The organism is Stutzerimonas stutzeri RCH2, assembly GCF_000327065.1.
GTDB classification, from domain to species: Bacteria; Pseudomonadota; Gammaproteobacteria; order Pseudomonadales; family Pseudomonadaceae; genus Stutzerimonas; species Stutzerimonas stutzeri_AE.
The window spans coordinates 736,399-793,870 of record NC_019936.1; the positions used below are offsets into that span (position 1 = coordinate 736,399).

Below are 57,472 nucleotides of genomic sequence, written 5' to 3' on the forward strand. Positions count from 1 at the left end.
CGCGAGGTGCACTTCCTGATTTCCAAGGCCGCGCAGCTGGTGATGGCCACCGAGACCGACGTGGTGCTGCCGGCCAAGCCACAGGCGATGCAGGCCTTCCTCTCCGAATACACCGGTGCCGCTGCCGGGCAGATCCGCGTGTTCGCCAAGGAGGACTGGATGGCGCCGCCGGCCTCCGGCTCCGGCGCCCCGACCGCCATGGTGGTGGTACCGTGCTCCACCGGCACGCTGTCGGCGATCGCCACCGGCGCCTGCAACAACCTGATCGAGCGTGCCGTCGACGTTGCCCTCAAGGAGCGCCGCCAGCTGATCCTGGTCCCGCGCGAGGCGCCGTATTCGAGCATCCATCTGGAAAACATGCTCAAGCTGTCCAACCTCGGCGTAACCATCCTGCCAGCCTCGCCAGGTTTCTATCATCAGCCGCAGACCATCGACGACCTGGTCGATTTCGTCGTCGCGCGCATCCTCAATCTGCTAAATATCCCGCAGGACATGCTGCCGCGCTGGGGTGAGCACCATATCGTCAGCGACGACTGAGATGATCGGCCGAGCGCTGCTCGTCCTGACAACGCTGAGCCTGCTCGGCGGCTGCGCCAGCGTCCGCACGCTGGATGCCGCCAAGCCCGGCGCACCGATCATCTATTCCGGCACGCGCCTGGACTGGTACAGCCTCAACGGCGGCTGTTGCCCGCTGGATCGGTTCGGTGCCATGCCGCCGAAATATGCCGCGCTGGACCTACCCGCCAGCGCCCTGCTGGATACGCTGTTGCTGCCCTTCGCCGTCGCGGCGGAACTGGGCGTCGGGCTTGGCGTTCGCGGTGGGCTTTAGTTGCGGTGAACTGATCTGAGTCCAGGCCTGCCGGCGGGGCAGCAGGCATAATCGAGGCGTCTGACAGCGCTGCGCGTGGTCGCGGCACAAGGAGAAGGGTGTGAAAGACCGGGCTCAGTTCCACATGAATTACTGGATGATCGCCATTCTGGTGTTCCTCGGCCTGCAGTATCTGCTGTCGATCCAGCAGGAAGTGGCGACCATCCCCTACAGCGAGTTCGAGCAGCACCTCAAGGAAGGCCGCGTCGAAGAGCTGGCGATCACCGAGCGGCGTATAGAAGGCCTGCTCAAGGAGCCGTTGGCCAGCGGTCAGCGGCGGTTCATCAGCAATCGCGTCGAGCCGCAGCTGGCCGAGCATCTGCAGCAGTATCCGGTGCGCTACACCGGCAAGGTGGAAAGCACGCTGGTGCGTGACCTGCTGTCGTGGATCGTGCCGGCCATGCTGTTCTTCGGCATCTGGCTGTTCCTGCTCAAGCGCATCGGCAGCGGTCTGGGTGGCGGCGGCATGATGCAGATCGGCAAGAGCAAGGCGCGGGTTTACGTCGAGACCGACATGAAGGTGTCCTTCGCCGACGTGGCCGGGGTCGACGAGGCCAAGGATGAGCTCAAGGAAATCATCGAATTCCTCCGCGACCCGCAGACTTACGGTCGCCTCGGCGGGCGCATGCCGAAAGGCGTGCTGCTGGTCGGCCCGCCTGGCACCGGCAAAACGCTGCTGGCACGGGCCGTGGCTGGTGAGGCGAAAGTGCCGTTCTTCTCCATTTCCGGCTCCGAGTTTGTCGAGATGTTCGTCGGCGTCGGTGCCGCGCGGGTGCGTGACCTGTTCGAACAGGCGCGGGCCCAGGCGCCGGCGATCATCTTCATCGACGAACTGGATGCCCTCGGCCGCGCCCGCGGTGCCGGGCCGTTGTCCGGTGGGCATGACGAGAAGGAGCAGACGCTCAACCAGCTGTTGGTGGAGATGGACGGTTTCGACACCTCCAGCGGTCTGGTTCTGCTGGCCGCCACCAATCGTCCGGAAATTCTCGACCCGGCCCTGCTGCGCGCCGGCCGTTTCGACCGTCAGGTGCTGGTCGATCGGCCGGACAAGGTCGGGCGGGTACAGATCCTCAATGTGCACCTGAAGAAATCCCGGCTGGGCACCGATGTCGATCCGCAGGCTATCGCCGCGCTGACGCCGGGCTTCACCGGTGCCGACCTCGCCAACCTGGTCAACGAGGCGACCCTGCTGGCGACCCGGCGCAATGCCGAGGCAGTGGCGATGGAGGACTTCACCGCGGCTATCGAGCGCATCATCGCCGGGCTGGAGAAGCGCAATCGCCTGCTCAACCCGCGCGAGCGGGAGATCGTCGCCTATCACGAAATGGGTCATGCCCTGGTAGCCATGGCGCTGCCTGGGGTAGACCCGGTGCACAAGGTGTCGATCATCCCGCGCGGCATGGGCGCGCTGGGCTACACCATCCAGCGGCCCATCGAGGACCGCTTCCTGATGACCCGCGACGAGCTGGAAAACAAGATGGCCGTGCTGCTCGGCGGGCGCGCGGCGGAGTGGTTGGTGTATACGCATCTGTCCACCGGCGCGGCGGATGATCTGGCCAAGGTCACCGACATCGCCCGCGCCATGGTCACCCGCTACGGCATGTCCAAGCGTCTCGGCCACCTGGCGCTGGAGCGTGAGCCGAACTCGTTCCTTGGCAACGAGGCGATGCTCGGCCTCAAGCCGCAACATGACTATGCCGAGAGCACCGCCACGGCCATCGACGAGGAAGTGCAAGAGCTGGTGCAGGCGGCATTCCAGCGCAGCCTTGAGCTACTCGAAGCTCGGCGGGAACTGCTTGAGCGCTGTGCGCGTCGCTTGCTGCAACAGGAGACGCTGGATGCCGAGCAGCTGCGTGAGCTCAGCGCAGCTCCAGCCAGCGTTCCGGCGCAGGCATCCCCTCAGGGCTGATGCGGCCTTAGGGCCGGTCAGTCAGTCGGGCTGGCGCTGGGCGTGCTGCTTCAGCGCCCACTCGACATGCTCGCGGACCAGTTCTGACGGATCGTCGCGGCGTGCTTCGAGCGCTTCCAGCACCGGAATGCTCGACGGCGCATTGCCCAGGCCGACCGCGAGATTGCGCAGCCAGCGCTGGTAGCCAGCGCGACGCAGCGGCGAGCCCTCGGTGCGGCTGAGAAACTCCTCTTCTGTCCAGCGGAACAGCGTTGCCAGCTCGGCGTTGTCCAGGCTGTGGCGTGGCTGAAAGTCACTCTGCTCGGTGGGGCGAGCGAAACGGTTCCACGGACAGACGATCTGGCAATCATCGCAGCCGAATACACGGTTGCCGATCTTGTCGCGCAGCTCGACCGGGATTGCGCCTTTCAGCTCGATGGTCAGGTAGGAAATGCAGCGTCGCGCATCCAGCAGCCGTTCACCGACGAAAGCGTCGGTGGGGCAGACGTCCAGGCAGGCGTGGCAGCTACCGCAGTGATCGCGGCTCGTCGGTTCGTCGACCGGCAGGGCGATGTCGACGAACAGCTCGCCAAGAAAGAACCAGCTGCCGGCCTTGCGATTGAGCAGCAGGGTGTTCTTGCCGATCCAGCCGAGCCCGGCCTGTTGTCCGGCGGCCTTCTCCAGCACCGGCGCGCTGTCGACGAAGGCGCGAAAGCCGAACGGGCCGACCACCTGCTGAATGCGCTCGGCGAGCTGCTGGATGCGTTTGCGGATCAGCTTGTGATAATCGCGGCCCAGCGCGTAGCGCGACACATAGGCCTTCTCCGGGCTTGCGAGCTGCTGAGTCATGCGCGTGTCGCCGGGCAGGTAGTCCATGCGCAGCGAGATCACCCTGAGGGTGCCCGGCACCAGTTCGTCCGGTCGTGAGCGCTTGCTGCCGTGGGCGGCCATGTAGTCCATCTCGCCCTGATAGCCGGCCGCCAGCCAGGCGTCGAGGTGCGCTTCGTGCTCGCCGAGGTCGACATCGGTGATGCCGACCTGCTGAAAGCCGAGCTCGCGGCCCCACTCCTTGATGGACTGGACGAGGGCGGCTGGATCGAGGGCTGGGTCGGACATCGGAGAGTAGGGCGGCTTGGCGGGCGGGTGCGTATAATTCTGCCAGACATTCCGCCGCGATGATCCCTGCTCCGATGACCGATTCCCTGCCCGTCGCTCTGTATACCGCCGCACAGGTGCGCGAACTCGATGCGCGCCTGATCGCTGCCGGCACGCCCGGTTTCGAATTGATGCAGCGTGCCGCCCATGCCGCCTGGCGTGCGCTGCGCCGGCGCTGGCCGGATGCCGGGGCGGTTACCGTACTGGCCGGGCGCGGCAATAATGCCGGCGATGGTTATCTGCTGGCGGCACTGGCGCAGCGCGCCGGTTGGCAAGTCCGCGTGCTGGCAGTGGGCGATCCGCAGGCGCTGCAGGGCGATGCCGCGCTGGCCCTGACCGAAGCGCAGGCTTGTGGGGTGGCGATCGAACCCTGGCATGCCGAGGTACCGCTGCAAGGCGTGCTGGTGGATGCGCTACTGGGCACCGGCCTTGCCGGCGAGGTGCGCGAGCCCTATGCCGCCGCGATCGAGGCGATCAATGTCAGCGAACTGCCGGTGCTGGCCATCGATCTGCCGTCCGGGCTCTGCGCTGACAGCGGGCGGGTACTGGGTCATGCGGTGCGCGCCGATCTCAGTGTCACCTTTATCGGCCTCAAGCTCGGCCTGTTCACTGCGGACGGCCCGGATCGCGTCGGCACCCTGGTGTTCGACGATCTGCAGGCCGATCCGGCGATCGTCGCGCAGGTGGCGAGCGAGGCGGTGCGCCTGGACCACGGTTCGCTGGCGCGGGTCGCGCCCCGTTCGGCAACTGCACACAAGGGCAGCTTCGGACAGGTGCTGGTGATTGGCGGCGATCTGGGGACTGGCGGCGCGGTACTGCTTAGCGCCGAGGCGGCGTTGCGCTGCGGTGCGGGCATGGTGACGCTGGCGACCCGTCCAGAGCACATCACCGCTTCGTTGGTGCGCTGCCCAGAAATCATGTGCAGTGGTGTCGAGTCGACCTATGGCCTGACGGCGCTGGCCGACCGCGCCGATGTGCTGGTGGTCGGCCCAGGCCTGGGTCAGGCGCCATGGGGACGCAGCCTGCTGTCGCTGACGGCGCAGCGTGATCTGCCGCAGGTGTGGGACGCCGATGCGCTGAACCTGCTGGCGAACGGCGCCGTCGAACTGCCAGCTGGCAGCTTGATCACGCCACATCCGGGTGAGGCTGCGCGGCTGCTGCAATGCTCGGTGGCCGAAGTGCAGGCTGATCGCCCGGCCGCGGTGCGCGCATTGGCCCAGCGTTATGCCTGCGTGGCGCTGCTCAAGGGCGCCGGTACGCTGATCGCCGCACCGGATGGCCGGCTCGCGCTGTGCGATCGCGGCCATCCATCCATGGCCAGCGCGGGCCTCGGTGATGTGCTGGCGGGCGTTCTCGGCGCTCTGCTTGCGCAAGGCCTGGCTCCATTCGACGCGGCTTGCCTGGGCGCCTGGCTGCATGCTGCCGCCGGCGAGCGTATCGGCCAGCAAGGCCGCGGGCTGGCCGCCAGCGATCTGATTCCCGTGATTCGTCAGTTGCTCGAGGAGCAGTCGCCATGCCTGAAGTGAATCTCTACGCCGCGGACGAGGCGGCGATGCTTGCGGTTGGTGCGCGCATCGCCAAGGCGACCGGTGGTCGTGGCGTCATCTATCTGCACGGTGACCTCGGCGCGGGCAAGACCACGCTGTCGCGCGGCCTGATTCGCGGCTTCGGCCATGAGGGCAAGGTCAAGAGCCCGACCTTTACCCTGGTCGAACCTTACGAGCTGGGCGATGTGCAGGTTTTCCACTTCGACCTGTATCGTCTGGTCGATCCCGAAGAGCTGGAGTTCCTCGGTATCCGCGACTACTTCGAAGGCAATGCGCTGTGCCTGATCGAGTGGCCGGAGCGCGGGGCCGGCATTTTGCCAAAGGCCGACATGGACATTACCATTGCACCGCATGAGGCCGGCCGTACGCTGCGCCTGTCGCCCCACACTGCGCGGGGCGAAGCCTGGTGTGTCGCCCTGACCGACGGAGAGCTATGAATAACATGGGTTTGGGTATGCGCATTCGCACCTTTATTGGCGGCCTGGCGCTGTTGCTGATGGCAACGGACCTGTTGGCGGCCAGCGATGTGCAGAGCGTGCGCTTGTGGCGCGCGCCGGACAACACCCGCCTGGTGTTCGATCTGTCCGGGCCGGTCGAGCACAAGATCTTCACGCTCACCGCGCCCGATCGGCTGGTCATCGACGTGACCGGCGCCACGCTCAAGGCCGAACTCGACAAGCTCGCGCTGCAGAACACGCCGGTTGCCTCCCTGCGCGCCGGCCAGCACGACGCCAACACCCTGCGCGTGGTGGTTGACCTGCACGCGCCGGTCTCGCCGAAGAGTTTCAGTTTGGCGCCCAATCAGCAGTACGGTCACCGACTGGTGGTCGATCTGTTCGACCAGGCCACGGCTGCCCGCGCCGCGACCCAGCCGCCGGTCACCGCTACGCCTGCCACGCCTGCCGCTCCCGTTTCGCCAACCCTGCCCGCGGTCAAGCTGCCGGCAACGGGCGGCAGCAAGCGCGACATCGTGATCGCTATCGACGCCGGCCACGGTGGTGAGGACCCGGGCGCCATCGGTCCCGGCAAGGTCTACGAAAAGCACGTGGTATTGCAGATTTCCAAGGAGTTGCAGCGCCAGATCAACGCCGACAAGGGCTTCCGTGCCGAGTTGGTGCGCACTGGCGACTACTTCATTCCTCTGCGCAAGCGTACCGAGATCGCCCGCAAGAAGGGCGCCGACCTGTTCGTCTCGATCCACGCCGATGCCGCGCCGCGCTCGGCGGCCTACGGTGCCTCGGTTTTCGCCCTGTCTGACCGCGGTGCTACCTCGGAAACTGCGCGCTGGCTGGCCGATAGCGAAAACCGCTCCGACCTGATTGGCGGTGCCGGCAACGTCAGCCTCGGCGACAAGGATCAGATGCTCGCCGGCGTGTTGCTGGACCTGTCGATGACCGCCTCGCTGTCTTCGAGCCTGAACGTTGGGCAGAAGGTCCTGAGCAACATGGGGCGGATCACGCCGCTGCACAAACGCCGTGTCGAGCAGGCCGGCTTCATGGTGCTGAAGTCGCCGGACATCCCGTCGATCTTGGTTGAAACCGGCTTTATCTCCAATCCTTCGGAAGCCAAGAAGCTACAGACGGCTAGCCACCAGCAATCGCTGGCACGCTCGATTCACAGCGGAGTGCGGCAGTTCTTTCACGAAAATCCGCCGCCGGGCACTTACGTAGCCTGGCTGCGTGACTCGGGCAAAATCGCCGCCGGCCCGCGCGAGCATATCGTGCGCTCGGGTGAAAGCCTGGCGCTGCTCGCTCAGCGTTATCAGGTCAGCCTGGCTGCGTTGCGCAGCGCCAACAGTCTGAGCAATGACGTGATCAAGGTCGGCCAGACGCTGAATATCCCCGCTACCACGCTGGCTTCCCAGCCATGACCGATACTCCGCGCATCCAGCTGCTCAGTCCGCGGCTGGCGAACCAGATTGCCGCTGGTGAGGTGGTCGAGCGCCCGGCATCGGTGATCAAGGAACTGCTGGAAAACAGCCTGGACTCCGGCGCCAGTCGCATCGAGGTGGACGTCGAACAGGGTGGCGTCAAGCTGTTGCGGGTAAGAGATGACGGTTGCGGTATTCCTCCGGATGACCTGCCGCTGGCCCTGGCGCGTCATGCCACCAGCAAGATTCGCGATCTTGAAGATCTCGAGCGGGTCATGAGCCTCGGCTTTCGTGGCGAGGCGCTGGCCTCCATCAGTTCCGTTTCGCGTCTGACCATGACCTCGCGCACCGCCGATGCGAGCGAAGCCTGGCAGGTGGAAACCGAAGGCCGCGAAATGGAAGCGCGGGTGCAGCCCGCAGCGCATCCGGTTGGCACTTCGGTAGAAGTACGCGACCTGTTCTTCAATACACCGGCGCGGCGCAAGTTTCTGCGCACAGAGAAAACCGAATTCGATCACTTGCAGGAAGTGATCAAGCGACTGGCGCTGGCGCGTTTCGATGTCGCTTTCCATCTGCGCCATAACGGCAAGGCGGTGCTGGCGCTGCATCAGGCGAGCGATGACGCGTCGCGTGCGCGGCGAGTTGCTGCCGTTTGCGGCTCGGCGTTCCTCGAGCAGGCGCTGCCCATCGAGATCGAGCGCAACGGCCTGCGGCTCTGGGGCTGGGTCGGGCTGCCGACCTTCTCGCGTAGCCAGGCCGATCTGCAGTACTTCTACGTCAACGGTCGCATGGTGCGCGACAAGCTGGTCGCCCATGCGGTGCGCCAGGCCTATCGCGACGTGCTGTTCAACGGCCGGCACCCGACCTTCGTGCTGTTCCTCGACGTCGATCCGGCGGTGGTGGATGTCAACGTGCATCCCACCAAACACGAGGTGCGTTTCCGCGACAGCCGCATGGTGCATGACTTTCTCTACGGCACGCTGCACCGCGCACTGGGTGACGTGCGGCCGGAAGATCAGCTCGCGGCTCCTGCCAGCGTCACGTCGATGACCCAGGTTTCCGGGCTTGCTGCCGGCGAGTTCGGTGGGCAGAACGAGATGAGTCTGGCCGCCAGCGTGCTCGAGCGGCCGCCAGGCGAGACACCTGCCTGGCGGGGCGCTGGCGCGGGCTATCAGGCGCCACGCCCGGCAGCGGCCGGCTACACCGCCGAGACCCAGGGCGCTTATCGCGAGTTGTTCACGCCGCTGCCCGAGAGCGGCCCTGCTGCATTGCCGGCAAGCCAGGATGACGTGCCGCCACTGGGTTATGCCCTGGCGCAACTCAAGGGGGTCTATATCCTCGCCGAGAATGCCCAGGGCATGGTGCTGGTGGATATGCACGCCGCCCACGAACGCATCACCTACGAGCGGCTGAAGACCGCCATGGCCAGCGAAGGACTGCGCGGTCAGCCGCTGCTGGTGCCTGAATCCATTGCCCTCAGCCAGCGCGAGGCCGATTGCGCGGAAGAGCACGGGCAGTGGTTCCAGATGCTCGGCTTCGAGCTGCAGCGTCTCGGCCCGGAAACCCTGGGGATCCGTCAGATTCCCTCGCTGCTCAAACAGGCCGAAGCCACCCAGCTGGTGCGTGATGTGCTTGCCGATCTGCTGGAGTACGGCACCAGTGACCGCATCCAGGCGCACCTCAACGAATTACTGGCAACCATGGCCTGCCATGGTGCAGTGCGGGCCAACCGCCGCCTCACGCTGCCGGAAATGAACGCCTTGCTGCGCGATATGGAGCACACCGAGCGCAGCGGGCAGTGCAATCACGGGCGGCCGACCTGGACACAGCTGGGCATGGACGAACTGGACAAACTGTTCCTGCGCGGTCGCTGAGCAACTGTCTCTGGCAGCGAGTCAGGCTTGCGGTCGAGTGCCTGCCACCTGAAACTATGCCGCCGTGCCCTTGAGCCTGCCGATGTCTTCCTTGCCACCCGCCATCTTTCTTATGGGTCCGACCGCTTCGGGCAAGACCGATCTGGCGCTGGAGCTGGCGCGCGTACTGCCCTGCGAGCTGATCAGCGTCGACTCGGCGCTGATCTATCGTGGCATGGATATCGGTACGGCTAAGCCCTCCGCCGAGGTCCTGGCAGAGTTCCCGCACCGCCTAGTGGATATCCTCGATCCGGCTGAGAGCTACTCGGCGGCCGAGTTCAGTGCCGATGCGCTGGCTGCCATGGCGGAAATCACTGCGCTGGGCCGCATTCCGCTGCTGGTTGGCGGCACCATGTTGTATTTCAAGGCATTGCAGGACGGTCTCGCCGATATGCCGGCGGCCGATCCCTTGGTCCGCGCCCAGCTGGAGGCGCTGGCCGCCTCCGAAGGATTGCTGGCACTGCACCGCGAGCTGGCGCAGGTCGATCCGGAGTCGGCTGCACGCATTCATCCCAACGATCCGCAGCGGTTGGTGCGAGCGCTGGAAGTCTATCTGGTCAGCGGGCTGACCATGAGTGAGCACCGTGCCCGACAAAGGTCGCAAAAAGCCGCCGCAGACGCGCCTGGCTCGGGAGTCTTGCCTTATACTGTCGCGCAACTGTGCATCGCCCCTGCACAACGCCATATCCTGCACGAGCGTATCGAGAGCCGTTTCCGGCACATGGTTGAACAGGGATTCGTCGAAGAGGTCGAAGCCCTGAGGCGCCGCGGTGATCTGCATCCCGGAATGCCGTCGATTCGCGCGGTCGGTTATCGTCAGGTCTGGGAATATCTGGACGGATCATCGACCCGAGAGGAAATGGTGGAGCGCGGCATCATCGCAACCCGGCAACTGGCCAAACGGCAGTTCACCTGGTTGCGCAGTTGGGGGGAGATACACTGGCTGGACAGTTTGTCCCGCGACAATCTGCCGCGCGCATTGAAATACCTGCAATCGCTCTCCATATTGAGCTGACACTGCGAATTGACCGTCTATTCTCAACACGTGGATCGTCGGTTGTACTTTTAGAACACTAATGAAAACAGATCCTCTAAGGAGTGCGGCACATGTCAAAAGGGCATTCGCTACAAGACCCTTACCTCAACACACTGCGTAAGGAACGCGTTCCGGTTTCCATCTATCTGGTAAACGGCATCAAGCTGCAGGGCCAGATCGAATCCTTCGACCAATTCGTCATTCTTCTGAAGAACACCGTCAGCCAGATGGTCTACAAGCACGCCATTTCCACCGTCGTTCCGGGTCGTCCAGTACGCCTGCCGACCGCTGGCGATGCCGAGCAATCCGAGTCGGGCAACGACTGAGGTAGGTTTCCTTGTTCTTCGAACGTCCCGGTGGTGGTGAGCGGGCTATCTTGGTGCACCTGGATGGCCAGGACCCCGCGGCACGCGAGGACCCACAGGAATTCCAGGAGCTGGCGCGTTCTGCTGGCGCCGAAACGGTCGGCTTCGTCAATGTCTCTCGGCATCAGCCGTCCGCCAAGTTTCTGATTGGCAGCGGCAAGGTCGAGGAGCTGCATGACCTCGTCAAGGATGGCGAGGTCGAGCTTGTGATCTTCAATCACACGCTCACGCCCAGTCAGGAGCGCAACCTCGAGCGCGCACTTGAATGCCGCGTGCTGGACCGTACCGGTCTAATTCTGGATATCTTCGCTCAGCGTGCCCGCACCCATGAGGGCAAGCTGCAGGTCGAGCTGGCTCAGCTCGAGCACATGAGTACGCGACTGGTGCGCGGCTGGACCCACCTCGAGCGCCAGAAGGGTGGTATCGGTCTGCGTGGTCCGGGCGAAACCCAGCTGGAAACCGACCGCCGGCTTTTGCGCGTGCGTATTCGTCAAATCAAGCAGCGTCTGGAAAAGGTCCGCGGGCAGCGCGAGCAGGCTCGGCGTGGTCGTCGTCGCGCCGATATTCCCTCGGTGTCGCTGGTCGGTTACACCAACGCCGGCAAGTCCACGTTGTTTAACGCACTCACCGAGTCCGACGTTTACGCGGCGAATCAGCTGTTCGCCACGCTCGACCCGACCCTGCGCCGACTGGAACTCGACGATGTCGGGCCAGTGGTGCTGGCCGATACCGTGGGGTTCATTCGTCATCTGCCACACAAGCTGGTGGAGTCCTTCCGGGCGACGCTCGAAGAATCCAGCAATGCCGATTTGCTCCTGCATGTCATCGATGCGCACGAGCCGGAGCGCGATCAGCAGATCGAGCAGGTGTTGGCTGTCCTTGGTGAGATTGGTGCCAACGAACTGCCGATGCTCGAGGTCTACAACAAGGTCGACCTGATGGAGGGTATCGAGCCGCAGATTCAGCGTGATGCCGATGGCAAGCCGCAGCGGGTCTGGGTGTCGGCGCGTGACGGTCTGGGTCTGGATCTTGTGCGTCAGGCGATCGCCGAGTTGCTGGGCAATGACCTGTTCGTCGGAACGCTGCGCTTGCCGCAGCGGCTCGGACGGCTGCGTGCGCAGTTCTTCGAGCTGAGCGCTGTGCAGCGCGAGACCCATGATGAAGAGGGCGGCAGCCTGCTGGAAGTTCGTTTGCCGAGAATCGAATTGAATCGCTTGATCAGTCGCGAAGGGTTGCGGGTGGACGAGTTCATCGAGCAACACACTTTGCAATAAAGCCTCCGCTGGCATTTTTGCCGGTGGTTCGGGGCTTTCTGTAGCATTGGCGGGCGTGCCGTGGGCGCGCCTTTAGCTTTATTTGAATGGAGAGCGCTATGGCTTGGAATGAGCCGGGTGGCAACTCGAACAACCAGGATCCCTGGGGCAGTGGTGGCGGTGGTCGTCGCGGTGGCGGCGGCGACCAGAAAGGCCCGCCGGACCTCGATGAGGCTTTCCGCAAGCTGCAGGACAGCCTGAATGGCATGTTCGGCGGCAAGAAGCGTGGTGGTGGCAGCAATTTCGGTGGCAGCGGCAAGCGCGGCGGCTTCGGCTTGGTGTGGGTTGCTCTGGTCGTTCTGCTGGCGGTATGGCTGTTCAATGCGATCTACATCGTCGACGAGCAGGAGCAGGCAGTCGTGCTGCGCTTCGGCAAGTACCACGAGACGGTAGGGCCGGGCCTGAACATCTACTTCCCGCCGATCGATCGCAAGTTCCAGGAGAACGTCACCCGCGAGCGCTCTTACAGCAAGCAGGGCCAGATGCTCACCGAGGATGAGAACATCATCGAGGTGCCGCTCACCGTTCAGTACAAGATCAGCAATCTGCAATCGTTCGTGCTCAGCGTTGATCAACCCGAAATCAGCCTGCAGCATGCTACCGACAGTGCCGTACGCCACGTGGTGGGTTCGACGGCAATGGACCAGGTGCTGACCGAGGGTCGTGAAGTCATGGCTGGCGAGGTCAAGGAGCGCCTGCAGCGGTTCCTCGACAACTATGGCACCGGCATCGTCGTCACCCAGGTCAACCTGCAAAGTGCGGCAGCGCCGCGTGAGGTGCAGGAGGCGTTCGATGACGTGATCCGCGCGCGCGAAGATGAGCAGCGCGAGAAGAACCAGGCCGAGTCCTACGCCAATGGCGTGATCCCCGAAGCCCGCGGTCAGGCCCAGCGCATGCTGGAAGAGGCAAGTGGTTATCGCGACGCGGTAATCTCGCGTGCCACGGGTGAGGCCGATCGCTTCAGCAAGCTGGTCGCCGAGTATCGCAAGGCGCCGGAGGTCACTCGTGAGCGTCTGTACCTGGAAACCATGCAGGAAGTCATGAGCAATACCAGCAAGGTCATGGTCAGCGGCGACGGTGGGCAGAACCTGCTTTATCTGCCGCTGGACAAGATGATCAACAGCCGCGGTGCAAGCACGCCAGCGCCTGCCGGCGTTGCTTCGGGTGCCGCAACTCAGGGCACTCGTCTGCCGCCGGAGCTGGATCCGCGTGAAGTTCGTACAAGGGAGAGTCGCTGATGAGCAATAAATCCCTTACGGCGCTGATCGTGGGTGTAGTCGCCGCAATCGTCCTGTGGAACAGCTTCTACATCGTCTCGCAGACCGAACGTGCAGTGTTGCTGCGCTTTGGCCGGATCGTCGAGCCTGACGTGAAGCCTGGTCTGCACATGAAGATTCCGTACGTGAACTCGGTGCGCAAGTTCGATGCGCGACTGCTGACGCTGGATACGACCACTTCGCGCTTCCTGACGCTGGAGAAGAAGGCGTTGATGGTCGACTCCTACGCCAAGTGGCGCGTGGATGATGCCGAGCGCTTCTATACCGCGACCTCCGGTGTCAAGCAGATCGCCGATGAGCGTCTGGCACGTCGCCTCGAGGCGGCGCTGCGTGACCAGTTCGGTAAGCGCACGCTGCACGAGTCTGTTTCCGGGCAGCGTGACGAGCTGATGGCTCAGGTCACCACCAGTCTCAATCGTGCGGCACAGCAGGAGTTGGGCATTGAGGTCGTCGACGTGCGGGTCAAGGGTATCGACCTGCCGCGCGAAGTGAACCGCAGCGTATTCGAGCGGATGAGCTCCGAGCGCGAGCGCGAGGCTCGTGAGCATCGCGCCAAGGGTAAGGAGCTTGCTGAAGGTATCCGTGCGGACGCCGATCGTCAGCGTCGGGTTCTGCTGGCTGAGGCGTTCCGCGAGGCTGAAGAGCTGCGCGGTGATGGCGATGCCAAGGCGGCTGCGATCTATGCTTCTGCCTACGGGCAGGATCAGGAGTTCTACGCTTTCCATCGTAGCCTGCAGGCCTACCGTGAGAGCTTCTCCAGTAAGGAAGATGTGCTGGTGCTCGATCCGAAGAGCGACTTCTTCCGCTATCTGGAAAGCAGCAAGTAGCGCTTCATGGCCACCTGAACGGTTTCCCCGGCGGCGCGCGAGTGCCGCCGGGTGACCGGTAGGGAAAAGATTGCTATGATCCGCCAGCCGGGAAAATCCCGGCTTTTTTGCGTCTGTGCCCTTGAGGTCGCAGGCTATCCCAGGCATGCAGCGGTCATGCCGACCCCTGAGAGGGCATGGCTCGGATGCCATGATCGAATACAACTGCACGCGACCGAAGGCCAGCCCAGGCTGTTGCCAAGGTTTTCGTCTGGGCTTACCGGAACGAGAGGTGATTTCGCGAATGGCAACGGTAGACCGCTGGCTTTTGCCAGATGGCATCGAAGAGGTGCTGCCGCCCGAGGCGGCGCGTATCGAAACGGCACGTAGACGCGTGCTGGACCTGTTTCAGTGCTGGGGCTACGAGCTGGTCATCACCCCGCATGTGGAGTTTCTCGAGTCTCTGCTCACCGGTTCCGGGCAGGATCTGGATTTGCGTACCTTCAAGGTTATCGATCCGCTTTCTGGTCGGCAGATGGGCCTCCGTGCCGATATCACCCCGCAGGTGGCTCGTGTCGATGCGCATACCTTGCGCCGCGAAGGTCCGAGCCGCCTGTGCTACGCCGGCAGTGTTCTGCATGCCAAGCCGCAGGCCCTTTCCACTTCACGCAGCCCAATCCAGTTGGGTGCGGAACTGTATGGCGACGCCTCTGCTTCCAGCGACATCGAAGTGATCAGCCTGATGCTGGAGATGCTTGAGCTGGCCGATGTTCCGGATGTGCACATGGATCTCGGTCATGTCGGTATTTATCGCGGTCTGGCCAAGGCTGCGGGCTTGAATGGCGATGCCGAGCAGCGCCTGTTCGATGCGTTGCAGCGCAAGGCGATGGACGAGATTGCCGAGCTGACCGCTGCGCTCGAACCTGCTCTGGCTAATATGCTACGTGCGCTGGCCCGGCTGTGCGGCGGGCGCCAGGCGCTCGATGAGGCCCGTAAGGCGTTGACGGGTGCGCCGGCCGAGGTGCAGGCGGCGCTGGAAACGCTGGTTCTGATCGCCGACCAGCTGGCAGCGCGTTATCCGGATGTTCCGCTGTATTTCGATTTGGGCGAATTGCGTGGCTATCACTACCATACTGGAGTGGTGTTCGCGGTATTTGTGCCTGGCGTCGGTCAGTCGATCGCTCAGGGCGGGCGTTATGACGATATCGGTGCCGATTTCGGTCGTGCGCGGCCGGCGACGGGCTTTTCCACGGATCTGAAAACCTTGGTCAGCCTGGGTAACGCGGATCTGTCGGCGCCTGTGTCAGGCATTTGGGCGCCGCATGGCGATGAGCCTGGTTTGTGGATTGTGGTTCGCGAGTTGCGACGTCAGGGTGAGCGCGTGGTGCAGGCGCTCGATGGTCAGTCGCAGGCTGATGCCGCGCCGCTGGGCTGCGATCGACAGCTGCTGTTGAGTAATGGTGTCTGGACGGTGGCCTCGCTGGCGTCCTGATGGCTGTGGCGCCGCACCGCGGTGCTGGCCAGATTTCGATTATCGCCGGTTGCGACCGGCACATGCTTCGCCGAAGAGGACAAAGGGTTATGGGTAAGAACGTCGTGGTCCTGGGCACCCAGTGGGGTGATGAGGGCAAGGGCAAGATCGTCGATCTGCTGACCGATCAGGCGGCTGCGGTCGTGCGTTACCAGGGCGGCCACAATGCCGGTCACACTCTGGTCATCGACGGTGAGAAGACCGTTTTGCACCTGATTCCGTCCGGCATCCTGCGCGACAACGTGCAATGCCTGATCGGCAATGGCGTGGTGGTCGCTCCCGATGCGCTGCTGCGCGAGATCACCAAGCTGGAAGAGAAGGGTGTGCCGGTTCGTGAGCGTCTGCGCATCAGCCCCTCCTGCACGTTGATCCTGCCTTACCATGTGGCCCTGGATCAGGCGCGCGAAGCGTCGCGTTCGGAAGGCAAGATCGGCACTACCGGCCGTGGCATTGGTCCGGCGTACGAAGACAAGGTTGCGCGTCGGGGGCTGCGCATTGCTGATCTGTTCAATCCGGAGCGTTTCGCGGTCAAGCTGCGAGAGTTGTTGGAGTACCACAACTTCGTGCTGAAGAGCTTCTACAAGGTGGAGCCGGTTGATTTCCAGAAGACCCTCGATGAAGCTCTCGGTTATGCGGAAATCCTCAAGCCGCTGATCACCGACGTTACTGCTCGTCTGCACGAGCTGCGCAAGCAGGGCGCCTGCATCATGTTCGAAGGTGCGCAGGGTTCGCTGCTGGATATCGACCACGGTACCTATCCGTACGTGACCAGCTCCAGCACCACTGCCGGCGGAACTGCGACCGGTTCCGGTTTTGGCCCGCTGTACCTGGATTACATCCTGGGCATCACCAAGGCCTACACCACCCGTGTTGGTTCCGGTCCGTTCCCGACCGAGCTGTTCGACGATGTTGGTGCTCGTCTGGCCGAGCGTGGTCACGAATTCGGTTCGACCACCGGCCGTGCGCGGCGTTGTGGTTGGTTCGATGCGGTCATTCTGCGTCGCGCCATCGAGATCAATAGCATCTCCGGCATCTGCCTGACCAAGCTCGATGTGCTCGATGGGCTGGAAACCATCCGTATCTGTGTCGGTTACAAGGATCGCAATGGCGACGTGCTCGTCGATGCGCCTACTGACGCGGACAGCTACGATGGCCTGCAGCCGGTCTACGAAGAAATGCCGGGCTGGAGCGAATCGACCGTTGGTGCGAAGACGCTCGATGAGCTGCCTGCCAATGCCCGCGCCTATATCAAGCGCCTCGAGGAGCTGGTCGAGGCGCCGGTGGATATCATTTCTACCGGCCCGGACCGCAACGAGACTATCGTGCTGCGTCATCCATACGCCTGATCAACGCGTTCTGCTGCAACAAAAGACCGCCCGAAGGCGGTCTTTTGCTTTGCGACTTGCGGGGATAGCCGAATAGTGTGAGCACTTTGCGTGCTGCTGGCCGGTTTGGCGCTGAAACGAAAAAACCGAGCCATAGGCTCGGTTTTTTCTTGAAGAGTGGTGCCCAGGAGAAGACTCGAACTTCCACGGTGTTGCCACCGCTAGGACCTGAACCTAGTGCGTCTACCAATTCCGCCACCTGGGCACATTGCGATGATTGCTCATCGACTTCTTTGCCGTTTTACCGATCAGGTCGGTCGAAGTCGACTTCTTCGTCTTGCATGAGACTCGCCAACTTTCGACGGGTTTCATTTGAATAAGTGGTGCCCAGGAGAAGACTCGAACTTCCACGGTGTTGCCACCGCTAGGACCTGAACCTAGTGCGTCTACCAATTCCGCCACCTGGGCACGAGAAACGATGATACTTGGCCGTTTCCGTGTTACAACGTCTACCAGACATTGTGGGCGCGAACTATACGGCTGAGGTTTGGCCTTGTAAACCCCTGATGCCGAAAAATAATTCGCATCAAAGCTGCCGTCCGGCAGCGATTCGCGCTTCAATAGAAAAAGGGCGTTCTGCCTCTATAAATGAATGAAAGGTGACATCTCTTAATGGCCGATTGGCAATCCCTCGATCCCGAGGCCGCTCGTGAAGCGGAAAAGTACGACAACCCCATTCCCAGTCGCGAGCTGATTCTCCAGCATCTCGGTGAGCGCGGCTCACCGGCCGCCCGCGAAGAGCTGGTTGAAGAGTTCGGGCTTGTGTCCGAAGAAGATATCGAAGCGCTGCGTCGCCGTCTGCGCGCGATGGAGCGTGATGGTCAGCTGATCTACACCCGGCGTGGCACTTATGCCCCGGTGGACAAGCTGGACCTGGTCTGTGGTCGCGTCAGTGGTCATCGTGACGGTTTCGGATTTCTGATTCCTGACGATGGCAGCGACGATCTGTTTCTCAGTCCTGCGCAGATGCGCCTGGTTTTCGACGGTGATCGCTGCCTGGCGCGTGTAGCCGGCCTGGATCGGCGCGGACGTCGCGAAGGTGCCATCGTTGAAGTAATCAGTCGGGCGCACGAAAGCATTGTCGGTCGCTACCACATCGAAAGTGATGTGGGTTTTGTCATTCCCGATAATCCGAAGATCCAGCAGGAAGTGCTGGTGACGCCGGGTCGCGCGCTTGACGCCAAGCCAGGCCAGTTCGTCGAAGTGAAGATCACTCACTGGCCAACTCAGCGCTTCCAGCCACAGGGCGACATTGTCGAAGTGATCGGCAACTACATGGCGCCGGGTATGGAGATCGACGTCGCACTGCGCAGCTTCGATATCCCGCATGTCTGGCCGGAAGCCGTCTTGAAGGAGGCCTCCCGTCTCAAGCCCGAGGTGGAGGAGAAGGACAAGCACAAGCGCGTCGACCTGCGCCATCTGCCGTTCGTCACCATCGACGGTGAGGATGCGCGGGACTTCGACGATGCGGTCTACTGCGAGAAGCCGGGTGGCTGGAAGCTGCTGACCGGTGGCTTCCGCTTGTACGTCGCCATTGCTGACGTGTCGCACTACGTCAAGGTCGATTCGGCGCTCGACAAGGAATCGGTGGTCCGCGGTAACTCGGTGTATTTCCCCGAGCGGGTGGTGCCGATGCTGCCTGAGGAGCTGTCCAACGGGCTCTGCTCGTTGAACCCGCAGGTCGACCGTCTGGCGATGGTGTGTGAAATTACCTTGAGCAAGTCGGGGAAGATGACCGACTACCAGTTCTACGAGGCTGTGATCCACTCTCACGCCCGGCTGACCTACAACAAGGTCAGTGCCATGCTCGAGCAGCCCAAGTCTGCCGAAGGCAAGCGCTTGAGTGCCGAGTATGCGGAGGTGCTGCCGCATCTCAAGCAGCTCTATTCGCTGTACAAGGTGCTGCTCAAGGCGCGCCACACCCGCGGAGCTATCGACTTCGAAACGCAGGAAACACGTATCGTCTTCGGCAGCGATCGCAAGATCGCCGAAATCAAGCCCACCGAGCGCAACGATGCGCACAAGCTGATCGAAGAGTGCATGCTCTGCGCCAACGTCGCGACGGCAGCGTTCCTGCAGAAGCACGAGATCCCCGCGCTCTATCGTGTACACGATGCACCGCCGCTGGAGCGCCAGGAAAAGTTGCGCGCGTTTCTAGGTGAGCTGGGGCTCTCGCTGCACAAAGGCAAGGAAGGTCCGACGCCCAAGGATTATCAGGCGCTGCTGGAGCAGATTCAGGGGCGTCCGGATTTCCATGTGATCCAGACCGTCATGCTGCGCTCGCTGAGCCAGGCGGTGTACAGCGCGGAGAATCACGGGCACTTCGGTCTGAACTACGAAGCCTACGCGCATTTCACCTCGCCGATCCGGCGCTATCCCGACCTGCTGGTGCATCGCGCCATTCGCAGTGTCATTCGTTCCCGTCGCGATACGCCGCACGTGCGCCGTGAAGGCGCCACCAGCATGCCCAAGGCACGTATCTATCCGTATGACGAAGCGGCGCTGGAGCAGCTGGGCGAGCAGTGCTCGATGACCGAGCGGCGCGCCGACGAGGCTACCCGTGACGTCACCAATTGGCTCAAGTGCGAGTTCATGAAGGATCGCGTCGGAGAGACCTTCCCTGGTGTAATCACCGCGGTGACTGGTTTCGGTCTGTTCGTCGAGCTGACCGATATCTATGTGGAAGGGCTGGTACACGTCACGGCGATGCCAGGCGATTACTACCACTTCGATCCGTTGCACCATCGCCTGTCAGGCGAGCGTAGCGGCCGCAGCTTCCGTCTTGGTGACAGCGTCGAGGTCCGCGTCATGCGCGTCGACCTGGATGAACGCAAAATCGACTTCGAGCTAATTGCAGGCGGGACCAAGTCGGCTCCGGGCCAGCGCGATGGCGAGGGTCGTGGTCGCGAGCCTGGCAATGCCGACGTACGCAAGAGCCGCGAGCTGAAGAAGGCTCTGTTGGAGGAGGCCAAGGGAGGGCGCAAGGGCAAGGGTGAGAAGTCGACCGGTAGCAAGTCCCGGTCGGGCTCCGCGAAGCCCAAGTCTGCCGCCAAGTCTGGTGACAAGCCGTCCGCTGCCAGCGGTGGTCCCAGAAAGCGCAAGGCCAAGTCATGAGCCAGCTGGAGAAAATCTACGGCTTGCACGCCGTGGAGGCGCTGCTGCGTCATCACCCGAAGCGGGTCAAGCAGGTCTGGCTGGCCGAGGGGCGTGGCGATCCGCGTGTTCAGGTGCTGATCGAGCTCGCTGCACAGGCGCGTGTGAGTGTCGGGCAATGCGAGCGTCGCGAGATGGACGCCTGGGTCGAAGGCGTCCATCAGGGGGTGGTCGCCGATGTCAGCCCGAGTCAGGTCTGGGGTGAGGCAATGCTCGAAGAGTTGCTCGATCGCGCCGAAGGGCCGCCATTGCTGCTGGTGCTCGATGGAGTGACCGATCCGCACAATCTCGGCGCCTGTATGCGCACCGCAGATGCCGCGGGTGCGCTCGCGGTGATCGTGCCGAAGGATAAATCGGCCACGCTTAACGCCACCGTACGGAAGGTGGCGTGCGGGGCGGCCGAGGTGATTCCCCTGGTCGCCGTCACCAACCTGGCGCGCACCCTGGAGAAGTTGCAGCAGCGCGGCCTGTGGGTCGTCGGAACAGCTGGCGAAGCTGAGCAGTCGCTTTACGATCAGGACCTCACCGGGCCCATCGTTCTTATCATGGGGGCAGAAGGTCGCGGTATGCGGCGCTTGACCCGCGAGCACTGCGACTACCTGGTGCGCCTGCCGATGGCGGGAAGTGTCAGCAGTCTGAACGTCTCGGTGGCGACCGGTGTTTGCCTGTTCGAGGCCTTGCGCCAGCGCAAGGGCGCCAAGGCCACCAGCTGATTCCAGCGTAGTCGCGCCGCCCGCCTGAAACCGATTGACCTTTTTGTGGTCAATCGGTGTCCCAGGCCCGTCCGCCGGATAGCGGCTTCCCGTCATATTGCTTGAGCGCTCCGGGTGCTGTCGGAGCCTTGCTGAGTTCGTTACGCGGCGTCAGGCTCGTACCATGGAGGTTGTATGCAGCAGCGCCCGTCTTTCGAAAGCCTGTTCCGGCTATCCCCAAACGCCTATGTCCTGCTTGATCGCGATCTGGTCATCCTGGACGCCAATGCAGCTTACCTCGCCCTGACCGGGCGCAAGCTGGAGGATATCCAGGGGCAGCGCCTGCATGAGGCGTTCGCTGCCGATCCGCTCAGCCCTGAGATGACCCGGGTGCAGGAATTGCTCGATTCCTTCGCGCGTGTTCTTAGTCGCAAGGCTGTCGATACGCTGCCTGTGATTCGCTACTCGATCGCCCGCCAGACTCCGCTCGGTCCTATTTACGAAGACCGTTACTGGAGCGCCACGCACACCCCGATTCTGGATGAACAGGGGGAGGTGGTGGCGATCCTGCAGCACACGTCGGATATCACTGAGCTTCAGGCAATAAAGGACTCGGTGAGTCAGGCGGCTGGCGGGCGCCAGCCTGTGCAGCAGCTGGAGCAGAGCGTCATGTCACGGGCCAAGCTGCTGCAGTCGGAAGGCGAGCAGTTGCGGCGCCTGTTCGCCCAGGCCCCCGGGTTCGTCTGCTTTCTGCGAGGCCCGAGGCATGTCTACGAGTTGGTGAATGATGCCTATCGGCAGGTCATCGGGCATCGCCAGCTTCTGGGTAAGACGATTCGCGACGGCTTGCCGGAGATCGAGGGGCAGGTCCTGATCGGTTTGCTCGATGACGTCTATCGGACCGGGCAGCCTTATATTGGCAAACGCGTATCGCTGTTCCTCAAGCGGCAGCCGGAGCGGGAGCCCGAAGAGGTGATTCTCGACTTCGTGCTGCAGCCAATCGTCGAAAATGACGGCAAGGTGATCGGCATCTTCGTTCAGGGGCAGGACGTCACCGAGCAGCAGCGCAATGAGATGGAGCTGCGCCGCTATCGCGATCATCTGGAAGAGCTGGTTCGCGAGCGCACCCTGGCGCTGCAGCAGAGCGAGGCTGAGCGACAGATGACCGAGCAGGCACTGCTCCAGGCCCAGCGTCTGGAGGCAGTGGGCAAGCTGACCGGCGGCATCGCCCATGATTTCAACAACATGCTGCAGATCATTGGCGGCAACCTGCAACTGTTGCGACGCAGTCTTGGCAGTGACGAAACTGCCGCGCGGCGGCTGGACTCCGCTGTCAGTGGGGTCGAGAAGGGCGCTCGTCTCGCTTCGCAACTACTCGCCTTTGCCAGTCGCCAGCCATTGCTTCCGCAGCAAGTGCATCTGCCTGACCTGCTCGAACAGATGCATGAGTTACTCAACGGTGCGCTGGGTTCGGCCGTGCAGCTCGAACTGCAGGTGTTGGGTCGGCCGTGGCCGGTGTTCGTGGATGTCGGCAACCTGCAAAGCGTGGTGCTGAATCTCGCCGCGAACGCGCGTGATGCGATGTCCGGTGGTGGTCGCGTCGTGCTGCGCCTGGAGAATCGGCTGCTGGGCGCAGACGTTCCGGTCGGTCAGGGTGGTGGCTATGTGTTGCTCAGCGTGATCGATGAGGGGAGCGGCATGACGGAGGATGTCCGCGCCAGGGCGTTCGAGCCTTTCTTCACCACCAAGCAGAACAGCAATGCTTCCGGTCTCGGCTTGAGCATGGTCTATGGATTCGTCAAGCAGAGCGGTGGCTTCGTCACGCTGGAGAGCGGCGAGCAGGGCGGCACGGCCGTGCATGTTCATTTGCCGCGCCATGTAGAAAACGAGCCGCAGCTCCCGGGGCAGGGCGGCGACGGTGCAGTCGAGTCGATACAGGATGACGCCTCGCGCTCGGCGCCTGAGTCGGGCGCGGACTCAGTGGATGGCAGTCTCCGGATCCTCTTCGTCGAAGATGACCCGACGCTGCGCATGCTGACCGGGGAAGTGATGATGGAGCTCGGTCATGAGGTCGTCGCCAGTGAAACGGCGGAAGAGGCGCTGGAAATTCTTGAGCGGCAGCCGTTCGATGTACTGCTGACCGATGTCGGCCTGGCTGGGATGAGCGGAATCGATCTTGCGCGCGAAGCCGGCACGCGCCTGCCACGGCTGTCATTGGTGATCGCTTCGGGTTATCCGGTCAATGCGTCGGACGTCGGGCTTGATCGCCTGCGCACCATGCTCAAACCGTACGATATCCATCAGGTTCGCGAGCTGCTTGATGGCATTCGCGCCGAGCGTGCGGCGCTGCATATCTGATATGCACTGGGCTGGTTAAATAATCACCAGTTTGCCTTGCGCCGCTGTCGGCCCTTCTCTAGAATGGCGCCCCTTGCCTGGATGGCAGGCGTTTGCGCGCCTTTCTGCAAGCAAGACAACAAGTCATTCACTCCTTGCCTGACCGCATTGTCGGCAGGCTGCAACCCGTAAGGAGCAATTATGCGTCATTACGAAATCATCTTTCTGGTTCACCCGGACCAGAGCGAGCAGGTCGGCGGCATGGTGGAGCGTTACACCAAGCTGATCGAAGAAGACGGTGGCAAGATTCACCGCCTGGAAGACTGGGGCCGTCGTCAGCTGGCTTACGCCATCAACAACGTGCACAAGGCTCACTATGTGATGCTGAACGTCGAGTGCAGTGGCAAGGCCCTGGCCGAGCTGGAAGACAACTTCCGCTACAACGACGCCGTCATCCGCAACCTGATCATTCGTCGCGACGAAGCCGAGACCGAACAGTCTGAAATGCTCAAGGCCGAGGAAAACCGTAGCGAACGCCGCGAGCGTCGTGATCGCCCTGACAACACTGATGGCTCCAACGAGAGCGACAGTGACAGCGATAACAACGCTGACGAGTAATCCACGGATCTATTGAGGAGCCTATTTCATGGCACGTTTTTTCCGTCGTCGTAAGTTCTGCCGTTTCACCGCCGAAGGCGTGAAAGAGATCGACTACAAGGATCTCAACACCCTGAAGGCCTACATCTCCGAGACCGGCAAGATTGTTCCTAGCCGTATCACCGGAACCAAGGCACGTTATCAGCGTCAGCTGGCTACCGCTATCAAGCGCGCCCGCTACCTGGCCCTGCTGCCCTACACCGACAGCCACGGCCGTTGATCCGGCTGGTCGACAGAAGTAAAGGATAAATCGCATGCGCGCCCTGGCTGAGTTCATCATGCGCGGCCGTATGCAGGCCATCTTTGTGGTGGCCGGGGCTGCGGCGCTGCCCATGCTGTTCTGGTTGAGTGCTGCTGCAGGCTGTCTGGTGCTGCTGCGGCGTGGTCTCAACGATGCGCTGGGTGTGCTGGTCTGGGCTGTATTGCCGGCGCTGGCCTGGTGGTACTTCGGCGATCCGCGAACCCTGCTGGTACTGCTGGGTTCGCTGGGGCTGGCGCTGCTGTTGCGCAGCCATGCGTCGTGGGTGCGGGTGATGTTATGCAGCGTGGGGCTCGGGCTGTTGTATGTCTGGGCGCTCGGTGCGGTGTTTGGCGAGCCCATCGCGGCGCTGGCCAGCGAACTGCAGAAAGTGTTGCCTGACGCATTGTCGGGTGCCTATCAGCAGCTTTCGGTGGAAGAGCGCGGGCGCTTGGAGTCGCTGCTGGCACCTGTGCTGACCGGTCTTCTGGCCGCGCTGCTGCAGATCGTCACTCTGCTGAGCCTGATGCTTGGTCGTTACTGGCAGGCTGCGTTGTACAACCCGGGCGGGTTCGGCAGCGAGTTTCGCGCGCTGCGGTTTCCACCGTTGCTGGCGATGTCGCTACTGGTCGGCATGCTGCTGGGACCGAATCTTGGTGTGCAGTTGGCCGTGCTGACGCCGCTGTGCAGCGTGCCGCTGGTATTCGCCGGCATCGCGCTGATGCACGGGTTGGTGGCTCAGGGACGTCTGCCGCGATTCTGGCTGGTGGGGCTGTACGTCACGCTGGTGCTGTTCATGCAGTTGATTTATCCGTTACTGGCCGTTTTGGCCATTGTCGACAGTCTGTTTGATTTTCGTGGTCGCGCAGCCGGTAAGAACGGTGCGGGACCTGCGAACGGTGAAGGTTAAAAGTTAAGAGGTAAGACTCAAATGGAAGTCATCCTGCTGGAAAAAGTCGCAAACCTGGGCAACCTGGGCGACAAGGTAAACGTCAAGTCTGGTTACGGCCGCAACTACCTGCTGCCGCAGCGCAAGGCTACTGCTGCTACCGCAGCTAACATCGCCGAGTTCGAAGCTCGTCGTGCTGACCTGGAAAAAGCTGCTGCCGAGCGTAAGGCTTCTGCCGAAGCTCGCGCTGCTCAGCTGGCCGAGCTGGAAGTCACCATCACCGCTACCGCGGGCGATGAAGGCAAGCTGTTCGGTTCCATCGGTACTCACGACATCGCCGACGCACTGACCGCCTCTGGCGTTGAAGTGGCGAAGAGCGAAGTTCGTCTGCCGAACGGCACCATCCGCCAGGTTGGTGAATACGACGTAGCTGTGCACCTGCACACCGACGTCGAAGCGACCGTCAAGCTGATCGTCGTAGCCGGCTAAGCCATCGTCTGGCACCGCTGGTGCCTGACGAGTAACATCGGGCGCGTTTCCATGCGAATGGAGCGTGCCCTTTGTTTTTCTGTAGTTCCGAATTTCGAGTGCCATGAACGACATCAGCGTCCCGCAGCAATATGATCTGGAAACTGCCGCACTTAAGGTGCCGCCACACTCCATCGAAGCTGAGCAAGCGGTGCTCGGCGGTCTGATGCTGGACAACAATGCCTGGGAGCGTGTGCTCGACCAGGTATCCGATGGCGATTTCTATCGCCACGATCATCGCCTCATTTTCCGCGCCATCTTTACCCTCGCCGAGCGTAACTCGCCCTTCGATGTGGTCACCCTGTCCGAGCAGCTGGACAAGGAAGGGCACCTGCCGCAGGTCGGCGGCCTGGCCTATCTCGGTGAGCTGGCGAAGAACACCCCGTCGGTGGCGAACATCAAGGCCTACGCGCAGATCATTCGCGAGCGGGCCACCCTGAGGCAACTGATCGGCATCAGCAACGAGATCGCCGACAGCGCCTACGCACCGCAGGGTCGCACCGGCGAGGAAATTCTCGATGAGGCCGAGCGCCTGATCTTCCAGATCGCCGAGGCACGGCCCAAGACCGGTGGACCGGTGGGCATCAACGATATTCTGGTCAAGGCGATCGATCGCATCGATACCCTGTTCAATGCGGGCGAAGCGATTACCGGCCTTTCCACCGGCTTTACCGATCTGGATGAAGCCACCAACGGGCTGCAGCCGGCCGACCTTATTATCGTCGCCGGTCGTCCGTCCATGGGTAAGACGACCTTTGCCATGAACCTTGTCGAGAACGCCGTGCTGCGCACCGACAAGGCGGTACTGGTGTTCTCCCTGGAAATGCCCGCCGACTCCATCGTCATTCGTATGCTCGCGTCGCTCGGGCGCATCGACCAGACCAAGGTCCGCGCCGGTAAGCTGGAAGACGATGACTGGCCGCGGCTGACTTCGGCGGTGAACCTGCTCAACGACCGCAAGCTCTTCATCGACGACACCGCCGGGATCAGTCCGTCGGAGATGCGCGCGCGAACCCGGCGCCTGGCTCGTGAACACGGCGAGATCGCCATGATCATGGTCGACTACCTGCAGCTGATGCAGATCCCCGGCTCGAGTGGCGACAACCGTACCAACGAGATTTCCGAGATTTCCCGCTCGCTCAAGGGTCTGGCGAAGGAATTCAATTGCCCGGTGATCGCCCTGTCGCAGCTCAACCGCTCGCTCGAACAGCGACCCAACAAGCGCCCGGTGAACTCCGACTTGCGTGAATCGGGGGCAATCGAGCAGGACGCCGACATCATCATGTTCGTGTACCGGGATGAGGTGTATCACCCCGAGACCGAATACAAGGGCGTCGCCGAAATCATCATCGGCAAGCAGCGTAACGGCCCGATCGGCACCACGCGTCTGGCGTTCCTCGGCCGCTATTCGCGCTTCGAAAATCTGGCGCCGGGCAGCTATCAGTTCGACGACGACTGACCATAGCCGGCGTGCATGATGGGTTTTTCGAAGGCGTGCAGCATGATCCGTGGCGCGCTTTCAGCAGAACCCCGGCCTGCGCGGCCCGGTCGACAGGAGTAAGATTTCGCCCACCCGCCGTTGTACAGGAAGATTTTCATGCGTCCGCTGGTTGCCACGGTCGATCTGACCGCGCTTCGTCACAACTACCTGCTAGCCAAGCAATGCGCACCGCAGCGCAAGGCGTTTGCCGTGGTCAAGGCCAATGCCTACGGACATGGCGCGTGCGAGGCGGTAACGGCGCTGCGCGAGATTGCCGATGGCTTTGCCGTAGCCTGTCTGGAAGAGGCGGAAGATATCCGTCGCAGTGCGCCGGACGCGCGCATCCTGCTGCTGGAGGGCTGTTTCGAGCCGGCCGAGTATCTACGTGCCGCCGAATTGGGGCTGGATGTCGCAGTTCAGGATCAGCGCCAAGCCGATTGGCTGCTGGCCGCCAATATCAGTCGACCGCTCAACGTTTGGCTGAAGCTAGATTCCGGCATGCATCGGCTCGGTTTCACGTTGGAGGGGCTGCGGGACTGCCATGAGCGGCTCAAGGGCAAGGCGCAGGTCGGTGAGCTGAACCTGATCAGCCATTTTGCTTGTGCTGATGAACGCGGCCACCCGCTGACCGAGCTGCAGCTGGAGCGTTACGCTGAATTGCTGTCGCTGGAGTTCGACAACTGCTCGCTGGCCAATTCCGCCGCGGTATTGACGCTGCCGCAGGCACACATGGCCTGGATTCGTCCCGGCATCATGCTTTATGGCGCCACGCCGTTTGCCGAACTGAGTGCGCAGGAACTTGGATTGCGCCCGGTGATGACGCTGACCGGTGCCCTGATCGCCGTGCGTGATGTGTCCGAAGGTGAAAGTGTCGGCTATGGCGCCAGCTGGGTCGCGCAACGCGCCTCGCGTATCGGCACGGTCAGCTGCGGCTATGCCGATGGTTACCCGCGTACCGCGCCTTCGGGCACCTCGGTGGTGATCCATGGCCAGCGCGTGCCACTGGCCGGTCGGGTCTCGATGGACATGCTGGCGGTCGATCTGACCGATCTGCCGCAGGCGCAACTCGGCGACGCGGTGGAGCTGTGGGGGGCACAGATGCCCATCGACGAGCTCGCCCAGGCCTGCGGCACCATTGGCTATGAACTGCTGACCAAGGTGACCGGCCGGGTGCCGCGCCGCTATATCGGCTGATCGACCGGCAAGCACCCGTCCTGCTGGACCCAGCTCGCCCGGCCCTGCTGCTTGGCGCGATAGAGCGCCTCGTCAGCGGCCTTGTAGAGCTGGGTGAACTCGTCGGCATGGTGCGGAAAGAATGCAGCACCGACGCTTACGGTCACTGCCAGGCTGTTGCCACGGTAAGGCACAGGTAGCGAAAGCTCGTACAAAAGCCGTTCGGCTACCTGACTGGCGTCCTGCTCGACGTTTGCCCCGGTCAGCAGTATCGCGAACTCATCCCCGCCCAACCGGGCCGCCATGTCGCTGCTGCGTACCAGGCCACGCAGCCGCTGGCCCAGCGTGCGCAACAGGAGATCACCGGCGTCATGGCCGTGGTCGTCGTTGATCGGCTTGAAGTGATCCAGATCGATCAGTAGCAGCGCAATCGACTCGTCCCGCCTTGCGGCCTCGGCCATGGCCGCTTCGATGCGCTCAATGAGGTAGCGGCGGTTGGGCAGCTCGGTCAGCGGATCGTGGAACGCAGCCTGTTTGAGTTCGATTTCCCGTTCGCTGAGGTCCCGGTTGGCCTGCGCCAGTTCGGCGGTGCGCGCCTCGACCGCCAGGCTGAGATGCTCGGCGCTGGCCTGCATGTGTTTCAGTCGTTCGGTCTTTTCCCGGTCGGCATGCTCCAGCGCCGCCGCGCGTTCCTGCTTGAGTATCTGGATGCGCGAGGCCAGGGCGAAGGAGAACAGGATGGATTCGGCAGCCACCGCCAGCGGAAAGACGTAGCCGCTCCAGGCCGCCGGCTGGATCACACCGGTGGCGCGCAACAACAGCAGGTTGACGCTGCCCAGGATCACGCCGAAGCCGCAGAGGTAGAGCAGGGCCGGAAAGTAACCCTGGCGCCAGCGGCGGAACGAGGCCCAGAGTGAGGCTGGGATCGCGGTCAGGGCCAGCGCGACGAAGACCCAGGCGCCGAATGCGCGCAGCCCGAAGATGTTGAGCAGCACGGCCGTGACATAGAGGCACAAGGCGAAGGTCAGCAGGCGATGGGCCCAGGGCACGAAACGGCGGGTCTGCAGCAGGGTCTGGGTGAAGCGGCAGGCGCTGAAGCCCCACAGCGCCGGGATGCTGATGCGATCCAGCCAGAAGGGCACCGGCCCGTTCGGCCAGAGGTACTGAAAGCCGTGTCCGGTCATGCCCAGAATCATCAGCAGCGCGCCGCTGGTGGTCATCACGTACCAGAAATAGGCGGTATCGCGCAGGCTGAGGAAGATGAACAGGTTGTACAGCAGCATGGCCAGAATCAGGCCGTAGATCAGGCCAAGAAACAGATTCTCGCCCACGGCCTGCTCCTGCAGGGCGTCGAGCTGCCAGACCTTGAGCGGAAAGGAGTTGCCGGCCGGATCGTAGCTGCGCAGATAAAAGGTCAGCGGGCGCTGGTTGCTGAGCTCGGGAAGGCGGAACAGCATGCGCCGGTAGGCGTGGTCGCGTCCTTCGTGGAAGCCGACCAGCTCGCCGGACTGGCGCCCGTGCCAGCCACCATCACCGTCCGGCAGATAAAGGCGCAGATCCTTCAGTGTTACCGAGCCGACTTCCAGCCACCATTGCGCTGGCGCCTCACTGGCCCGCTGCAGCGTGACCTTGACCCACCAGGGGTGCGGGCTCTGGCCGACGCTGGCCTTGCCCTGCGCTGGCTGAAAGCGCGCCTGCACCTCGGGCCGCTGCAGGTCCTCCACCTCCAACTCGGCGCCGGGATCCATCAGCAGTTCGACGTATGCATTCAGATTACGGCCACTGTCATGCGCGCCGATCAGGGCGGTATCGGCATGGGCCGGTAGAAGTGTGCCTAGGCACAGCAACAGTACGAGGAGGACGGCGTGCACCAGGATCTCCCGGGCTCGATGCGTGGGTCGGGTGGCGCGAGTATAGCGGGATGGGAAAGCGCGGCGCGCGCCTGTCGCCAAGGTCGATAAAGACCCTGCGCGCTGGTCGGACTTGGTTATTTTTTGTGCTATATTCCGCGCCCGTTTTCGTTGCCCCGGTTTCCCGCCATGCACGCCGTCAAGCCATTGTTCGACTATCCCAAGTACTGGGCCGAGTGTTTCGGTCCGGCGCCGTTCCTGCCGATGAGCAGGGAGGAGATGGATCAGCTCGGCTGGGATTCCTGCGACATCATCATCGTCACCGGTGATGCCTACGTCGATCACCCGTCCTTCGGCATGGCGATCATCGGCCGACTGCTCGAAGCGCAGGGGTTTCGCGTCGGCATCATCAGCCAGCCGGACTGGCACAGCAAAGACGACTTCATGAAGCTCGGCGAGCCGAATCTGTTCTTCGGTGTCGCCGCCGGCAACATGGACTCGATGATCAATCGCTACACCGCCGACCGCAAGGTGCGTTCCGACGACGCCTACACGGCGGGCGGCCTGGCAGGCAAGCGGCCCGATCGCGCCAGCCTGGTCTATAGCCAGCGCTGCAAGGAGGCCTACAAGCACGTGCCGGTGGTGCTTGGCGGCATCGAGGCCTCGCTGCGCCGCATTGCCCATTACGACTACTGGTCGGACAAGGTGCGCCGTTCGATCCTGATGGATGCCACTGCCGACATCCTGCTCTATGGCAATGCCGAGCGCGCCATCGTCGAGGTGGCGCAACGCCTGGCCCGTGGCGAGCCGGTCGAAGCGATCACCGATGTGCGCGGTACTGCGTTCATTCGCAAGGACGCGCCGGAAGGCTGGTTCGAGATCGACTCCACGCGCATCGACCGCCCGGGCAAGATCGACAAGATCATCAACCCCTACGTCAACACGCAGGACCTGTCCGCCTGCGCCATCGAGAAGGACAAGGGGCCGCAGGACGACCCGAACGAAGCCCGGCCGGTGGAGCTGTTGCCGCACCCGAAACTCGAGCGTGACCGCACGGTGATCCGCCTGCCGTCCTTCGAGAAGGTGCGTAACGACCCGGCGCTGTATGCCCACGCCAACCGCGTGCTGCACCTGGAAACCAACCCCGGCAACGCCCGTGCGCTGGTGCAGCGCCACGACGACCGCGAACTGTGGCTCAACCCGCCGCCGATTCCGTTGACCACCGAGGAAATGGATTACGTGTTCGCCGCGCCCTACGCGCGCGTGCCGCATCCGGCCTACAACGGCGCGAAGATTCCGGCCTACGAGATGATCCGCTTCTCGGTGAACATCATGCGCGGTTGCTTCGGCGGCTGTACCTTCTGCTCGATCACCGAGCATGAGGGCCGCATCATTCAGAGCCGTTCTCACGAGTCGATCCTGCACGAGATCGAGGAGATGAAGAACGTGCCGGGCTTTACCGGCGTGGTCTCCGATCTCGGCGGGCCGACTGCCAACATGTATCGCCTGGCCTGCAAGAGCCACGAAATCGAGAAGCACTGCCGCAAGCCGTCCTGCGTATTCCCCGGCATCTGCGAGAACCTCAATACCGACCACAGCTCGCTGATCGAGCTGTACCGCAAGGCACGCGCACTGCCGGGCGTGAAGAAAATCCTGATTGCCTCCGGCCTGCGCTACGACCTCGCCGTGGAGTCGCCGGAGTACGTCAAGGAGCTGGTCACCCATCACGTCGGCGGCTACCTGAAGATCGCCCCGGAGCACACCGAGCGTGGTCCGCTGGATAAGATGATGAAGCCGGGCATCGGCAGCTATGATCGCTTCAAGCGGATGTTCGAGAAGTACTCGAAAGAGGCGGGCAAGGAGCAATACCTGATCCCGTACTTCATCGCCGCGCACCCCGGCACCACCGACGAGGACATGATGAACCTCGCCTTGTGGCTGAAGGCCAACGGCTTCCGCGCCGACCAGGTGCAGGCGTTCTATCCGTCGCCGATGGCCTCGGCGACGGCGATGTACCACACCGGCAAGAACCCGCTGCGTAAGGTGACCTACAAGAGCGAAGGCGTCACCGTGGTCAAGAGCGAGGAGCAGCGGCGCCTGCACAAGGCCTTCCTGCGCTATCACGATCCCAAGGGCTGGCCGCTGCTGCGTGAGGCGCTGATTCGTATGGGCCGCGCCGACCTGATCGGAAATGGCAAGCACCAGCTGATTCCGGCGCACCAGCCGGCCACCGAGGGCTACCAGAGCGCGCGGCGCAAGAACTCGACGCCAGTCGGCAGCAAGAAGACCGGGCAGGGCGGTAAGATCCTCACCCAGCACAACGGCCTGCCGCCACGCAGCCATGACGGTAATGCCTGGGACAAGCGTGAGCAGGCGAAGGCCGCGGCCGAGGCCCGGCGCAAGGCGGAAAAGAGTGGCAAGCCGGCGGGCAAGGGTGGCAAGCCGCAGCGTCCGGTCGCACCCCGCTAGCGGTAGCGGTTCCTCGGCATAAGAAAACGGAGCGTCAGGCTCCGTTTTTTTTCAGAACCTGAATGCCTGGGTTGCGCGATCCAGCTCGCTGCCCAGCTGCAGCATCTGCGCACTCTGTTCTCGTCCACGGCTGATATGGCTCAGGTTGGCGTCGCCCAACTGATGGATGCGTTCGCTGTGCCCGCGAATCTCGCCCACCGCTTCACCCTGCTGGGCGGTCGCCTGGGCGATCTGCTCAGCCATGCGGCTGATGGTGGCGATGGTCGAGACGATCTCGTCCAGCGCCTGATCGGCACTTTGTGCGAGGTTCGCCGTGCTTTGCGCATGCTCGACCTGGCTGCGCATCGCCTCGACCGACTGCCGTGCCGCCTGCTGCAGACGACCGATCAGCTGCTGGATCTCCTCGGTAGCACCGCTGGTGCGCTGCGCCAGTGAGCGCACTTCGTCGGCCACCACGACGAACCCGCGTCCATGCCCGCCGGCGCGGGCTGCCTCGATGGCGGCATTGAGCGCGAGCAGATTGGTTTGCTCGGCGATGGAGCGGATCACCGTCAGCACGTTACCGATGGTGGTGGTCTCGTCGGCTAGTCGTTCGATCGCAGCCGCGTTGTCCTGCACTTCGCTGACCAGCCCATGCAGGCCGGTCAGGCTCTGGCCGATCACCTGCTGGCCCTGGTGCACCGCGTGCGCCGCGGCACGACTCGCCTCGGCGGCTTCTCCGGCTCCATCGGCGACCTGCTGGATGGTGGCCTCCAGTTCGCCTAGCGAGTCGCGGATCTGCGCGGTATCGCCAGTCTGGCGCTGGGCGCCTTCGTGCAGGTCGCTGCTCATTTCGTCGAGGCTGCGGCTGCTGGCGGCAACCTGGGTCGCCTGCTGACGCAAGGTGCCGACCAGGTCCAGCAGATAGCTGCGCAGGCGATTGAGCGAGCTTTCGATATCGGCGATCTCGCGGATCTTCGACTCGATCCGCGCATCGCCGGCGAAGTCGCCCTCGGCCCATGCCGAGAGTGTCGGCACCAACTGACCGAGGGTGCGAGTCAGCTGGCGCTGCAGGCGGTCGATCGCCAGGGCGATCAGCAGAATCAACAGGATGATGCCGCCCTGCAGCAGGCGCACCTCGGCCTGGATACGGCCATGCTCGCCGCGTACCGCCGGCTCCAGTTCGGCCAGCGCCTGCTGCACTGCATTGATCTTGCTGGCGCTGCTTTGCAGCAGCTCGCTGCGCTGGCGGATCAGCTGGCGGGTGCGCTGCAGTTCGGCCGGGTAGCGCTTGATCAGGCCGGCCAGCTCGCGTTTCAGCGCAATGCCACGGTCTTCGCGGGTCTGTTCGGCCCTATCGTTGAGATCGAGTAGCGCGGCGAAACTGTTGGCTGCCGACGGGTCTGCAGTCAGCACGCCCAGCAGTGGCAACGCATCGATCTTCGCTGCGCTGTGTTCGAGCTGGCGCAAGGTTTGCTCGACTTCGCCGGCGAGTTCGTACCGGCCGGAGACCACCAGCTTCCCCCGTGCATGGCTGAGTCGCAGCAGTTGCTGCCCAGTGGTGAACAGCGGCTGCTGGTAGTGCTGGGCAGCCGGGTGGTCGGACTGCGCCCGATAGTCGTCGAGTTGCGCCAGCGCTGCGGATATTTCACGTTCGGCCTGCAGCAGCAGGCCCTGCGGATCACCGGCCAGCTTGCCAGCGGCGAGCAGATCAACGGCGGTGAAGCGGATCAGCTCTTCCAGGCTCGGCCGCAGGTTTTCCGCCAGTACACTCGGCAGCTCGGCGGAGCCCTCCTGCAGCTCGGCGAGTGCCTGCTGCGCCTGGCTGTAGCGCAACGCGTCGCCGCTGGCGAGATAGCTTTGAATGTTTTCTGCGGCGTGGTGTTGAAACTGCTGAGACAGGCTCAGGTAACGCGCCATGAGCAGGTAGGGGCGCTCCATGGCACGCTCGGACCACCAGAGCGTGACCCCGAGTGCCAGGCAGACCGCGACGAGCAGCAGGGTATTGAGAGTGGTGAGCGACTTCAGGCGCATCCTTGCCTCGCAGGACAGATCAGAAGCCCTGCAAGGTATGGCAGTTTGATGTCATTCGCGTTACAGCCGGCGAGGCTGTCGAGGTGGCGCTGTCAGCAGCCGGGTTGAAGTTGGCTCGTCCGGGGAGACAAGACCGCGGATCAGTAACGCTCGACGCGGTTGCGGCCACCGTGCTTGGCGCGATACAGCGCCTCGTCGGCCTGCTGGGTGAGTACCTTGACCTCCGCATTACCAGTCAGCTCGGTAATGCCGCAGCTGAAGGTGCAGCTTAGATCCTGCGGCTGAGCCGGGAAACGAATCTCTGCAAAGCGCTGGCGGATCTCGTTCAGCACCTTGCAGGCCGCCTCGGCCGGGGTGTCGGGCAGTACCACGGCGAACTCTTCACCGCCATAGCGGCCGATGTGGTCAGTCTTGCGCAGGCGCTGTTTCAGGAACAGCGCGAGGCTCTTGATGACCCGGTCGCCCATGGGATGGCCGAAGGTGTCGTTGACCTGCTTGAAGTGATCGATGTCGAGCATGGCGAAGCTCAGCGGACGGTTATCGCGTAGCGCACGGAAGCGTGCGTCCTCGAGCAGCTGGAGGCTGTGGGTGTGGTTGTAGAGCCCGGTGAGGCTGTCGCGCACGATACGTGCTTTCAGGCTTCTGGCTCGGGTCGCACGGGTGCGCACGGTCGCGATCAGGTGGCTGGGTTTGATCGGTTTGGTGAGGAAGTCATCGCCGCCTTCACCCATGGCGTCCAGCTGCTTGTCCAGGTCGTCTTCGGCGGAAAGGTAGATGATCGGTACGCTGACGTAGCGCTCATGCTGGCGGATCACCTTCGCCAGTTCAGTGCCCAGACACTCGGGCATGTACATGTCGAGGATGATCAGGTCCGGTTGGAATTCGGCCAGCACGCCGATGGCCTGGATCGGCTCGATCAGCGTCTGAGTGACGATGCCGGCGTTGTTCAGGACTCGCTCGGTATGGGTGGCCTGGGCGCGGGAGTCGTCGATGATCAGCACGCGGATCGGTTCGTAGTGCGCGGTACGGGTGAAGATTTCGATCTTCTCCAGCAGGCTGCTGGCGTCCAGGGTGCCAGTGAAGAACTCCAGACCGCCCGCGCGCACGGCAGCCAGGCGCGTTGGGGTATCGGTTTCGGTATGGCTGAAAAACAGCATCGGCAGCTTGGATTCCAGTCCCTGTTGCACCTGTTCGGCCAGGCGTAGCCCCTCGCCGGTGCCGTTGAAATCCACATCCATGACAATGGCGGCAGGATGGCGTCGATGCATGGCGGTTCGAAAGGCAGCGACGTCGTTGAATGCCTGCGCGGACATGCTGAAGAAGTCCAGTTGGCGTACCAGGTGTTCGGCGCGCTGCGGATCCTGCAGGGCGATATATACCGGCTTGCTCAGCGGCGGAAGAAACGACTGATTGTGCGGATCGCTGTGGCGCAGGCCGGTGCGCGCGAGGCGATAGATCAACTGGCTGAGGGTTGAGATGGTGCTGCTGGAAAGACGGCCGCGGTTGTCACGAATCTCGCCCAGGCAATCCTCGATATTCAGCGCCAGTTCGCTGTGCTCGGTCTGCTCGAAGCGGTCGGCGAAGCGGCGAAGGCGGGTGGTCGCTTCGCTGAGAGCGGCGTGGTAATCCCCGTTCCATTCGCTGCGTTGCAGCTGCTGCCACACCTCCAGCACTTCCCGTGCCTGGTGGATGACGCGTTGCGCGAAATGTTGCTTGAGCTCTTCCTGATCCGACATCTCGGTTTTCCTGGTGCGCCAGGTGCGCTGCCCCGGTGCTTTATAATGGCGGCATGCTATCACCGCTGGGGCGCTTTGAAAGCGCGCCGGTGTGGTAGTGGTTCTCAATTTGGCACTGAGCTGGTCGGGGCTGTGCGTTATAGTGAGGGCATCTCATCGCAACGTCGCCGACGCCATGCGGTCGAACTCCTGAACTCGCGAGAAGGACACATTGCCCATGTTGGACTGGAAGAACCGCTTCGCCCGCCTAGGCCGCTCGAATGGCTCTGCCGGGACGGCCGGCCATCGGTCGGGCAGCCCGCTTCTGCTGATTCTTGCCGGCCTTCTGGGTGTCTACCTGTTGGTCACGCTGATACTCGGATGGTACTGGAGCCGGGAGCCGGATATGTTCCCGGTGCAGCAGCACACCCGTCAGGCAGCTGAGGCATCGCAGCGCCAGTTGGTCAGCGGTTACACGACGGTGGAAACCCTCAAACGCGTTGCCAGCACCCTGCTGGACAAACCAGGCGGCTACCTGAGCAACGACATTGCGCCTCCGGGCCTCTGGCTGGACAACATGCCGAGCTGGGAATACGGGGTGCTGGTGCAGGTCCGAGATCTTTCGCGGGCACTGCGCAAGGACTTTGCGCGCTCGCAGTCGCAGTCCACAGAAGACCCGGACCTGGCCAAGGCCGAACCGTTGTTCAACTTCGATAACCGCAGCTGGGCGCTGCCGGCCTCCGAGTCCGAATACCGTAATGCAATCCGCGGCCTGGATCGCTATCTGGCGCGCCTCAGCGATCCTGAGCCCAAGGCACTGTTCTATACCCGCGCCGACAACCTGAACAACTGGCTTGGCGACACGGCCACCCGACTGGGCTCGCTTTCGCAGCGGCTTTCGGCCAGCGTCGGCCGCGTGCGGCTGGATACCGACATCGCACCCGAGCAGGAACGTGCGGGTATCGTGCCGCAGGTCAAGGAGCAGGTCGTGGAGACGCCCTGGCTGCAGATCGACAATGTCTTCTTCGAAGCGCGTGGCCAGGCCTGGGCACTGTCCCACCTGCTGCGGGCTATCGAGGTGGATTTCGCCGACGTGCTGGCGAAGAAGAATGCGACGATCAGCGTGCGCCAGATCATCCGTGAGCTTGAGGCGGCGCAGGAGCCGCTGTGGAGTCCGATGGTACTCAATGGCAGCGGCTATGGCGTGCTGGCCAATCACTCGCTGGTGATGGCCAACTACATTTCCCGCGCCAACGCGGCGATCATCGATTTGCGCAACCTGCTGTCGCAGGGCTAGCTGGCGTCTGGACTGGCGGCGGGCCCTGGCCCGTCGCTACTCAATCCAGGCCGAGTTTTTTCAAGCGATAACGCATCGAGCGGAAGGTCAGGCCGAGTCGCTGGGCTGCCGCTGTGCGGTTCCAGCGCGTTTCTTCGAGAGCCTGCATGATCAGCTTGCGCTCGATCTCTTCCAGGTGATCTTCCAGATTGTCGATTTGCGCCAGGCTGGCCTCGCCGTTCTCCGACGAGCCGGGGCTGTCGGCGAGGCGCAAGTCCCCGGCCTTGATCTCCTCCCCATCGCAGAGCGTATAGGCGCGCTCGAGCATGTTCTCCAGTTCGCGCACGTTGCCTGGGAAACGGTAGCTTTCCAGCTTGGCCAGGGCCTCAGGATGAAGATGGGCGATGCTGTCGCCGCATTCCTGGGCCAGGCGCCGGAGCATGGCATCGGCAAGCAGGCGGATGTCCTCGCGGCGCTCGCGTAGCGGCGGTACGCGCAGCTCGATCACGTTCAGGCGGTAGTACAGATCCTGGCGGAAGCGGCCCGCCGCGACCTCGGCGGCCAGGTCCTTGTGAGTCGCACAGAGGATGCGCACATCGACCATGACTTCTTGCGCGCCACCGACCGCACGAACGGCTTTCTCCTGAATGGCGCGCAGCAGCTTGACCTGCATCGGCAGTGGCAGATCCGCCACCTCATCGAGAAAGAGGGTGCCGCCACTGGCGGCCTGGAACAGGCCCGGCTTGTCCTCGATGGCGCCACTGAAACTGCCCTTCTTGTGGCCGAAGAACTCGCTTTCCATCAGCTCGGAAGGAATCGCCCCGCAGTTGACCGGCACGAAGGTTTTTTCGGCGCGTGGCCCTTGTTCGTGGATCAGGCGGGCCACCAGCTCCTTGCCGCTGCCGGATTCGCCGCTGATATACACCGGCGCCTGACTGCGCGCGAGCTTGCCGATCTGCTTGCGCAAGACCTTCATCGGCGGTGAGCCGCCCAGCAGCCGGCTGTCTACCGGCGCCTCCGTGGCCGGCGCACGCAGGCGCAGGGCAGTGCTGACCAGTTCGCGCAAGCGATTGAGGTCCACCGGTTTGGTGAGAAAGTCGAACGCACCGGCCTTGAGTGCGCCGATCGCGGTGTCCAGGCTGCCGTAGGCGGTGATCATCGCCACCGGCAGTTGCGGGTGCTGCTGCTGGATGTATTGCACCAGTTCCAGGCCGCTACCGTCAGGCAGGCGCATGTCGGTCAGGCACAGGTCGTAATGCTCGCGGGCCAGCAGTTCGCGCGCTTCCTTGAGATTGCGCGCGCTGCGGGTGTCGAGCTTCATGCGGCCGAGGGTGATTTCCAACAGCTCGCGAATATCCGGCTCGTCGTCGATGATCAGTGCTTTTTGGCGCGCGGTCATGGTCCTGCTCTTGAAATTCGTGAAGCGGGTGTCGCCGCGAATGCGGCAGGCGAGCATGTTAACTCCCCGGAGGCCGCCGTGGCTGCCGCTTTGGTCGATGTGTGATGTGTTGCCAGCAACCGGTCCGCGCGGTTCAGCTCAGCTTGCGCGGGTGGGCAAAGACGATGCGGAAGCAGCTGCCCCCCTCGGGCCGTTCGCGATAATCCAGGCGCGCCTGGTTGCTCTCGCACAGCTCGCGCGAGAGGTAGAGTCCCAATCCGGTGCCCTTGCTTTCGGTAGTGAAAAAGGGCTCGAAAACGTTATGCAGCTGCTCGGTGGCGATGCCCGGCCCGTCATCGAGCACTTCGACGACGGGTAGATCGCTGGCTTCTTCGCGGTACAGGCGCAGCCAGACCTGCGCGCGCCCATGTTGCTGGCCACTGTAGCGCAGGCCGTTCTGTACCAGGTTGGTGAGGACCTGGGTCAGCTGGTTGGGGTCCATGCGCGTCTGCAGCGAACTGCCGATGGTTTCCAGATGCACCGTCTGCTGCGCATTGAGTCCCTGGCGATACTCGCTCACGAAACGGTGCAGCCAGTACTTGAGGTCGAGCAGCTGCGGCTCAGCCTGGCGCCGCCGGGAGAGTTGCAGGACGTTTTCGATCACCAGATTCATGCGCCGCGAGTGATCCTGGATGATCTGCGCCAGGCGCCGGTCGGGCCCGTCCAGCTCTTCGGATTCGTGGAGCAGCTGTGCGGCATGGCTGATGGCACCCAGTGGGTTGCGGATTTCATGGGCAATGCTGGCAGTGAGGCGGCCGAGCGAGGCGAGCTTGAGCTGTTGTGCCTTCTGCGCAATCTGCGAGGTGTCTTCGAGAAACACCAGCGTGTCCAGCTTGTTGCCGTGCTGAAGGGCGGCAAAACTCGGCTGGAGCGTCGGGCCGCCAGCGATGGCCTTGAAATTCCGTGGGCGCAGGGTCGGGTTGTCACGCCACTGTTGCAGTGCCTTGAGCAGGTCGGGGCAGCGCGGCGCCAGGCGTTCGCCAGCCAGCGAGTCCTGGCCGAGCAGCTGTAACGCGCCCTGGTTGGCGAGCAGGACGCGCTCCTGGGGGTCCAGGACCATGATGCCGGTGCGCATGCGCTGGAGAATCAGTGCGTTGAGGGCCTCGAGATTGGCGACCTCTTCGGCACGTTGGCGTGCCAGCGTCTCGCTGACCTGCAGGCGCCTCGTCAGCCCTTGCACAAGCAACGCCGCGGCAAAGCACAGCGTGCCGAGCGCGCCGGCCTGCACGTACTGGCTGCTCGCTTCCGGGCGGCTCACGCTGAGGTAGAAGGTCAGATAGATCAGTCCGGTCGCCGCCACCGCGGCGATGAAGAAGCCGACCCTGCCACGCAGCAGGATGTTGGCGATGGCGACGGCGACGATCAGCAGGTTGCCGATGCCACTCGGCGTGCCGCCTCCGAAATAGAACAGTCCCGACAGCAGGATCACGTCCATCAACGCCAGGCCAAGCACGGACAGATCGCGCTCGGGGCTTTGCACCAACACGGCGACCAGCATGTTGAGGATCAGGTAGAGCCATGCGCCATACTGGAACAGCTGCGGATTGCTCATCTGCAGCAGGTCGTTGTGCAGGTCGGCGCTGATCAGCAGGACCAGCGCGAGGCCGATGGTCAGGCGATAGAGGTGATACAGGCGAAGGATTCGCCGTCCCTGGTCGCCGAAGAAGGTGAGGTTTTCAGCGCCCACCAGTGTTGCTGTCCTGCTCCAGGTGAGCGCGGCTGCAATACCAGCGGTCCTGCGACTGTAGCGCCTGGTCCTGAGGTACGTGTACGCCGCACTGGGCGCAGCGGACCATCGGCAGGGTGGTCTGGTGCGGCTTTGCCGCTGCCTTCTTTTGCACAAGGCGGCGCCAGAGCCAGAACGCCGCGGCGATCAGCGCGATCCAGAACAGCAGTCGAAACAGCCCCATATCGATTCCTTCCTGTTAAGCGTGGCGATCGGCCCAGCCAGGGCCGACCCTGGCCCTTGGTAGCGCAGGCGCCGCGCGGTGTACATGTCGCTCCGGCGCCAGGTTAGCGTTCTCAGTCGAACAGGCCGAAGGTCAGGCGGCTCCACCAGGAGCGTTTCTGCTCCTGCTGCTCTACGTCCTTGAGCACCGGGCGTAGCTCTTCAGGCAGGTCGCGAGAGGCATTTTCGTACTGGCGCAGTACGTCGCGGTTGGCGCGCGACGCGTCCGGACGCGGCGTTTCGCCTTCGATGAGGCCAAGAGTGGCCTTGCTCAGCCAGCTGCGGTTGTCGTCTTCTGTCTCGACAGGGGTGAACTTGCCACCTTCCAGCGTGGCATGGTCGGGATAGTTGAGCTGCAGGGTCTTCAGGCTGGTATCGGCCAGGTCATCGAGGCCAAGGCGCTGATAGGCTTCGGTCATCACGGCCAGGCCGTCGGCCACGGCGGGCGTGCTCTGGAAGTTCTCAACCACATAGCGGCCGCGGTTGGCCGCGGCGACATAGGCCTGGCGCTTGAGGTAGTAGTGGGCGACATGAATCTCGTTGGCCGCCAGCAGGTTGCGCAGGTAGATCATGCGCGCCTTGGCGTCCGGTGAGTAACGGCTGTTGGGATAGCGGCTGGTGAGCTGGGCAAACTCGTTGAACGAGTCGCGCGCCGCACCCGGGTCGCGCTTGGTCATGTCCAGCGGCAGGAAGCGGGCGAGCAGACCGCGATCCTGATCGAACGAGGCCAGGCCCTTCAGGTAGTAGGCGTAGTCGACGTTGGGGTGCTGCGGATGCAGGCGAATGAAACGCTCTGCCGCCGAGCGTGCGGCTTCTGGCTCGACGTTACGGTAATAGGCGTAGATCAGCTCGAGTTGCGCCTGCTCGGCGAAGCGACCGAAGGGATAGCGTGACTCCAGTGCCTTGAGTTTGCTGATGGCGCTGGTGTAGCTCTTGTTGTCCAGGTCGGCCTGTGCTTGCTGGTACAGCTCGACTTCACCCAGATTCTCGTCGACGGTTTCATTGGATGAACAGGCGGCGGTGAGGGCGAGAATGGCGATCAGCAGCAGGTGTTTCACTTGCATGGCGGCTTGCGTCCCTGTGACGGCTGGCTGTCTCGCGCGGAGCCGTCCTGTTATGATGAGCGCCCCGGTGCGCCGGGACAAAGACGCCGTATTTAAACACAAGCGTGTAGCCGAAACCAAAGGCCGCTCCGCCATCTGCGGTCCCCGGGTCCGTCCGTTACCAGCGGATGTCACCTGCCTCTCTCAGACGAACCTATCTCGCCGTATGTCCACGACTTCCAAACAGGCCATCCAACTCCATGCCGAGGTGCCGTTTGACCTTGGCGGGCAACGTCTCGATCAGGTCGCGGCGCAGCTCTTTTCCGAACACTCGCGCTCGCGTCTTGCCGCCTGGATCAAGGATGGTCTGCTGACCGTAGATGGCGCCGTGCTGCGTCCCCGTGACACCGTGCATGCGGGGGCCGTGCTCGAATTGAATGCCGAGCAGCAGGCACAAGGCGAGTGGGTGGCGCAGGATATTCCGCTCGAGATCGTCTATGAGGATGATCAGATTCTGGTGATCGACAAGCCCGCCGGGCTTGTTGTGCACCCTGCGGCCGGGCATGCCGACGGTACGCTGCTCAACGCGCTGCTGCACCATGTTCCTGGGCTGATCAACGTACCGCGTGCCGGCATCGTCCACCGCCTGGACAAGGACACCACCGGCTTGATGGTGGTCGCCAAGACCCTGCAGGCGCAGACGCGCCTGGTCGAGCAGTTGCAGGCGCGCAGCGTCAGTCGCATCTACGAGGCGATCGTCATCGGCGTGATCATCACCGGTGGCACCATCGATGCTCCGATCGGCCGTCACGGCCAGCAGCGCCAGCGTATGGCGGTGGTCGAAGGCGGCAAGCCGGCGGTCAGTCATTACCGCGTGCTGGAACGCTTCCGCTCGCATACCCATGTTCGGGTCAAGCTGGAGACCGGGCGTACTCACCAGATCCGCGTGCACATGCCCCATCTTGGCTATCCGCTGGTGGGTGATCCGCTGTATGCCGGGCGTTTCCGCATTCCGCCAGCGGCGAATCCGACCCTGGTGCAGACGCTTCGCGAGTTCCCGCGGCAGGCGCTGCATGCGCGCTTCCTCGAGCTCGATCATCCCGTGACCGGGCAGAGGATGAAGTGGGAGTCGCCGCTGCCGGACGACTTCGTCTGGTTGCTCACTCTGCTACAACAGGACCGCGAGGCCTTCGTCGGGTGAGCGGCTGGGGCGAGGACTGGCTCGTGCCTGAGTGGCCTGCTCCGGCCAATGTCCGCGCCTGTGTGACCACGCGTCGAGGCGGCGTCAGCGTTGCGCCGTTCGACAGCTTCAACCTCGGCGATCACGTCGGCGACGATCCGGTGGCAGTATCCTGGAACCGGCAGCATCTGCGCGACACGCTCGGCTGTGAACCCATCTGGTTGGCACAGGTGCATTCGAACATGGCTGTTCACGCGGCTCCCGGGACCTGCGTGACTGCCGACGCCAGCTGGAGCGAGACGCCGGGCCAGGCCTGCGCGGTGCTGACTGCCGACTGCCTGCCGGTGTTGTTCTGTGATCGTGCTGGAACCCGTGTTGCGGCTGCACACGCGGGCTGGCGGGGGCTGGCAGGCGGCATTCTCGAAGCAACGCTCGAGGCATTGGCGATTCCTGCCGACCAGGTGCTCGTCTGGCTGGGGCCGGCGATCGGACCAGCGGCATTCGAGATCGGTCCCGAGGTGCGTGAGGCATTCCTGGCACGGCATCCAGCCGCTGCCGCGGCCTTTTTGCCAAGCGTCAACGCCGGGCGTTTCATGGCGGACCTCTACCAGCTTGCACGTCTCCGTCTGGCGGCTTTCGGCGTTCATGCAGTCTACGGTGGCGGGCTGTGCAGCTTCAGCGATGCGCGTTTCTACTCCTACCGTCGTGCCGCGCGCACCGGGCGCTTCGCCAGCCTGATCTGGCTGGCGCCATAATTCGTCCCGTCACGGGCGACCGGCAGTGACTCTGCGGTCCGGGCATGACATGCATCAATGTCATCCGCCTTGAATCCTCAACAATCATCCTCATCTATGCTGCATCTCGCGGGTTTATGTGGCGCGATTCACGGTGCCGGCCCGCTCTACTTGAGGATGAATATCCATGCGTATCGATCGATTGACCAGCAAGCTGCAGCTTGCGCTCTCCGATGCCCAATCCATTGCTGTCGGCCTGGATCACCCCGCCATCGAACCACTGCACCTGATGCAGGCATTGCTGGAGCAGCAGGGCGGGTCGATCAAGCCGTTGCTGATGCAGGTTGGCTTTGACATTGCAGCTTTGCGTCAGGCTTTGACCAAGGAGCTCGACCAGCTGCCCAAGCTGCAGAACCCCACTGGCGACATGAACCTGTCGCAGGATCTTGCCCGCCTGCTCAATCAGGCCGATCGTCTCGCGCAGCAGAAGGGCGACCAGTACATTTCCAGCGAGCTGGTGCTGCTTGCCGCGCTGGACAGCAATACCCGTCTGGGCAAGTTGCTGCTGGCTCAGGGTGTCAGCAAGAAGGCGCTGGAAAATGCGATCAACAACCTGCGCGGTGGCGATGCGGTCAATGATCCCAATGCCGAGGAGTCGCGGCAGGCGCTGGACAAGTACACCGTCGACATGACCAAGCGCGCCGAAGACGGCAAGCTCGATCCGGTGATTGGTCGCGACGACGAAATCCGCCGCACCATCCAGGTCCTGCAGCGGCGCACCAAGAACAACCCGGTGCTGATCGGCGAGCCCGGCGTGGGCAAGACCGCCATCGTCGAGGGGCTGGCGCAGCGCATCGTCAACGGTGAAGTGCCGGACGGGCTGAAGGACAAGCGCCTGCTGGCGCTGGATATGGGTTCGCTGATCGCCGGTGCCAAGTTCCGTGGCGAGTTCGAGGAACGCCTCAAGGCCGTGCTCAACGACCTGTCCAAGCAGGAAGGCCGCGTAATCCTGTTCATCGACGAGCTGCATACCATGGTCGGCGCCGGCAAGGCCGAGGGCGCCATGGATGCGGGCAACATGCTCAAGCCCGCTCTGGCGCGTGGCGAGCTGCACTGCGTCGGGGCTACGACGCTCGACGAATACCGCCAGTACATCGAAAAAGACGCCGCGCTGGAGCGGCGCTTTCAGAAGGTACTGGTCGACGAACCGAGCGAGGAGGACACCATCGCCATCCTCCGTGGCCTCAAGGAGCGCTACGAGGTACACCACGGGGTGACCATCACCGATGGCGCGATCATCGCAGCGGCGAAGCTCAGCCATCGCTACATCACTGATCGTCAGCTGCCGGACAAGGCCATCGACCTGATCGACGAGGCCGCCAGCCGCATTCGCATGGAGATCGACTCCAAGCCTGAAGAGCTCGATCGCCTGGATCGCCGCCTGATCCAGCTGAAGATCGAGCGCGAGGCGCTGAAGAAGGAAGACGACGAGGCCACCAAGAAGCGCCTGGCCAAGCTGGAAGACGACATTGCCAAGCTGGCGCGCGAATACGCCGATCTGGAAGAGATCTGGAAGTCGGAGAAGGCCGAGGTGCAGGGCTCGGCACAGATCCAGCAGAAGATCGAGCAGGCCAAGGCCGAGCTCGAGGCGGCGAGGCGCAAGGGTGATCTGGCGCGCATGGCCGAGTTGCAGTACGGCATTATTCCTGACCTCGAGCGCAGCCTGGAGATGGTCGACCAGCACGGCAAGAAGGAGAACCAGCTGCTGCGAAACAAGGTGACCGACGAGGAGATCGCCGAGGTGGTCTCAAAGTGGACCGGCATTCCGGTGTCGAAGATGCTCGAAGGTGAGCGCGACAAACTGCTGCGCATGGAAGACATGCTGCACACCCGCGTTATCGGCCAGCATGAGGCGGTCGTCGCTGTGTCCAATGCTGTGCGCCGCTCGCGTGCCGGGTTGGCTGATCCGAACCGGCCGAGTGGCTCGTTCCTCTTCCTCGGCCCGACCGGGGTCGGCAAGACCGAGCTGTGCAAGGCACTGGCCGAGTTCCTCTTCGATACCGAGGAGGCGATGATCCGCATCGACATGTCCGAGTTCATGGAGAAGCATTCGGTTGCCCGCCTGATCGGTGCGCCGCCGGGTTACGTCGGCTACGAGGAGGGTGGCTACCTGACCGAAGCGGTACGCCGTAAGCCGTACTCGGTGGTGCTGATGGACGAAGTGGAGAAGGCCCATCCGGACGTCTTCAACGTGCTGCTGCAGGTGCTCGAGGATGGCCGTCTGACCGATAGCCACGGCCGGACGGTGGATTTCAAGAACACCGTGATCGTGATGACCTCGAACCTCGGGTCGACACAGATCCAGGAGCTGGTCGGTGACCCCGGTGCGCAACGGGCTGCGGTGATGGACGCGGTGGCTCATCATTTCCGGCCGGAGTTCATCAACCGCATCGACGAGGTGGTGGTGTTCGATCCGCTCGGCCGCGAGCAGATCGCCGGCATCGCCGATATTCAGCTTGGGCGCCTGCGCAAGCGTCTGGCCGAGCGCGAGCTGAGTCTGGAGCTCAGTCAAGAGGCAATGGACAAGCTGATCGCCGTCGGCTACGACCCGGTCTATGGGGCGCGGCCGCTCAAGCGCGCAATCCAGCGCTGGATCGAGAACCCGCTGGCGCAGCAGATCCTCTCGGGTCAGTTTGCGCCGGGCAGCAGCGTCAAGGCGCGGGTCGAGGGCGAGCAGATCGTTTTCGACTGAGCAATGTAGCGACCCTGGGGGGTGGAATCATCCCCACAGGTCATGCCTGGCAGCGCAGTGTTTTCGCCGAACCGCGGGGTGAACGCAAAGTGTTGTAAGGAATCGCATTTTTAGGGTTGACAGGCGAGCCGGGAACCGTAAAATGGCGCGCCTCTGAGGCGGTAACGTAACGCCAAAGAGCTGGAATTGAAGTCGTTCCGCGATAGCTCAGTCGGTAGAGCAAATGACTGTTAATCATTGGGTCCCAGGTTCGAGTCCTGGTCGCGGAGCCAAATTCCAATCGGGGTATAGCGCAGTCCGGTAGCGCGCCTGCTTTGGGAGCAGGATGTCGGGAGTTCGAATCCCCCTACCCCGACCATTTTTGGGTCGTTAGCTCAGTTGGTAGAGCAGTTGGCTTTTAACCAATTGGTCGTAGGTTCGAATCCTACACGACCCACCATAAAAGCTTCTGCGGAAGCATGAAGAGCTGGATGTCCTCACGGATATCCAGCTTTTTTTTGCCCGCGATTTATCGCCGCCTGCTGGCGCACCCGAAGGTGCGCCGGTTTGGCATCAGTGAAGCTTCAGGCGCGGCTCGGTGGTGCGGCTCAGCTTGTCGCCGAGCATCATCAACAGCGTACGCGGGACGCCATACAGTGCGATCTGGTGCATGCGGTACAGCGAGATATAAAACATCCGTGCCAGCCAGCCCTCGAGCATGACGTTGCCGGTCAGGTTGCCCATCAGATTGCCCACCGCCGAAAAGCTCGACAGCGAAATCAGCGAGCCGTAATCCTTGTAACGATAGGTTGGCAGCGGCTTGCCTTCGAGTCGGTTGCGGATCGAGCGGGCCAGCATCGAGGCCTGTTGGTGGGCTGCCTGGGCGCGAGGTGGAACATTGCGGTCGCTGTCCGGCTGTGGGCAGGCGGCGCAGTCGCCAAAGGCGAAGATGTTGTCGTCGCGCGTGCTCTGCAGTGTCGGGTGGACAACCAGTTGGTTGATGCGGTTGGTTTCCAGTCCGTCGAGTTCGTGAAGGAAGGCTGGAGCCTTGATTCCAGCGGCCCAGACCTTCAGGCTGGCTGGCACGAATTGCCCCTGTTTGGTCTGCAGGCCTTCGGCAGTCACTTCGCTGACCGCGGCGCCCGTCAGTACCGTGACACCCAGGTTCAGCAGCGTCTGGTGCACCGGTTGGCTGATGCGCTCGGGTAGCGCCGGCAGTACCTTTGGGCCCGCCTCGATGAGGGTGATCTTCACGTCCTCGGGCTTGATGCCGTCCAGGCCATACGCGGCCAGCTCCTTGGCGGCATGCAGCAGTTCGGCGGCCAGTTCGACGCCGGTAGCGCCAGCACCGACGATGGCCATGCTGATGTCGCTCGAGGCGCCCTCGCCGGCGTGCGCCTTCATATAGTGGCTTAGCAGCTGCCGGTGAAAGCGCTCGGCCTGCTCACGGGTGTCGAGGAAGATGCAGTGCTCGGCAGCGCCAAGGGTGCCAAAGTCATTGGTCGTGCTGCCGACCGCGATGATCAGCGTGTCATAGCTCAGTGAGCGCGAGGGCACCAGTTCCACGCCGAATTCGTCGCGGGTCGCTTCCAGGCGAATGCATTTGTTGGCGCGATCCAGGCCGGCCATGCGGCCCATCTGGAATTCGAAATGGTTCCACTTCGCCTGGGCGACATAGTTCAGCTCGTCGGCGGACGAGTTCAGCGAGCCAGCGGCGACTTCGTGCAGCAGCGGCTTCCAGATATGGGTGAGGTTGGCGTCAACCAGGGTGATCCGCGCTCTACCGCGCTTGCCGAGAGTTCTACCCAGACGGGTAGCGAGCTCCAGCCCGCCGGCGCCACCGCCGACGATTACGATCCGATGTGACATGGGATTGACTCATAGCTGCAAGGAAATCTGCGGCGCGACGGGGCGAGCGAGGCTCAAAGCACCAGGCGGCTCAAAAGGCGGCTCAGAAGCCCGAGGCCGAGCACCACGGCCAGCACGACGAGCAGCAGGATCCATGGGCGAAACGGCTGGCGCTCGACCTGGTGCTGCGGAGCGCGGAGGTAATCGTCGACGCGCTGCTGGTCTTCGGGGTTCAGGCGGCTGGGCATAGGCACCTCGAGTGGAATGCAGGCATTCTAGCTATGCGGGGTCAAAAGCCAAGCGCGAAGTGCGGCGATTTGCCGCGTGATGAGCGATGAGCATGCTGGGACAGCATGCTCATCGCTGTGATCAGGTGTTCTTCAGCTTGCGAAGATTGCCAATCACTGACTCGAGGGCGCGGTCGAACAGCAGGGTGTCGTTGAGCAGCCGAATGGCGCCACGCTGGAACTCGGTCGCCAGGCCCATGCGAGTCTTTTCCAGGACCTTCATGCCGGTGCGGTTGACGAAGATGTATTTGCCGGTGGGCTTGATCACCGCGGCCAGCTTGCAGCGCAGCTTGTGTTCTTCGTCCTCTTGGAATTCCACCCAGCTGCCGACGCGCAGGTTATCGACCTGAATCAACGCTTCGTCGTTATCCGGCAGGCTGATCTCGGGCTCCTGCTCGCGGCTTTCGCCGGGTGCAAGCAGAACGATCTGGTCGACCACTTCGACCATTGCCGGTGCAGCTTCGGCTGCGGTCGGTGCAGTATCCGGTGTCGCTGAAGCGTCGGTTGGTTGCGTGTCGCCTGGGTGCGACTGTGGTTGCTGAAAGCGCTGCAACGTCTGGACATGAAGCGCTTCGAGCTGGGTAAAGAAGTCGCCGGTGGAGAAGGGGTCGAAGGCGGCACTCACCAGGCCTTCACGAAGTGATTTGAGCAGGCTCGGGACCAGCTCAAGCAGGCGTGCTCGCGATACGTCGTCCTCGTGCGGTGTAACACTCCACACCAGGTCATCCATGGTGTCGAGAGCGGCCTGCCATTCCTCGGACTGGGTACCATGTTTCAGGCAGGTCAGCAGCAGGACCTTGCTCCAGGCTTCTTGCAGCAGGCGCACAACGACCTCGGGAAGGGTCCTGCCGAGCAGGCGCTGGTTCAGCGCGCGCTCCACTTCCTGGCGCGCGATTTCGGCCTTTGCGCGGCCCTCTTCGGCATCACGGGTGCGTTGTTCCAGCAGCTCGCTGCGGCGGCGCTCGTCACCGCTGAAGGCAAGGAAGTCAGCCAGCAGTTCGGAAAAGATAGCCGGATCATCGACAAAGTCGTTGAGCAGGCGGGCCACGATCTGCTCGATCTTCTGATACAGACTGTCGCGCTGCGCCTCGTCCTGGTCGCCCCAGCCCATTGCCGCGGATGCGATCTCATTGAGCAACCGCCTGGCTGGGTGGCTGCCTCGGCTGAAGAAGGTCTTGTCCAGTACCGCGACCTTGAGCAGCGGGATCTGCAGGCGGCCGATCAGTGCCTTGAGCGAATCCGGCAGAGTGCGATCGTCGAGGATGAACTCGAACAGCATGGAGACAAGGTTGATCACGTCATCGTCGATTTCGCCTACAACGCGCGACTTCCCCGTTTTTGCGCTGACCCGGCTCAACAGGTTGGCGAGTTGCTCCTGAAGATCGAAATCGTCGACGGTCTGCGGTGCCCTGGCTTGCATGTGTGACAGCAGGCGAAGCAGGTCTGCGCTGGAGATCGGGATGGCATCGCTCGGAACGCTACGGGCTGGGAGAACGCTAGTGCCGCGAAGCTCGGAGAGCAGGTTGTGCAGGGCGCTGAATGCGGCTTCCTGTAGCCCCTCATCAGCGTGTGCGGATAGACCGGGTGGCGTGCTCGCTGAATGACTGCCAGTTGGTGCTCCAGGGCGTTGCTGGCGGCGCGGAGGCGCCGACTGGAGTTCCGGCAGAATGCCTGCCGCAACCAGTGTCTGGTTCGCTTCGGCGTACAGCTGGTCGATATCGGCAAGTACGTATTTTTCGAAGAGCTTGAAGATGATCAGCTTTACCTTGATCTCCACGCCCAGGCTGCTGCTCGCTTCGATGAAGTGGTCGCAGAGTGCATGCGGGCCTAGCGGGTTGCTCTTGTCATCGAGCTTCTTGCTGATCAGGGCATTCATGCGCGTGGTCAGATGGGCCAGCGGCTGCGCGGCACGAGTCATGACCTTGGCGACCATGGTGTCGATGGCAACCGACTCTTCGAGTTCGTCGTTCTGTACCAGCGACAGGCTGTCGAAAGAGACGCTGTCCAGGGCAGGCGGCTTGCCGATCTCGTACTGGTTCAGCTTGGCGAAAGCTTCGAACAGCTGTTGCAGAAAGCCGCGCTCGATGTTGCGGCGTTTCATGCGCAAGTCGCGCATCGCTTCGAAAAATGCGTTTTGTTCGGCGTTGCTGGTTGCTCGGTCAGCGATTTCGAAAAGCGAGTCGTCAGCGTTATCGAATAGCGACTGCAGAGCCTGGCGAAGTTGCTGAGCAGCCTTGTCGCGCACGCTAATCAGCGCCACGGGCAAGCGGCCTGCCGGGGAGGAAGGCTTGTGCTCAGGGGCGGCCTTGTTCAGGTGCACCACTTTCGCGTCGGTTCGCATCGAGACTCTCCTGCTGTCGCCTGCTATTTGGGGCGGACACAACGCCAGATTTCCAGCAGCGTCTTAATAAAGTAACCAAGTCGGCAGGGCAAGGCGGAAGGTACCGGGTGAGACCGCAATCTAGTGCGGTTTTTGTCATGTCGAACCGGATTCTTGGCGCAGCATAGCCGAGCGGTCTGATTTTACAACGGCGCTTCGTCAGTAAGGTGTCGCCATTTCGGTGGCGTCAATTTCTTAGACGGCATTATAAGCATTGATTGCATGTGCCAAGCCCGGTTTTTCATTGGACATGACTTGGCTCACAGATACTCGCAGGTTTTCCGCCGAGAGGTAAAAAGCTCAGTCTGAGGGCGCGGCTTCGGTTGGCATGTTGTTGCTATCGCTGACGTGTCCAACCTTTATAATCCGCGCAATTCTGAGGAGCCCGCCATGCCGAATCTCACCCTTGCCGATCTGACTGCTGAAATCGAGGCCAACGTACGTCGAGCGCTGACCGAAGATGTCGGTAGCGGCGATATCACTGCGCAGTTGATTCCGGCCGAGAGGTTGGCCCACGCCTCGGTCATCACTCGGGAGACGGCAGTGGTGAGCGGCACCGCTTGGGTCGATGCGGTATTCCGTCAGGTCGATTCGCGGGTGGCGGTCCATTGGCAGGTCGCCGATGGCGAGCGGGTTGAGGCCGACCGAGTGTTGTTTCATCTCGAGGGACCCGCACGGGCTTTGCTCACCGGAGAACGCAGCGCGCTGAATTTTCTGCAGATGCTATCCGGTGTGGCGACGCGTTGCCGGCATTACGCCGACATGGTTTCGGGTACCGGTGTGCGCTTGCTCGATACGCGCAAGACGATCCCGGGGCTGCGCCTGGCGCAGAAGTACGCGGTTACCTGCGGTGGCTGCCATAACCATCGGATCGGCCTTTACGATGCTTTTCTTATCAAGGAAAACCACATCGCCGCGTGCGGTGGCATCGCCGAAGCGGTTGCGGCTGCTCATCGAATCGCGCCGGGCAAGCCGGTGGAGATCGAAGTGGAAAGCCTGGACGAGCTCGAGCAGGCGCTGCGCGCGGGAGCAGATATCGTCATGCTGGATGAGCTGACTTTGGACGACATGCGCACCGCGGTCGCCATGACCGCGGGGCGGGCCAAGCTGGAGGCGTCGGGTGGCATCAGTGATGAGACGCTGCGCAGCGTGGCGGAAACCGGGGTGGACTATATCTCCATTGGCGCGCTGACCAAGCATGTGCGCGCCGTGGATCTATCGATGCGGTTGCGTCAGTAAGGCGGGGAGTTGCGCTGCCTGGCGCAGGAGCTGCGCCAGGCAGAGGGGTCAGTGGCGGCTCTTCAGGCCGAAGTTCTCATGCAGCGTGCCAGGAGTGTCGTCGCCTTTCGGGGCGTAATCCTTGGGTGGCTCGGTGAACGTCGGCGACGACAGACGCTCGCGGGTGCCGTGATTTTCCTCGCTGTGCAAGGCTGCCATCAGGCGCTGGCGGGTCTGCTCGTCGAGTGCCAGGCGACTGGCGCCGTCGGATAGATGATCCTGAATGTCCTGGTAGTTATTGGTCAGCTTGCGCAGCAGACTGGCGGTGGTATTGAAGTGGGTGACCACCTCACTCTGATAGGTATCGAAGCGTTCCTGCAGGTCATCGACCTGCCGCTGTGTACGGTTCGGTGCGCTGCTGCGCGCCACCAGATAACCGATGGCGATGCCGGCGATCAGGCCGACGATCGGGAGCAACCAGGTCGCGAGGGTCTGTTCCACGAGTCCTTCCTCTATATAAACGGCTGTGCTTACGTTAACGTCTCGTACCTGCTCTGTATACCGCAACGCGAGGCGGCGGTTGTTGGCAGCTAGTTAGCAAGACGAATCGACTCGTCCCAAGGTCACGGAGTTCCTGCTTTGTTGAAACGCGAAACCCCTCTCTCTCTCGACGGCCCCTGCGGCACCCTGGAAGCGCTGTATTTCGATCAGCCTCAGCCAACCGGCCTGGCGTTGATCTGCCACCCCAACCCGGTCAAGGGCGGCACCATGCTGAACAAGGTGGTATCGACGCTGCAGCGCACCGCGCGCGACGCGGGTTACTGCACGCTGCGCTTCAACTACCGAGGCGTGGGCGCCAGTGCCGGCGCGCACGACATGGTCGAAGGGGAAGTCGATGATGCCGAGGCCGCATTGCGCTGGCTGCGGCAGCAGCAACCCGAGCTGCCGTTGACGCTGCTGGGGTTCTCCTTCGGTGGCTTCGTCGCCGGCAGCCTGGCGGCGCGCCTGGAAGCCGAGGGGCAGAGTGTGCAGCGTCTGCTGATAGTGGCACCGGCCGTGTCGCGGCTGAACAGCCTGTCGCTGGCGGGCGATTGCCAGCTCACCATTATCCAGCCAGAGCAGGATGAGGTGATTGATGCCGAGTCGGTATATGCCTTTTCCGCCGCGCTGCAGCACCCCCACGAGCTACTGAAAGTGGCAGAATGCGGCCACTTTTTTCACGGCAAACTGGTGGAATTGAAAGAGCTGGTCGCTCCGCGCCTCTAGCCGCTGCTTTCGCTCTTCAGTACGCAACGATCGAGATTTCGCTGAATGACTACCCGAATCCTTACCGGCATCACGACCACTGGCACACCGCATCTGGGCAACTACGCCGGTGCGATTCGCCCAGCGGTCCTCGCCAGCCGAGATGCAGCCGCCGATTCCTTTTATTTCCTGGCCGACTACCACGCGCTGATCAAGTGCGACGACCCGCTGCGCATCCAGCGTTCGCGTCTGGAAATCGCTGCGACCTGGCTGGCGTGCGGGCTCGACGTCGAGCGCGTGACCTTCTATCGCCAGTCCGACGTGCCGGAGATTCCGGAGCTGACCTGGCTGCTCACCTGCGTCACCGCGAAGGGGCTGCTCAATCGCGCCCATGCCTACAAGGCCTCGGTGGACAAGAACGTCGAGAGCGGTGAAGACCCGGACGCCGGCGTGACCATGGGTCTGTACAGCTACCCGGTGCTGATGGCGGCGGACATCCTGATGTTCAATGCGCACAAGGTGCCGGTTGGGCGCGACCAGATCCAGCATGTGGAAATGGCCCGCGACATTGCCCAGCGCTTCAATCATCTGTTCGGTAACGGCCGCGAGTTCTTTACCCTGCCCGAAGCGGTGATCGAAGAGGGCGTGGCCACGCTGCCGGGGCTCGACGGGCGCAAGATGTCCAAGAGCTACGACAACACCATTCCGCTGTTCGGCAGCGCCAAGGAGCTCAAGGCGGCAGTCGCGCGCATCGTCACCGACTCGCGCCTGCCAGGTGAGCCGAAGGACCCGGACAACTCCCACCTGTTCACCCTGTACCAAGCCTTCGCCACCGCGCAGCAGCAGGCCGATTTCCGCCGGGAGCTGCTGGGCGGGCTGGCTTGGGGCGATGCCAAGCAGCGCCTGTTCGAACTGCTCGACAGCGAACTGGGCGAGGCGCGCGAGCTGTATCACCAGTTGATCACCAAGCCCGCCGAGCTGGAGGACATCCTGCAGGCAGGTGCGGCCAAGGCGCGCCGGATCGCCACGCCGTTCCTCGGCGAGCTGCGCGAGGCGGTTGGTCTGCGCAACTTCCGCAGCGAAGTGAAAAGCGCGGCGCCAGCCAAGAAGAAGTCCAGCAAGGTGGCGCGTTTCGCCAGCTTCCGCGAGGCCGACGGTGCGTTCCGCTTCCGCTTCTTCGCCGCCGACGGCGAGGAACTGCTGCTGTCCCGGCCGCTGAGCAACCCGAAGGCCATCGGCAGCCTGACGCAGCGGTTGATCGCTGGCGGGCCGGACGCGCTGGAACTTCGCGAGGACGAAGGCGATCAATTCACCCTGTGGCTGGACGACGAATGCATCGCCGACAGTCCGCACTTCGAGAGCGCCGAGGCGCTCGATGCCGCCATGCTGCGGGTGCGCGAGGCGCTGGCCACGCTCGTCGAGTAAGGCTGCGCTGCCACGGCGGAACGCCCCGATTGGCTGCGTTCCGCTGCCTCGTGACGGTCTCCATGAACGGGTGTCCCAAGAGGGCTGACGCTTGAACGACCTGAGTAAATTGCCAACCACCGAGGGCGCGGCTAAAGTGTCGGCCCCGTTTCACTACCCAGACTCCGCCATGACTCCTCTTGAGCGCTATCAGGCCGACCTGAAACGTCCTGACTTCTTCCACGATGCCGCCCAGGAAAACGCGGTGCGCCACCTGCAGCGTCTGTACGACGACCTGGTGGCCGACGATCGCAGCAAGAGTGGCCTGCTCGGCAAGCTGTTCGGCAAGAAACAGCAGGAGCCGATCAAGGGCATCTACTTCTGGGGCGGCGTTGGCCGCGGCAAAACCTATCTGGTCGATACCTTCTTCGATGCGTTGCCCTTCAAGCAGAAGACGCGCACGCACTTTCACCGCTTCATGAAGCGCGTGCACGAGGAAATGAAGACACTCAAGGGCGAGAAGAACCCGCTGACCATCATCGGCAAGCGTTTCGCCGACGAATCGCGGGTGATCTGCTTCGACGAGTTCTTCGTTTCCGATATCACCGACGCGATGATTCTCGCCACGCTGCTCGAAGAGCTGTTCAAGAACGGCGTGAGCCTGGTGGCGACGTCCAACATCGTCCCGGACGGGCTGTACAAGGACGGCCTTCAGCGTGCGCGCTTTCTGCCAGCGATCGAACTGCTGAAGAAGCACACCGAGATCGTCAACGTCGACAGCGGCATCGACTACCGTCTGCGTGCGCTGGAGCAGGCCGAGTTGTTCCACTTCCCGCTCGATGCCGAGGCCGAGCAGAGCCTGGAGCGCAGCTTCAAGAGCCTGCTGCCGGAAAACTGTCGGGTGGTCAACGACGACGGGCTGATGATCGAGAATCGCGAGATTCGCGCTGTGAAGACCGGCAACGATGTCGCCTGGTTCGAGTTCCGCGAACTCTGCGACGGCCCGCGCAGCCAGAACGACTATATCGAGCTGGGCAAGATCTTCGGCGCCATCCTGCTGGCCAATGTCGAGCAGATGAACGTCGCCAAGGATGACATGGCACGCCGCTTCATCAACCTGGTGGACGAGTTCTACGACCGCAACGTCAAGCTCATCATCTCCGCCGAGGTCGAGCTCAAGGACCTCTATACCGGCGGTCGCCTGGAGTTCGAATTCCAGCGCACCCTGAGCCGCCTGCTGGAAATGCAGTCCCACGAGTACCTGGCTCGGCCGCACAAGCCCTGAGAATGCCCTGGCCGCGAGAGCTTCGCGGCCAGGGACGCTCCCGCGGGTCTGGCTTGCACTACGCCCTTGTCGCTCAAGTCTCGACTACGCTGGCGCATGCGAGCAGTCGGCATCCTGCTTCCGCACGACAGCTTTGGCTTACCCGTGTTTGCCCTACGACTCGGGGCGGTACTTCTGCCGATAGTGATTGGGTGACAGTTCGGTGTGCTGCCGGAACAGACGCGCAAAGAAGCTGGCGTCGTCGTACCCCACTTCGTAGCTGATCGTCTTGATGCTCTTGCCGGTGGTGGCGAGCAGGCTCTTTGCCGTCTCGATCCGCAGGCGTTGTAGATAGTGCAACGGCTTGTCGCCGGTGGCGGCATGGAAGCGCCGCATGAAGTTGCGGATGCTCATGCCATGCTGGCGCGCCACATCCTCGAAGCGGAATTTTTCGGCGAAGTTCGCTTCCAGCCACTCCTGAATCTGCAGAATTCGCGTATCGAGGTGCAGCTTCTGCCCGCCGAAACCCAGGCGTCCCGGGCTGTAGCTGCGTTGCAGCTCGAACAGCACATCGCGGGCCATGCCCTGCGCCACATGCGCGCCGCAAAAGCGCTCGACCAGGTACATGTACAGGTCGCATGCCGAGGTCGTACCGCCGGCGCAGTAGAGGTTGTCGCTGTCGGTGAGGTGCTTGTCGGCGCTGAAGGCCACGCCAGGAAAGCGAGCTGCGAAATCATTGGCGAAGCGCCAGTGGGTAGTCGCTTCCCGCCCCTCAAGCAGGCCCGCCTGAGCCATCCAGAAGACGCCGGTGGCTTCGCCGCAGATGACGCTGCCGGCAGCGTGCCGCTCGCGAAGCCACGGCGCGACTTCCGGATACTGCGCGCAGAGTGCATCGAAATCGCCCCAGAATGCCGGCAGGATGACCATGTCGGCTTCGTCGAGCAGACCATCCACCGCTATGCCTGTGCCGCTGAAAGTGTTCACCGGTTGACCATCGGGGCTGACCAGGCGGGTTTCGAAAGCGGGGGTCAGGTCAAGGCCGATTTGCCTGCCGTAGCGCAGGCTGGCCATGTGGAAGAAATCCTTGGCCTGCATGAGTGTCGAGGCGAACACTCCTTCGGTGGCCAGTATGCTGACGTGTCTGATCGAGGCGTGATTGGGCATGCGATTCTAATTATTGTGTGGAGTAACAGGGTGAAACTGCCGTCTGGCGGCTGGAGCGTCCTATTTTTCTGGTGCGCTGTCCAGTCTGAGCTGCTGCCGAAAGGGTGAACCGTTGTACCGGCACGGCGTCGAACCGCTGATGCACAGGAGCGAATCATGAGCGA

Annotated in this window: 46 protein-coding genes and 5 tRNA genes (2 of these 51 running past the window's edge); 36 read left to right on the forward strand and 15 right to left on the reverse strand. The window is 62.9% G+C overall.

Going from position 1 to position 57,472, the window contains the following annotated elements:
* From ubiX to ftsH, 3 genes are all read left to right on the forward strand, one after another.
* Positions 1-537 carry the 3' portion of a flavin prenyltransferase UbiX gene (gene ubiX, locus PSEST_RS03295; RefSeq protein ID WP_015275623.1) on the forward strand. It extends 93 nt beyond the left edge of the window, so 537 of the gene's 630 nt are visible here — the last part of the coding sequence; its start codon lies beyond the left edge, outside the window; the stop codon is at positions 535-537.
* A gap of 1 nt (position 538) precedes the next feature.
* Complete coding sequence (locus PSEST_RS03300; RefSeq protein ID WP_015275624.1) at positions 539-829, forward strand: YceK/YidQ family lipoprotein; 291 nt, start codon at positions 539-541, stop codon at positions 827-829.
* A gap of 100 nt (positions 830-929) precedes the next feature.
* On the forward strand, positions 930-2,777 hold the full coding sequence (gene ftsH / locus PSEST_RS03305) for an ATP-dependent zinc metalloprotease FtsH (protein WP_015275625.1): 1,848 nt from the start codon (positions 930-932) through the stop codon (positions 2,775-2,777).
* Positions 2,778-2,798: 21 nt separating this feature from the next.
* Here the strand turns inward: ftsH and queG are convergent, their stop codons facing one another.
* A complete protein-coding gene (gene queG, locus PSEST_RS03310; RefSeq protein ID WP_015275626.1) occupies positions 2,799-3,872 on the reverse strand; it encodes a tRNA epoxyqueuosine(34) reductase QueG in 1,074 nt (357 codons plus the stop codon).
* A gap of 74 nt (positions 3,873-3,946) precedes the next feature.
* Here queG and PSEST_RS03315 point away from each other — a divergent pair, with 74 nt between their 5' ends.
* The 11 genes from PSEST_RS03315 (at position 3,947) to PSEST_RS03365 (ending at position 16,915) form a co-directional block, all read left to right on the forward strand.
* Positions 3,947-5,437, forward strand: coding sequence for a bifunctional ADP-dependent NAD(P)H-hydrate dehydratase/NAD(P)H-hydrate epimerase (locus PSEST_RS03315; RefSeq protein WP_015275627.1), 1,491 nt, complete (start codon positions 3,947-3,949; stop codon positions 5,435-5,437).
* On the forward strand, positions 5,425-5,895 hold the full coding sequence (gene tsaE / locus PSEST_RS03320; protein WP_015275628.1) for a tRNA (adenosine(37)-N6)-threonylcarbamoyltransferase complex ATPase subunit type 1 TsaE: 471 nt from the start codon (positions 5,425-5,427) through the stop codon (positions 5,893-5,895). Before PSEST_RS03315 ends, tsaE begins: the two co-directional genes overlap by 13 nt.
* Positions 5,896-5,912: 17 nt before the next feature.
* Positions 5,913-7,328 (forward strand): N-acetylmuramoyl-L-alanine amidase, encoded by a 1,416-nt coding sequence (locus tag PSEST_RS03325; protein WP_041756887.1) that lies wholly within the window; start codon positions 5,913-5,915, stop codon positions 7,326-7,328.
* Positions 7,325-9,202, forward strand: coding sequence for a DNA mismatch repair endonuclease MutL (gene mutL, locus PSEST_RS03330; protein ID WP_015275630.1), 1,878 nt, complete (start codon positions 7,325-7,327; stop codon positions 9,200-9,202). The genes PSEST_RS03325 and mutL overlap by 4 nt, the downstream gene beginning before the upstream one ends.
* An 82-nt stretch (positions 9,203-9,284) precedes the next feature.
* Positions 9,285-10,256 (forward strand): tRNA (adenosine(37)-N6)-dimethylallyltransferase MiaA, encoded by a 972-nt coding sequence (miaA, locus tag PSEST_RS03335; protein WP_015275631.1) that lies wholly within the window; start codon positions 9,285-9,287, stop codon positions 10,254-10,256.
* A 92-nt stretch (positions 10,257-10,348) separates the two neighbouring features.
* Positions 10,349-10,603: an RNA chaperone Hfq gene (hfq, locus tag PSEST_RS03340; protein ID WP_003283098.1), complete on the forward strand. Its 255-nt coding sequence runs from the start codon at positions 10,349-10,351 to the stop codon at positions 10,601-10,603.
* A gap of 11 nt (positions 10,604-10,614) precedes the next feature.
* Positions 10,615-11,916 carry a ribosome rescue GTPase HflX gene (gene hflX, locus PSEST_RS03345; RefSeq protein WP_015275632.1) on the forward strand — a complete coding sequence of 434 codons (1,302 nt, stop codon included), beginning with the start codon at positions 10,615-10,617 and terminating at the stop codon, positions 11,914-11,916.
* Between the two features lie 98 nt (positions 11,917-12,014).
* On the forward strand, positions 12,015-13,193 hold the full coding sequence (gene hflK, locus PSEST_RS03350; RefSeq protein ID WP_015275633.1) for an FtsH protease activity modulator HflK: 1,179 nt from the start codon (positions 12,015-12,017) through the stop codon (positions 13,191-13,193).
* Positions 13,193-14,059, forward strand: coding sequence for a protease modulator HflC (gene hflC / locus PSEST_RS03355; protein ID WP_015275634.1), 867 nt, complete (start codon positions 13,193-13,195; stop codon positions 14,057-14,059). The genes hflK and hflC overlap by 1 nt, the downstream gene beginning before the upstream one ends.
* A gap of 283 nt (positions 14,060-14,342) precedes the next feature.
* Complete coding sequence (locus tag PSEST_RS03360; protein WP_015275635.1) at positions 14,343-15,530, forward strand: ATP phosphoribosyltransferase regulatory subunit; 1,188 nt, start codon at positions 14,343-14,345, stop codon at positions 15,528-15,530.
* Positions 15,531-15,619: 89 nt separating this feature from the next.
* Positions 15,620-16,915 (forward strand): adenylosuccinate synthase, encoded by a 1,296-nt coding sequence (locus PSEST_RS03365; protein WP_015275636.1) that lies wholly within the window; start codon positions 15,620-15,622, stop codon positions 16,913-16,915.
* A 157-nt stretch (positions 16,916-17,072) separates the two neighbouring features.
* On the opposite strand, the gene PSEST_RS03370 is transcribed toward PSEST_RS03365, so the two are convergent.
* Positions 17,073-17,159, reverse strand: a tRNA-Leu gene (locus PSEST_RS03370).
* A gap of 116 nt (positions 17,160-17,275) precedes the next feature.
* Positions 17,276-17,362 (reverse strand) — tRNA-Leu (locus tag PSEST_RS03375).
* A 204-nt stretch (positions 17,363-17,566) separates the two neighbouring features.
* Here PSEST_RS03375 and rnr point away from each other — a divergent pair.
* The 9 genes from rnr to alr all read left to right on the forward strand — a co-directional run bounded on the left by rnr (position 17,567) and on the right by alr (position 28,122).
* On the forward strand, positions 17,567-20,068 hold the full coding sequence (gene rnr, locus PSEST_RS03380; RefSeq protein WP_015275637.1) for a ribonuclease R: 2,502 nt from the start codon (positions 17,567-17,569) through the stop codon (positions 20,066-20,068).
* Positions 20,065-20,820, forward strand: a complete 756-nt coding sequence (gene rlmB, locus PSEST_RS03385; protein WP_015275638.1) for a 23S rRNA (guanosine(2251)-2'-O)-methyltransferase RlmB — start codon at positions 20,065-20,067, stop codon at positions 20,818-20,820. Before rnr ends, rlmB begins: the two co-directional genes overlap by 4 nt.
* A gap of 174 nt (positions 20,821-20,994) precedes the next feature.
* Positions 20,995-23,157: a PAS domain-containing protein gene (locus tag PSEST_RS03390; protein ID WP_015275639.1), complete on the forward strand. Its 2,163-nt coding sequence runs from the start codon at positions 20,995-20,997 to the stop codon at positions 23,155-23,157.
* A 180-nt stretch (positions 23,158-23,337) separates the two neighbouring features.
* On the forward strand, positions 23,338-23,754 hold the full coding sequence (gene rpsF / locus PSEST_RS03395; protein ID WP_003298557.1) for a 30S ribosomal protein S6: 417 nt from the start codon (positions 23,338-23,340) through the stop codon (positions 23,752-23,754).
* Between the two features lie 28 nt (positions 23,755-23,782).
* Complete coding sequence (gene rpsR / locus PSEST_RS03400; RefSeq protein ID WP_003283112.1) at positions 23,783-24,013, forward strand: 30S ribosomal protein S18; 231 nt, start codon at positions 23,783-23,785, stop codon at positions 24,011-24,013.
* A gap of 34 nt (positions 24,014-24,047) precedes the next feature.
* On the forward strand, positions 24,048-24,941 hold the full coding sequence (locus PSEST_RS03405) for a hypothetical protein (protein ID WP_015275640.1): 894 nt from the start codon (positions 24,048-24,050) through the stop codon (positions 24,939-24,941).
* Positions 24,942-24,962: 21 nt separating this feature from the next.
* Entirely contained in the window at positions 24,963-25,409 is a 447-nt protein-coding gene (gene rplI, locus PSEST_RS03410; protein ID WP_015275641.1) for a 50S ribosomal protein L9, read from the forward strand.
* Positions 25,410-25,512: 103 nt separating this feature from the next.
* Positions 25,513-26,907, forward strand: coding sequence for a replicative DNA helicase (dnaB, locus tag PSEST_RS03415; RefSeq protein ID WP_015275642.1), 1,395 nt, complete (start codon positions 25,513-25,515; stop codon positions 26,905-26,907).
* Positions 26,908-27,045: 138 nt separating this feature from the next.
* Positions 27,046-28,122 (forward strand): alanine racemase, encoded by a 1,077-nt coding sequence (gene alr, locus PSEST_RS03420; protein WP_015275643.1) that lies wholly within the window; start codon positions 27,046-27,048, stop codon positions 28,120-28,122.
* On the opposite strand, the gene PSEST_RS03425 is transcribed toward alr, so the two are convergent.
* Positions 28,110-29,972: a diguanylate cyclase gene (locus PSEST_RS03425; RefSeq protein WP_015275644.1), complete on the reverse strand. Its 1,863-nt coding sequence runs from the start codon at positions 29,970-29,972 to the stop codon at positions 28,110-28,112. The genes alr and PSEST_RS03425 overlap by 13 nt on opposite strands.
* Before the next feature lie 168 nt (positions 29,973-30,140).
* Here PSEST_RS03425 and PSEST_RS03430 point away from each other — a divergent pair, with 168 nt between their 5' ends.
* A complete protein-coding gene (locus PSEST_RS03430; RefSeq protein ID WP_015275645.1) occupies positions 30,141-32,420 on the forward strand; it encodes a YgiQ family radical SAM protein in 2,280 nt (759 codons plus the stop codon).
* A gap of 51 nt (positions 32,421-32,471) precedes the next feature.
* On the opposite strand, the gene PSEST_RS03435 is transcribed toward PSEST_RS03430, so the two are convergent.
* Entirely contained in the window at positions 32,472-34,433 is a 1,962-nt protein-coding gene (locus PSEST_RS03435; RefSeq protein ID WP_015275646.1) for a methyl-accepting chemotaxis protein, read from the reverse strand.
* A 140-nt stretch (positions 34,434-34,573) separates the two neighbouring features.
* The gene (locus PSEST_RS03440) at positions 34,574-36,169 is read right to left on the reverse strand and encodes a response regulator (protein WP_015275647.1); all 1,596 of its coding nucleotides are present in this window, start codon (positions 36,167-36,169) and stop codon (positions 34,574-34,576) included.
* Between the two features lie 217 nt (positions 36,170-36,386).
* On the opposite strand from PSEST_RS03440, the gene PSEST_RS03445 reads away from it, so the two are divergent.
* A complete protein-coding gene (locus PSEST_RS03445; protein WP_015275648.1) occupies positions 36,387-37,445 on the forward strand; it encodes a DUF2333 family protein in 1,059 nt (352 codons plus the stop codon).
* Between the two features lie 40 nt (positions 37,446-37,485).
* On the opposite strand, the gene PSEST_RS03450 is transcribed toward PSEST_RS03445, so the two are convergent.
* The 4 genes from PSEST_RS03450 to PSEST_RS03465 all read right to left on the reverse strand — a co-directional run bounded on the left by PSEST_RS03450 (position 37,486) and on the right by PSEST_RS03465 (position 41,874).
* The gene (locus PSEST_RS03450; RefSeq protein ID WP_041756888.1) at positions 37,486-38,823 is read right to left on the reverse strand and encodes a sigma-54-dependent transcriptional regulator; all 1,338 of its coding nucleotides are present in this window, start codon (positions 38,821-38,823) and stop codon (positions 37,486-37,488) included.
* A 133-nt stretch (positions 38,824-38,956) separates the two neighbouring features.
* Positions 38,957-40,549, reverse strand: coding sequence for a sensor histidine kinase (locus tag PSEST_RS03455; protein ID WP_015275650.1), 1,593 nt, complete (start codon positions 40,547-40,549; stop codon positions 38,957-38,959).
* Positions 40,539-40,772, reverse strand: coding sequence for a PP0621 family protein (locus PSEST_RS03460; RefSeq protein ID WP_015275651.1), 234 nt, complete (start codon positions 40,770-40,772; stop codon positions 40,539-40,541). The genes PSEST_RS03455 and PSEST_RS03460 overlap by 11 nt, the downstream gene beginning before the upstream one ends.
* Before the next feature lie 112 nt (positions 40,773-40,884).
* The gene (locus PSEST_RS03465) at positions 40,885-41,874 is read right to left on the reverse strand and encodes an outer membrane protein assembly factor BamD (RefSeq protein ID WP_015275652.1); all 990 of its coding nucleotides are present in this window, start codon (positions 41,872-41,874) and stop codon (positions 40,885-40,887) included.
* Between the two features lie 205 nt (positions 41,875-42,079).
* Between PSEST_RS03465 and rluD the strand changes: the two genes are divergently transcribed.
* From rluD to PSEST_RS03495, 6 genes are all read left to right on the forward strand, one after another.
* On the forward strand, positions 42,080-43,054 hold the full coding sequence (gene rluD, locus PSEST_RS03470; RefSeq protein ID WP_041756444.1) for a 23S rRNA pseudouridine(1911/1915/1917) synthase RluD: 975 nt from the start codon (positions 42,080-42,082) through the stop codon (positions 43,052-43,054).
* The gene (pgeF, locus tag PSEST_RS03475) at positions 43,051-43,788 is read left to right on the forward strand and encodes a peptidoglycan editing factor PgeF (RefSeq protein WP_015275654.1); all 738 of its coding nucleotides are present in this window, start codon (positions 43,051-43,053) and stop codon (positions 43,786-43,788) included. Before rluD ends, pgeF begins: the two co-directional genes overlap by 4 nt.
* Positions 43,789-43,954: 166 nt before the next feature.
* On the forward strand, positions 43,955-46,519 hold the full coding sequence (gene clpB, locus PSEST_RS03480; protein WP_015275655.1) for an ATP-dependent chaperone ClpB: 2,565 nt from the start codon (positions 43,955-43,957) through the stop codon (positions 46,517-46,519).
* Positions 46,520-46,715: 196 nt separating this feature from the next.
* Positions 46,716-46,791 (forward strand) — tRNA-Asn (locus tag PSEST_RS03485).
* Positions 46,792-46,800: 9 nt separating this feature from the next.
* A tRNA-Pro gene (locus PSEST_RS03490) sits at positions 46,801-46,877 on the forward strand.
* A 5-nt stretch (positions 46,878-46,882) separates the two neighbouring features.
* Positions 46,883-46,958 (forward strand) — tRNA-Lys (locus PSEST_RS03495).
* Between the two features lie 113 nt (positions 46,959-47,071).
* Here the strand turns inward: PSEST_RS03495 and PSEST_RS03500 are convergent.
* The 3 genes from PSEST_RS03500 to PSEST_RS03510 all read right to left on the reverse strand — a co-directional run bounded on the left by PSEST_RS03500 (position 47,072) and on the right by PSEST_RS03510 (position 50,974).
* The gene (locus PSEST_RS03500) at positions 47,072-48,367 is read right to left on the reverse strand and encodes an NAD(P)/FAD-dependent oxidoreductase (protein ID WP_015275656.1); all 1,296 of its coding nucleotides are present in this window, start codon (positions 48,365-48,367) and stop codon (positions 47,072-47,074) included.
* A 53-nt stretch (positions 48,368-48,420) separates the two neighbouring features.
* Positions 48,421-48,594, reverse strand: a complete 174-nt coding sequence (locus tag PSEST_RS03505) for a DUF3094 family protein (RefSeq protein ID WP_015275657.1) — start codon at positions 48,592-48,594, stop codon at positions 48,421-48,423.
* A gap of 121 nt (positions 48,595-48,715) precedes the next feature.
* A complete protein-coding gene (locus PSEST_RS03510; RefSeq protein WP_015275658.1) occupies positions 48,716-50,974 on the reverse strand; it encodes a DUF1631 domain-containing protein in 2,259 nt (752 codons plus the stop codon).
* 429 nt (positions 50,975-51,403) lie between these two features.
* Here PSEST_RS03510 and nadC point away from each other — a divergent pair, with 429 nt between their 5' ends.
* Positions 51,404-52,252: a carboxylating nicotinate-nucleotide diphosphorylase gene (gene nadC / locus PSEST_RS03515; RefSeq protein ID WP_015275659.1), complete on the forward strand. Its 849-nt coding sequence runs from the start codon at positions 51,404-51,406 to the stop codon at positions 52,250-52,252.
* A 48-nt stretch (positions 52,253-52,300) separates the two neighbouring features.
* Here nadC and PSEST_RS03520 read toward each other — a convergent pair whose 3' ends face one another.
* Complete coding sequence (locus tag PSEST_RS03520) at positions 52,301-52,732, reverse strand: YhcB family protein (RefSeq protein WP_015275660.1); 432 nt, start codon at positions 52,730-52,732, stop codon at positions 52,301-52,303.
* 138 nt (positions 52,733-52,870) lie between these two features.
* Between PSEST_RS03520 and PSEST_RS03525 the strand changes: the two genes are divergently transcribed.
* The 3 genes from PSEST_RS03525 to zapE all read left to right on the forward strand — a co-directional run bounded on the left by PSEST_RS03525 (position 52,871) and on the right by zapE (position 56,165).
* Positions 52,871-53,497: an alpha/beta hydrolase gene (locus PSEST_RS03525; RefSeq protein ID WP_015275661.1), complete on the forward strand. Its 627-nt coding sequence runs from the start codon at positions 52,871-52,873 to the stop codon at positions 53,495-53,497.
* A gap of 45 nt (positions 53,498-53,542) precedes the next feature.
* Positions 53,543-54,901, forward strand: coding sequence for a tryptophan--tRNA ligase (locus PSEST_RS03530; RefSeq protein WP_015275662.1), 1,359 nt, complete (start codon positions 53,543-53,545; stop codon positions 54,899-54,901).
* 169 nt (positions 54,902-55,070) lie between these two features.
* Positions 55,071-56,165 carry a cell division protein ZapE gene (gene zapE / locus PSEST_RS03535; RefSeq protein ID WP_041756445.1) on the forward strand — a complete coding sequence of 365 codons (1,095 nt, stop codon included), beginning with the start codon at positions 55,071-55,073 and terminating at the stop codon, positions 56,163-56,165.
* 153 nt (positions 56,166-56,318) lie between these two features.
* Here the strand turns inward: zapE and PSEST_RS03540 are convergent, their stop codons facing one another.
* Positions 56,319-57,308 carry a GlxA family transcriptional regulator gene (locus PSEST_RS03540; RefSeq protein WP_015275664.1) on the reverse strand — a complete coding sequence of 330 codons (990 nt, stop codon included), beginning with the start codon at positions 57,306-57,308 and terminating at the stop codon, positions 56,319-56,321.
* A 156-nt stretch (positions 57,309-57,464) separates the two neighbouring features.
* Here PSEST_RS03540 and nfi point away from each other — a divergent pair, with 156 nt between their 5' ends.
* Positions 57,465-57,472 carry the 5' portion of a deoxyribonuclease V gene (nfi, locus tag PSEST_RS03545; RefSeq protein WP_015275665.1) on the forward strand. 721 nt of this gene lie beyond the right edge of the window, so 8 of the gene's 729 nt are visible here — the first part of the coding sequence; it begins with the start codon at positions 57,465-57,467; its stop codon lies beyond the right edge, outside the window.

Bases quoted from the DNA above. Each gene is read 5' to 3' on its own strand.
- PSEST_RS03300 (WP_015275624.1), top strand. From the start codon at position 539: ATGATCGGCCGAGCGCTGCTCGTCCTGACAACGCTGAGCCTGCTCGGC.
- queG (WP_015275626.1), bottom strand. From the start codon at position 3,872: ATGTCCGACCCAGCCCTCGATCCAGCCGCCCTCGTCCAGTCCATCAAG.
- PSEST_RS03315 (WP_015275627.1), top strand. From the start codon at position 3,947: ATGACCGATTCCCTGCCCGTCGCTCTGTATACCGCCGCACAGGTGCGC.
- tsaE (WP_015275628.1), top strand. From the start codon at position 5,425: ATGCCTGAAGTGAATCTCTACGCCGCGGACGAGGCGGCGATGCTTGCG.
- PSEST_RS03325 (WP_041756887.1), top strand. From the start codon at position 5,913: ATGCGCATTCGCACCTTTATTGGCGGCCTGGCGCTGTTGCTGATGGCA.
- mutL (WP_015275630.1), top strand. From the start codon at position 7,325: ATGACCGATACTCCGCGCATCCAGCTGCTCAGTCCGCGGCTGGCGAAC.
- miaA (WP_015275631.1), top strand. From the start codon at position 9,285: ATGTCTTCCTTGCCACCCGCCATCTTTCTTATGGGTCCGACCGCTTCG.
- hfq (WP_003283098.1), top strand. From the start codon at position 10,349: ATGTCAAAAGGGCATTCGCTACAAGACCCTTACCTCAACACACTGCGT.
- hflK (WP_015275633.1), top strand. From the start codon at position 12,015: ATGGCTTGGAATGAGCCGGGTGGCAACTCGAACAACCAGGATCCCTGG.
- hflC (WP_015275634.1), top strand. From the start codon at position 13,193: ATGAGCAATAAATCCCTTACGGCGCTGATCGTGGGTGTAGTCGCCGCA.
- PSEST_RS03360 (WP_015275635.1), top strand. From the start codon at position 14,343: ATGGCAACGGTAGACCGCTGGCTTTTGCCAGATGGCATCGAAGAGGTG.
- PSEST_RS03365 (WP_015275636.1), top strand. From the start codon at position 15,620: ATGGGTAAGAACGTCGTGGTCCTGGGCACCCAGTGGGGTGATGAGGGC.
- rnr (WP_015275637.1), top strand. From the start codon at position 17,567: ATGGCCGATTGGCAATCCCTCGATCCCGAGGCCGCTCGTGAAGCGGAA.
- rlmB (WP_015275638.1), top strand. From the start codon at position 20,065: ATGAGCCAGCTGGAGAAAATCTACGGCTTGCACGCCGTGGAGGCGCTG.
- PSEST_RS03390 (WP_015275639.1), top strand. From the start codon at position 20,995: ATGCAGCAGCGCCCGTCTTTCGAAAGCCTGTTCCGGCTATCCCCAAAC.
- rpsF (WP_003298557.1), top strand. From the start codon at position 23,338: ATGCGTCATTACGAAATCATCTTTCTGGTTCACCCGGACCAGAGCGAG.
- rpsR (WP_003283112.1), top strand. From the start codon at position 23,783: ATGGCACGTTTTTTCCGTCGTCGTAAGTTCTGCCGTTTCACCGCCGAA.
- PSEST_RS03405 (WP_015275640.1), top strand. From the start codon at position 24,048: ATGCGCGCCCTGGCTGAGTTCATCATGCGCGGCCGTATGCAGGCCATC.
- rplI (WP_015275641.1), top strand. From the start codon at position 24,963: ATGGAAGTCATCCTGCTGGAAAAAGTCGCAAACCTGGGCAACCTGGGC.
- dnaB (WP_015275642.1), top strand. From the start codon at position 25,513: ATGAACGACATCAGCGTCCCGCAGCAATATGATCTGGAAACTGCCGCA.
- alr (WP_015275643.1), top strand. From the start codon at position 27,046: ATGCGTCCGCTGGTTGCCACGGTCGATCTGACCGCGCTTCGTCACAAC.
- PSEST_RS03430 (WP_015275645.1), top strand. From the start codon at position 30,141: ATGCACGCCGTCAAGCCATTGTTCGACTATCCCAAGTACTGGGCCGAG.
- PSEST_RS03435 (WP_015275646.1), bottom strand. From the start codon at position 34,433: ATGCGCCTGAAGTCGCTCACCACTCTCAATACCCTGCTGCTCGTCGCG.
- PSEST_RS03440 (WP_015275647.1), bottom strand. From the start codon at position 36,169: ATGTCGGATCAGGAAGAGCTCAAGCAACATTTCGCGCAACGCGTCATC.
- PSEST_RS03445 (WP_015275648.1), top strand. From the start codon at position 36,387: ATGTTGGACTGGAAGAACCGCTTCGCCCGCCTAGGCCGCTCGAATGGC.
- PSEST_RS03450 (WP_041756888.1), bottom strand. From the start codon at position 38,823: ATGACCGCGCGCCAAAAAGCACTGATCATCGACGACGAGCCGGATATT.
- PSEST_RS03460 (WP_015275651.1), bottom strand. From the start codon at position 40,772: ATGGGGCTGTTTCGACTGCTGTTCTGGATCGCGCTGATCGCCGCGGCG.
- PSEST_RS03465 (WP_015275652.1), bottom strand. From the start codon at position 41,874: ATGCAAGTGAAACACCTGCTGCTGATCGCCATTCTCGCCCTCACCGCC.
- rluD (WP_041756444.1), top strand. From the start codon at position 42,080: ATGTCCACGACTTCCAAACAGGCCATCCAACTCCATGCCGAGGTGCCG.
- clpB (WP_015275655.1), top strand. From the start codon at position 43,955: ATGCGTATCGATCGATTGACCAGCAAGCTGCAGCTTGCGCTCTCCGAT.
- PSEST_RS03500 (WP_015275656.1), bottom strand. From the start codon at position 48,367: ATGTCACATCGGATCGTAATCGTCGGCGGTGGCGCCGGCGGGCTGGAG.
- PSEST_RS03505 (WP_015275657.1), bottom strand. From the start codon at position 48,594: ATGCCCAGCCGCCTGAACCCCGAAGACCAGCAGCGCGTCGACGATTAC.
- PSEST_RS03510 (WP_015275658.1), bottom strand. From the start codon at position 50,974: ATGCGAACCGACGCGAAAGTGGTGCACCTGAACAAGGCCGCCCCTGAG.
- nadC (WP_015275659.1), top strand. From the start codon at position 51,404: ATGCCGAATCTCACCCTTGCCGATCTGACTGCTGAAATCGAGGCCAAC.
- PSEST_RS03530 (WP_015275662.1), top strand. From the start codon at position 53,543: ATGACTACCCGAATCCTTACCGGCATCACGACCACTGGCACACCGCAT.
- zapE (WP_041756445.1), top strand. From the start codon at position 55,071: ATGACTCCTCTTGAGCGCTATCAGGCCGACCTGAAACGTCCTGACTTC.
- PSEST_RS03540 (WP_015275664.1), bottom strand. From the start codon at position 57,308: ATGCCCAATCACGCCTCGATCAGACACGTCAGCATACTGGCCACCGAA.